At 65.2% G+C, this 49453-nt stretch carries 46 protein-coding genes (1 of these 46 running past the window's edge); 30 read left to right on the top strand and 16 right to left on the bottom strand.

The features are described from left to right. Positions 1 to 247: 247 nt before the first annotated feature. The 3 genes from ACIPV6_RS06915 to ACIPV6_RS06905 all read right to left on the bottom strand — a co-directional run bounded on the left by ACIPV6_RS06915 (position 248) and on the right by ACIPV6_RS06905 (position 3235). Complete coding sequence (locus tag ACIPV6_RS06915) at positions 248 to 1051, bottom strand: TIM barrel protein (RefSeq protein WP_400270153.1); 804 nt, start codon at positions 1049 to 1051, stop codon at positions 248 to 250. Next, the gene (locus ACIPV6_RS06910) at positions 1048 to 2190 is read right to left on the bottom strand and encodes a Gfo/Idh/MocA family oxidoreductase (protein WP_400270152.1); all 1143 of its coding nucleotides are present in this window, start codon (positions 2188 to 2190) and stop codon (positions 1048 to 1050) included. Before ACIPV6_RS06910 ends, ACIPV6_RS06915 begins: the two co-directional genes overlap by 4 nt. 136 nt (positions 2191 to 2326) lie before the next feature. Next, complete coding sequence (locus ACIPV6_RS06905) at positions 2327 to 3235, bottom strand: AraC family transcriptional regulator (protein WP_400270151.1); 909 nt, start codon at positions 3233 to 3235, stop codon at positions 2327 to 2329. Positions 3236 to 3352: 117 nt separating this feature from the next. Here ACIPV6_RS06905 and ACIPV6_RS06900 point away from each other — a divergent pair, with 117 nt between their 5' ends. Both ACIPV6_RS06900 and ACIPV6_RS06895 read left to right on the top strand, forming a co-directional pair. Next, on the top strand, positions 3353 to 4414 hold the full coding sequence (locus tag ACIPV6_RS06900; protein ID WP_400270150.1) for an NAD(P)-dependent alcohol dehydrogenase: 1062 nt from the start codon (positions 3353 to 3355) through the stop codon (positions 4412 to 4414). A 307-nt stretch (positions 4415 to 4721) separates the two neighbouring features. After that, positions 4722 to 5708, top strand: a complete 987-nt coding sequence (locus ACIPV6_RS06895) for a LacI family DNA-binding transcriptional regulator (protein WP_400270149.1) — start codon at positions 4722 to 4724, stop codon at positions 5706 to 5708. A gap of 1026 nt (positions 5709 to 6734) precedes the next feature. Here ACIPV6_RS06895 and ACIPV6_RS06890 read toward each other — a convergent pair. After that, positions 6735 to 8057 (bottom strand): MFS transporter, encoded by a 1323-nt coding sequence (locus ACIPV6_RS06890; protein ID WP_400270148.1) that lies wholly within the window; start codon positions 8055 to 8057, stop codon positions 6735 to 6737. 68 nt (positions 8058 to 8125) lie between these two features. Further along, positions 8126 to 8293, bottom strand: coding sequence for a hypothetical protein (locus ACIPV6_RS06885; protein WP_397324939.1), 168 nt, complete (start codon positions 8291 to 8293; stop codon positions 8126 to 8128). An 89-nt stretch (positions 8294 to 8382) separates the two neighbouring features. Here ACIPV6_RS06885 and ACIPV6_RS06880 point away from each other — a divergent pair, with 89 nt between their 5' ends. From ACIPV6_RS06880 to ACIPV6_RS06870, 3 genes are read left to right on the top strand one after another with little or no spacing between them, the layout of a single operon-like run. Next, positions 8383 to 9189 carry a hypothetical protein gene (locus ACIPV6_RS06880; protein ID WP_400270147.1) on the top strand — a complete coding sequence of 269 codons (807 nt, stop codon included), beginning with the start codon at positions 8383 to 8385 and terminating at the stop codon, positions 9187 to 9189. Further along, a complete protein-coding gene (locus tag ACIPV6_RS06875) occupies positions 9173 to 9922 on the top strand; it encodes a LamB/YcsF family protein (RefSeq protein WP_400270146.1) in 750 nt (249 codons plus the stop codon). The genes ACIPV6_RS06880 and ACIPV6_RS06875 overlap by 17 nt, the downstream gene beginning before the upstream one ends. A gap of 33 nt (positions 9923 to 9955) precedes the next feature. Further along, the gene (locus tag ACIPV6_RS06870) at positions 9956 to 10732 is read left to right on the top strand and encodes an allophanate hydrolase (RefSeq protein ID WP_400270145.1); all 777 of its coding nucleotides are present in this window, start codon (positions 9956 to 9958) and stop codon (positions 10730 to 10732) included. 56 nt (positions 10733 to 10788) lie between these two features. Here ACIPV6_RS06870 and ACIPV6_RS06865 read toward each other — a convergent pair whose 3' ends face one another. After that, positions 10789 to 12144 (bottom strand): DUF445 domain-containing protein, encoded by a 1356-nt coding sequence (locus tag ACIPV6_RS06865; RefSeq protein WP_400270144.1) that lies wholly within the window; start codon positions 12142 to 12144, stop codon positions 10789 to 10791. 49 nt (positions 12145 to 12193) lie between these two features. Between ACIPV6_RS06865 and ACIPV6_RS06860 the strand changes: the two genes are divergently transcribed. From ACIPV6_RS06860 to ACIPV6_RS06845, 4 genes are read left to right on the top strand one after another with little or no spacing between them, the layout of a single operon-like run. Further along, positions 12194 to 13084, top strand: a complete 891-nt coding sequence (locus ACIPV6_RS06860; protein ID WP_400270143.1) for a glycerophosphodiester phosphodiesterase — start codon at positions 12194 to 12196, stop codon at positions 13082 to 13084. Positions 13085 to 13129: 45 nt separating this feature from the next. Next, a complete protein-coding gene (locus tag ACIPV6_RS06855) occupies positions 13130 to 13564 on the top strand; it encodes a hypothetical protein (protein ID WP_400270142.1) in 435 nt (144 codons plus the stop codon). Then, positions 13546 to 14313 (top strand): AzlC family ABC transporter permease, encoded by a 768-nt coding sequence (locus ACIPV6_RS06850; RefSeq protein WP_400270141.1) that lies wholly within the window; start codon positions 13546 to 13548, stop codon positions 14311 to 14313. The genes ACIPV6_RS06855 and ACIPV6_RS06850 overlap by 19 nt, the downstream gene beginning before the upstream one ends. Further along, on the top strand, positions 14310 to 14621 hold the full coding sequence (locus ACIPV6_RS06845; protein WP_397324958.1) for an AzlD domain-containing protein: 312 nt from the start codon (positions 14310 to 14312) through the stop codon (positions 14619 to 14621). Before ACIPV6_RS06850 ends, ACIPV6_RS06845 begins: the two co-directional genes overlap by 4 nt. Here ACIPV6_RS06845 and ACIPV6_RS06840 read toward each other — a convergent pair. Next, positions 14618 to 15247 carry a TetR/AcrR family transcriptional regulator gene (locus tag ACIPV6_RS06840; protein ID WP_400270140.1) on the bottom strand — a complete coding sequence of 210 codons (630 nt, stop codon included), beginning with the start codon at positions 15245 to 15247 and terminating at the stop codon, positions 14618 to 14620. The two genes, ACIPV6_RS06845 and ACIPV6_RS06840, sit on opposite strands and share 4 nt — an antisense overlap. 92 nt (positions 15248 to 15339) lie before the next feature. Between ACIPV6_RS06840 and ACIPV6_RS06835 the strand changes: the two genes are divergently transcribed. The 4 genes from ACIPV6_RS06835 to ACIPV6_RS06820 are packed head-to-tail and all read left to right on the top strand — an operon-like array spanning position 15340 to position 17901. After that, entirely contained in the window at positions 15340 to 15672 is a 333-nt protein-coding gene (locus ACIPV6_RS06835) for an MTH1187 family thiamine-binding protein (RefSeq protein ID WP_400270139.1), read from the top strand. 40 nt (positions 15673 to 15712) lie between these two features. Next, a complete protein-coding gene (locus ACIPV6_RS06830; RefSeq protein WP_400270138.1) occupies positions 15713 to 16384 on the top strand; it encodes an O-methyltransferase in 672 nt (223 codons plus the stop codon). Next, the gene (locus tag ACIPV6_RS06825; RefSeq protein WP_400270137.1) at positions 16384 to 16875 is read left to right on the top strand and encodes a GNAT family N-acetyltransferase; all 492 of its coding nucleotides are present in this window, start codon (positions 16384 to 16386) and stop codon (positions 16873 to 16875) included. Before ACIPV6_RS06830 ends, ACIPV6_RS06825 begins: the two co-directional genes overlap by 1 nt. Before the next feature lie 51 nt (positions 16876 to 16926). Continuing rightward, complete coding sequence (locus ACIPV6_RS06820; RefSeq protein ID WP_400270136.1) at positions 16927 to 17901, top strand: spermidine synthase; 975 nt, start codon at positions 16927 to 16929, stop codon at positions 17899 to 17901. A 56-nt stretch (positions 17902 to 17957) separates the two neighbouring features. Here the strand turns inward: ACIPV6_RS06820 and ACIPV6_RS06815 are convergent, their stop codons facing one another. Together ACIPV6_RS06815 and ACIPV6_RS06810 are read right to left on the bottom strand one after the other, a co-directional pair. After that, positions 17958 to 19679 (bottom strand): ABC transporter ATP-binding protein, encoded by a 1722-nt coding sequence (locus ACIPV6_RS06815; protein WP_400270164.1) that lies wholly within the window; start codon positions 19677 to 19679, stop codon positions 17958 to 17960. 65 nt (positions 19680 to 19744) lie between these two features. After that, complete coding sequence (locus ACIPV6_RS06810; protein WP_400270135.1) at positions 19745 to 21676, bottom strand: ABC transporter transmembrane domain-containing protein; 1932 nt, start codon at positions 21674 to 21676, stop codon at positions 19745 to 19747. 40 nt (positions 21677 to 21716) lie between these two features. Between ACIPV6_RS06810 and ACIPV6_RS06805 the strand changes: the two genes are divergently transcribed. The 6 genes from ACIPV6_RS06805 to ACIPV6_RS06780 all read left to right on the top strand — a co-directional run bounded on the left by ACIPV6_RS06805 (position 21717) and on the right by ACIPV6_RS06780 (position 27502). Then, a complete protein-coding gene (locus tag ACIPV6_RS06805; RefSeq protein WP_400270134.1) occupies positions 21717 to 22517 on the top strand; it encodes an AraC family transcriptional regulator in 801 nt (266 codons plus the stop codon). A 135-nt stretch (positions 22518 to 22652) separates the two neighbouring features. Continuing rightward, positions 22653 to 23612 (top strand): ABC transporter substrate-binding protein, encoded by a 960-nt coding sequence (locus tag ACIPV6_RS06800; protein WP_400270133.1) that lies wholly within the window; start codon positions 22653 to 22655, stop codon positions 23610 to 23612. Continuing rightward, positions 23609 to 24490 (top strand): siderophore-interacting protein, encoded by an 882-nt coding sequence (locus ACIPV6_RS06795; RefSeq protein WP_400270132.1) that lies wholly within the window; start codon positions 23609 to 23611, stop codon positions 24488 to 24490. The genes ACIPV6_RS06800 and ACIPV6_RS06795 overlap by 4 nt, the downstream gene beginning before the upstream one ends. Then, positions 24490 to 25620, top strand: a complete 1131-nt coding sequence (locus ACIPV6_RS06790; RefSeq protein ID WP_400270131.1) for an iron chelate uptake ABC transporter family permease subunit — start codon at positions 24490 to 24492, stop codon at positions 25618 to 25620. Before ACIPV6_RS06795 ends, ACIPV6_RS06790 begins: the two co-directional genes overlap by 1 nt. Then, the gene (locus ACIPV6_RS06785; RefSeq protein ID WP_400270130.1) at positions 25617 to 26669 is read left to right on the top strand and encodes a FecCD family ABC transporter permease; all 1053 of its coding nucleotides are present in this window, start codon (positions 25617 to 25619) and stop codon (positions 26667 to 26669) included. Before ACIPV6_RS06790 ends, ACIPV6_RS06785 begins: the two co-directional genes overlap by 4 nt. Continuing rightward, positions 26666 to 27502 (top strand): ABC transporter ATP-binding protein, encoded by an 837-nt coding sequence (locus ACIPV6_RS06780; protein ID WP_400270129.1) that lies wholly within the window; start codon positions 26666 to 26668, stop codon positions 27500 to 27502. The genes ACIPV6_RS06785 and ACIPV6_RS06780 overlap by 4 nt, the downstream gene beginning before the upstream one ends. A gap of 25 nt (positions 27503 to 27527) precedes the next feature. Here the strand turns inward: ACIPV6_RS06780 and ACIPV6_RS06775 are convergent, their stop codons facing one another. Beyond that, complete coding sequence (locus ACIPV6_RS06775) at positions 27528 to 28418, bottom strand: LysR family transcriptional regulator (RefSeq protein ID WP_400270128.1); 891 nt, start codon at positions 28416 to 28418, stop codon at positions 27528 to 27530. Between the two features lie 144 nt (positions 28419 to 28562). Here ACIPV6_RS06775 and ACIPV6_RS06770 point away from each other — a divergent pair, with 144 nt between their 5' ends. After that, positions 28563 to 29951 carry an MFS transporter gene (locus ACIPV6_RS06770; protein WP_400270127.1) on the top strand — a complete coding sequence of 463 codons (1389 nt, stop codon included), beginning with the start codon at positions 28563 to 28565 and terminating at the stop codon, positions 29949 to 29951. Between the two features lie 4 nt (positions 29952 to 29955). Beyond that, positions 29956 to 30705, top strand: a complete 750-nt coding sequence (locus ACIPV6_RS06765) for a 3-hydroxybutyrate dehydrogenase (RefSeq protein WP_400270126.1) — start codon at positions 29956 to 29958, stop codon at positions 30703 to 30705. Positions 30706 to 30780: 75 nt separating this feature from the next. Here the strand turns inward: ACIPV6_RS06765 and ACIPV6_RS06760 are convergent, their stop codons facing one another. The 3 genes from ACIPV6_RS06760 to ACIPV6_RS06750 all read right to left on the bottom strand — a co-directional run bounded on the left by ACIPV6_RS06760 (position 30781) and on the right by ACIPV6_RS06750 (position 34828). Further along, entirely contained in the window at positions 30781 to 32220 is a 1440-nt protein-coding gene (locus ACIPV6_RS06760; RefSeq protein ID WP_400270125.1) for an amino acid permease, read from the bottom strand. Between the two features lie 218 nt (positions 32221 to 32438). Then, on the bottom strand, positions 32439 to 33245 hold the full coding sequence (locus ACIPV6_RS06755) for an IclR family transcriptional regulator (RefSeq protein WP_400270124.1): 807 nt from the start codon (positions 33243 to 33245) through the stop codon (positions 32439 to 32441). A gap of 71 nt (positions 33246 to 33316) precedes the next feature. After that, positions 33317 to 34828 (bottom strand): MFS transporter, encoded by a 1512-nt coding sequence (locus tag ACIPV6_RS06750; RefSeq protein ID WP_400270123.1) that lies wholly within the window; start codon positions 34826 to 34828, stop codon positions 33317 to 33319. 329 nt (positions 34829 to 35157) lie between these two features. Between ACIPV6_RS06750 and ACIPV6_RS06745 the strand changes: the two genes are divergently transcribed. The 6 genes from ACIPV6_RS06745 to ACIPV6_RS06720 all read left to right on the top strand — a co-directional run bounded on the left by ACIPV6_RS06745 (position 35158) and on the right by ACIPV6_RS06720 (position 41539). After that, positions 35158 to 36552 (top strand): LLM class flavin-dependent oxidoreductase, encoded by a 1395-nt coding sequence (locus ACIPV6_RS06745; protein WP_400270122.1) that lies wholly within the window; start codon positions 35158 to 35160, stop codon positions 36550 to 36552. A 26-nt stretch (positions 36553 to 36578) separates the two neighbouring features. Then, the gene (locus ACIPV6_RS06740) at positions 36579 to 37898 is read left to right on the top strand and encodes a flavin monoamine oxidase family protein (RefSeq protein WP_400270121.1); all 1320 of its coding nucleotides are present in this window, start codon (positions 36579 to 36581) and stop codon (positions 37896 to 37898) included. Positions 37899 to 37900: 2 nt separating this feature from the next. Continuing rightward, positions 37901 to 38470, top strand: coding sequence for a flavin reductase family protein (locus ACIPV6_RS06735; RefSeq protein WP_400270120.1), 570 nt, complete (start codon positions 37901 to 37903; stop codon positions 38468 to 38470). After that, complete coding sequence (locus tag ACIPV6_RS06730) at positions 38467 to 38898, top strand: ester cyclase (RefSeq protein WP_400270119.1); 432 nt, start codon at positions 38467 to 38469, stop codon at positions 38896 to 38898. Before ACIPV6_RS06735 ends, ACIPV6_RS06730 begins: the two co-directional genes overlap by 4 nt. Beyond that, entirely contained in the window at positions 38895 to 40487 is a 1593-nt protein-coding gene (locus ACIPV6_RS06725; RefSeq protein WP_400270118.1) for an aldehyde dehydrogenase (NADP(+)), read from the top strand. Before ACIPV6_RS06730 ends, ACIPV6_RS06725 begins: the two co-directional genes overlap by 4 nt. A gap of 245 nt (positions 40488 to 40732) precedes the next feature. Beyond that, positions 40733 to 41539: an IclR family transcriptional regulator gene (locus ACIPV6_RS06720; protein ID WP_397325008.1), complete on the top strand. Its 807-nt coding sequence runs from the start codon at positions 40733 to 40735 to the stop codon at positions 41537 to 41539. A gap of 83 nt (positions 41540 to 41622) precedes the next feature. On the opposite strand, the gene ACIPV6_RS06715 is transcribed toward ACIPV6_RS06720, so the two are convergent. Next, positions 41623 to 42081, bottom strand: coding sequence for an SRPBCC domain-containing protein (locus ACIPV6_RS06715; protein ID WP_400270117.1), 459 nt, complete (start codon positions 42079 to 42081; stop codon positions 41623 to 41625). 208 nt (positions 42082 to 42289) lie between these two features. Between ACIPV6_RS06715 and ACIPV6_RS06710 the strand changes: the two genes are divergently transcribed. The 3 genes from ACIPV6_RS06710 to ACIPV6_RS06700 all read left to right on the top strand — a co-directional run bounded on the left by ACIPV6_RS06710 (position 42290) and on the right by ACIPV6_RS06700 (position 46057). Next, positions 42290 to 44020, top strand: a complete 1731-nt coding sequence (locus ACIPV6_RS06710) for a urocanate hydratase (RefSeq protein ID WP_400270116.1) — start codon at positions 42290 to 42292, stop codon at positions 44018 to 44020. After that, positions 44021 to 45613 (top strand): histidine ammonia-lyase, encoded by a 1593-nt coding sequence (gene hutH / locus ACIPV6_RS06705; protein WP_400270115.1) that lies wholly within the window; start codon positions 44021 to 44023, stop codon positions 45611 to 45613. Positions 45614 to 45808: 195 nt separating this feature from the next. After that, positions 45809 to 46057 (top strand): hypothetical protein, encoded by a 249-nt coding sequence (locus tag ACIPV6_RS06700; protein WP_397325016.1) that lies wholly within the window; start codon positions 45809 to 45811, stop codon positions 46055 to 46057. Positions 46058 to 46233: 176 nt separating this feature from the next. On the opposite strand, the gene ACIPV6_RS06695 is transcribed toward ACIPV6_RS06700, so the two are convergent. Both ACIPV6_RS06695 and ACIPV6_RS06690 read right to left on the bottom strand, forming a co-directional pair. Further along, entirely contained in the window at positions 46234 to 46452 is a 219-nt protein-coding gene (locus ACIPV6_RS06695; RefSeq protein ID WP_400270114.1) for a hypothetical protein, read from the bottom strand. 104 nt (positions 46453 to 46556) lie between these two features. Then, a protein-coding gene (locus ACIPV6_RS06690) for an NAD-glutamate dehydrogenase (protein WP_400270113.1) crosses the window boundary here: on the bottom strand, positions 46557 to 49453 show its 3' portion. It continues 1963 nt past the right edge of the window; the window shows 2897 of its 4860 coding nt (coding positions 1964–4860); the start codon falls outside the window, past its right edge; the stop codon is at positions 46557 to 46559.

The following is a 49453-nucleotide window of genomic DNA, read 5'->3' as shown; positions in this document are numbered from 1 at the left end:
CGGCCGGTACCAGTCCGGGTAGAGGTCACCAAGGAACAGCACTGTGACGGGTCACGCCCCGCAAAAGGGGCGGACAATCTTCTGATCAAGCTACCGAGGTGGGCCGGACAGGTGCCGGCCGGACCACCCCGATGGACTGACAGGTCTAGGGAAAGACACCATGAGGGTCAGTTGGGTGGCGAGTCACATCCATCTAGGCGGAACGGCCTGGCACCCATCCTGCCAGCCAGTCCCAGACCAGCCACTGTCAAGACTCACAGATGGGTGAGAAGGCCGTGCGGAAGGCGGCCAGGGCTGCGTCCCCGGCCTCGATGCCCTGCCCGCCGATCGCGCCCGCTTCCATCCCGATCACGCCCGTGTATCCGGCGTCGCGGAGTGCCTTGGCAATGGCCGGATAGTTGATCTCCCCGGTTCCGGGTTCGAACCGGCCGGGAACATCTGCCACTTGGATTTCGCCGGTGAACGGCTGGGATGCCCGGACAAGCTCGATCAGGTTCCCCTCGCCGATCTGTGCGTGGTAGAGATCCAGCATCATTTTGACGTTGGGGTGGTTCACTGCCTGGACCAGCGCCAAAGTGTCTTTGGCCCTGGCCAGCGGGATGCCGGGATGGTCGAGGATGGTGTTGAGGTTCTCCAGGGCGAACGTGATCCCATGTTGTGCGCCCAGCTCACCGAGTTTCTCCAAGGTTCGGAGTCCGGTCAGCCACATCTCTCCCGTGGAGCGGTGGGTTGGTCGGACGGCCCGGCCGCCCTCGCCCAATTCCGCGGGGTGCACCACCATCCGTTCCACACCCAATTCCAGCGCCGTTGGAATCAGCTTCTCCGCGGAGGCCAAGACCTCGTGGGCGTTGGTGGGGTCGATGACACTCCCGCCAAAGTAGCCGCTCATTGAGGAGAACCGGGCGCCCGTGCCAGCGAGGGCCGGAATGTCCTGGCCCCGGGTGTCCCACAGTTCCACTTCGAAGCCCTGGTCATGGATCCGCCGAACGCGATCAATGAGCGGCAGTTCCCCGTAAACCATCTCGGCGCAGACGGCCAGGCGGAAGCTCATGCGCGTGCTCCCTGAACTTCCAGGGCAGGCTCAGCGGCCCGGACATCGGCGATCTTCGAAATTTCCACGGGCAGCCCGGTCTCCGAGGACCGGAACGCAGCGAGTGCCACGGCCAAGGCGTTGCGCGCATCCACCCCACCCGGCGCCACGACGGTGGGCGAGGCTGCCGTCGTCGTACGTTCTCCGGCGTAGCCGCGGCGCGCGGCGACGTCGTCCGCGAAGTGCGCGAGCTCGTCCGTGTAGGCATCGTGGAAGAGGTGGATGTTCAGCCGGCTGGTGTCCGAGGCGATGCCGGCGGCGGTATAGCTGGTGGCGTTCGTGGCTTGTGGCGTGCCGGCCGTGACCATGCCTGCGGAGCCGAACACCTCGCCGCGGACGTCGTAGCCGTAGAGCGCGTTGAAGTTCGCTTCCGCCACCGCGATGGCGCCGTTGCTGTACGTGACGGTCACGACGGCGGTGTCCAGCAGGCCGCCCGCCTTCGCCTCGGGTGCCACCAGGGCATCGGCGACGGTGTGGACCCTGACCGGAACGGCGCCCGGGTTCAACCAGTTCAGTGTGTCGAAGTCGTGGATGAGGGTTTCCAGGAAGATGGTGCCGGGCGCGATCCGTTCGGGGTTGCTGAGGCCTGCTTCCGTGCCGGGATCGCGGGTAAGGGAGCGGAGCAGTTGTGGAACGCCCACCGCGCCGTCGTCGATCAGCTTCCGGGCTGCCGCGAAGTCGCTTGAGTAGCGGCGGTTAAAGCCAAAGCGAAGTACGACGCCGGCACTCGCCGCTGCGTCGATGGCTGCGTCTAGTTCCTCGATGGTCCGTCCACCAGGCTTTTCGCAGAAGACATCCTTGCCGGCGCGGGCTGCTGCTGCGATCAGTTCGGAATGGAAGCGCAGGGGTGAGGCGACCAGGACGGCGTCCACGTCCGGATCGGCCAGGACATCCGCTACGTCCGTGCTGATCTTGGTGACGCCCAGCTTCGTGGCGAGTTCCTGGACAGCCGGAAGGACGGGGTCGGCAATGGCCTCCAGCCGGGCATTCGGGATGCGCCGTGCAATGGACTCGGCATGGAACTTGCCGATCCACCCGGCGCCGATCAAGGCGATGCGAACGGGCCGGTCTTGCGCGACCGGGTGCTGGAGGTACGTCATTGATGGCTCCTTGTGCATGGCGACTAGATCGTTCTAGTTTCGACAATACTGGCATGCTTTTGGTGAGGCGTCTAGATCGATCTAGTTTCGCGTGTGCTCATGATGTCGCTCCTGCGGCCAAGGCAAACGCGCGCACCTAGGCCCGCAGCCGCCGTCGGAATTCCCTGGGTGTCTGGCCCGTATCGCGGAGGAAGTGCCGGTTGAAGTTGGAGAGATTGGTGAAGCCAACCTCGTAGCAGATATCCGATACTGCTTTGTCAGTCCGCTCAAGGAGCCGGCGGGCGTGGGCGAGCCGCAGCTTCCTGACGAGGTCGCTGAAGTTCTGCCCGGTGGCCCGCTTGAAGTACTTGGAGAAGGCTGGCTCGCCCATTCCCACCAAGGCAGCGGCTTCGCCCATGGAGAGGGGGCCGGCATGATGCGCGAAAACGTATTCGAGGACGATGTCCACCACCGCGGCGGCCTTCACGTCGAGTTGCGGTTGGAACCATTCCGACGCGAGATAGCGCCGTTCACCCGCAGGAGCCGTACCGAGGATCCCAAACAGGCCCACCAGGTGCTGCAGACGTTGCAGGCCCGTGGATGCTCCCATCGCCTCGATGGCCCGGGCGGCATCAACAGCCGCAGTTCCCAGGAATTCGATCCCGCGGGCCGACTCTTCCAGCAGCGGCTTGATCTGCGCCAATTCAGGCACCACGAGTGACGCCTGATCAACCCACGCGCCCTCGAACTGGATCACGGCGTCGCGGTTCACCAGGACCTCGCCGGCCTTCAGATCGCTCACCCAGTCGTGGGGGAGGCCGGGGCCAACCAGCACCACATTGCCGGGCTCGAACGTGCCCACGTAGTCGCCCACGATGAACTTGCCGGGACCCTTCCTGGTCAGGTGGATCTCGTACTCGGGATGGTAGTTCCAGCGCGCCAACGGGCCCGGGTAATCGTGCTGGTGCCAGCGCACGGAGTGGTGGGGATCGGCGGGCACCACTTCGCGCACAGCCTGCCGTCCTACCAATCGGCTGGCGAGCAGTGCAGGCATCCGAGCGGACACGGCAATCCTTCCGACTTGTGGCAAATAAGTATCAGTATGGCGTACTTCCGGCGCTAGTCGTCCCCGCCCCGGCTGCCTAGCCTTGAGGAAAATCCAACCCGCCAAAGGAACTCCGAAATGACAATCCCAAGTGCACTGACGCCCTTGCTGAAACACCCCCAAATGCCTGCCACCATGCGTGCCGCGGTCCTGCAGCGGCAAGGAGTGATGAGCCAGGCGACACTCCCCGTTCCGCAGCTGCAGCCGGACCAAGTCCTGGTCCAGGTGGCCGCTGTGGGCGTCTGCGGCAGCGACGTCCACTATTACGAGCACGGCCGGATCGGTGATTTCGTGGTGGAGCATCCGCTGATCCTCGGCCACGAATTGTCGGGGCGGATTGCCGCCGTCGGGACCGCTGTGGATCCCGCCCGCATCGGCGAGAGGGTCGCCGTCGAGCCTCAACGGCCGTGCCGGAGCTGCACGCAGTGCAAGGCCGGCCGGTACAACCTGTGCCCCGACATGGAGTTCTACGCCACCCCACCGGTTGACGGTGCTTTCGCCGAGTACGTCGCCATCCAAAGCGACTTCGCGTACGCCATCCCGGACTCGGTGAGCGATGAAGCCGCGGCCCTGATCGAGCCGCTGTCCGTGGGGTTGTGGGCCTGCCAGCGCGCGGAGGTCAAACCGGGAAGCAGGGTCCTCATTGCCGGTGCCGGACCGATCGGCATTATCGCGGCGCAGGCGGCCCGGGCATTCGGGGCCACCGAAATCCACATCACGGACATCGCGTTGGACCGTCTGGCCTTCGCCTTGGAGCATGGTGCCACCCACGCGCTCAACGCGCTGACGGACAGCGTGGAAGGGCTCGACGTCGATGCCTTCATTGACGCTTCCGGCGCACCGGCCGCGGTCCGTTCCGGGATCAAGGCGGTGGGGCCTGCGGGCCGCGTCATCCTGGTGGGCCTTGGCGCCGATGACGTGGAACTCCCCGTATCGCATTTCCAGAACCGGGAGATCTGGCTGTCCGGCGTGTTCCGTTACACCAACACGTGGCCCCTGGCGATCCAGCTCCTCGCTGACGGCAAGGTGGACCTGGACATCCTTGTTACCGGGAAATTCGGTCTCGATGAGGCCGAGGAGGCATTGCGCGCAGGCAAGGAAGCGGGCCAGCTCAAGGCCGTGGTTTACCCGGGCCGCTGACCGGAATCCGCCTCCTAAAACTTTTTTTGAAACCACCCGTCACGTTTCAGGAGGGGTCTGCACATATCCAGTGCCTATGTCGTTGCATCGCAATCTGTGTTGTCGCCCTTTTCGACGCAGTTCCGCGGGCAACGTTGCGTTAGCAGTGATGGATGTGGCGGGTTCTGGGGCCCGCCCGGGGCGCCGTCACTGCGGATAACCGGGCTAAGTGCGGTCGGTCGTCTGAGTCGCGACCGGCCGCACGTCTTAAGGTCCGCGCGGGGCTGTCTTGGATCGTTCTATAGACTGGCTCCGGCGGAGGAGGGACATGGCAGGCAAACGCCCCACATTGATGGACGTCGCTGAAGCGGCCGGGGTTTCCCGCGCGCTCGTGTCCATCGTGATGCGCGACGCTCCCGGTGCGTCCGAGGCCACCCGGCTCAAAGTCCAGGAAGCCGCCCGGCAGCTCGGATACCGCCCGGATAGCCGTGCCAGACTCCTTCGCAGCAGCCGGACCAGGCTCCTGGGCATCAGCTTCTCCACGGCGCACGCTTTCCATGCCGAAATCGTGGACGCGGCCTACGCCGGCGCCACTGAGCGCGGTTATGACATCGCCCTCAGCGCAGTGGCCAACGGCCGCCCCGAACAGCGGGCCGTCGAATCACTCCTGGACCTCGGTTGCGAGGCCCTGATCCTGATCTCGCCCATGCTCGGAGAGCCCGAACTGGCGGGCTATGCCGCGCGGGTGCCCGTGGTCAGCCTCCTCCGGGACGATGTTGGCGAGGCCTTGGATTCCGTCAGCAGCGACGATTTCGAGGGAATCCGCATCGCGATCGAACACCTCACCTCGCTGGGACACGAACGGATTGTGCACGTCGACGGCGGCGGCACCGTTTCCGGTCCACAGCGCCGCGAGGCCTTCAGCGCAGAAATGCTCAGGCGGGGCCTGGAACCCCGGATCGTGTCCGGGGGACCAACGGAAGAGGACGGCCTGCGCGCCGGGCATGAGCTCCACGCGGACCCGCCCACGGCCATCATCGCCTTCAACGACCGCTGCGCACTAGGCGTCCTGGAAAGCCTCAGGGCCGTGGGACTCCGCGTCCCGGAGGACGTCTCGGTCCTCGGCTACGACGACAGCCAATTCGCGCGCCTAAGCTACGTCCGGTTGTCCTCGATCAGCCAGGACGCACCGCTCTTGGCGCGTGCCGCCGTCGAACGCGCCATTGACCGCCTGGAAAGCCCGACGCCGGCCGCGCACCAGGTACGGACCCCGCACCTGGTGGTTCGGAGCACCACCGGCCCAGCTCGACCGTAGGCGCGCCCGCGGAGTCCGGGCGCGCCCGTTTCCGCCGATCGCCCCCTTTCTTACGGGTGCGATAGGAGTTCCGTGTGGGTGCGCAGGGCGGGTGCGTGGAGCGGTAGAGGGTGCGATGGGTGAGCCGTGTGGTGCGCAGGGCGGGTGTGGGTGCATGGGGTGTGTGCTGTGTGGGCGCGCAGGGCGGGTGCGGGAGCATGGGGTGTGTGCTGTGGGGGCGCACCCGTTTCCGCCGATCGCCCCCATTCTTACGGGTACGTGGAGCGGTAGAGGGTGCGATGGGTGAGCCGTGTGGTGCGCAGGGCGGGTGCGGGTGCATGGGCGGGTAATCGTGCCTGGGGGTGTGCTGTGTGGTGCGCGCCCGTTTGCGCCGTTCGCACCCTTTCTTACGGGTGCGTGGAGCGGTAGAGGGTGCGATGGGTGAGCCGTGTGGTGCGCAGGGGGTGTGCTGTGTGGGGGCGCGCCCGTTTCCGCCGATCGCCCCCTTTCTTACGGGTGCGTGGAGCGGCTGCGGGTGCGCTAGGAGTTCCGTGTGGGTGCGCAGGGCGGCTGCGGGTGCGTAGGGCGGGTAATCGTGCGTGGGGTGTGTGCTGTGTGGTGCGCACCCGTTTCCGCCGATCGCACCCTTTCTTACGGGTGCGTGGAGCGGCTGCGGGTGCGCTAGGAGTTCCGTGTGGGTGCGCAGGGCGGGTGTGGGTGCCTGGGGGGTGTGATGTGTGGTGCGCATCCGTTTGCGCCGTTCGCACCCTTTCTTACGGGTGCGTAGGGCGATTATGGGTGCGATAGGAGTTCCGTGTGGGTGCGTAGGGCGGCTGCGGGTGCGTAGGGCGGCTGCGGGTGCGGTGGGTGTGCTGTGTGGTGCGCGCCCGTTTCCGCTGATCGCCCCCATTCTTACGGGTGCGTAGAGCGGTTATGGGTGCGATAGGTGTGCCGTGTGGGTGCGCAGGGCGGGTGCGGGTGCATGGGGCGGGTAATCGTGCGTGTGGTGTGTGCCGGAGTGTGGGGGTGCAGGGGCAGGAAGCGCCCCTACACAGCGTCCGGCTGGCTGCCAGGAGATGAGGCCGAAACCGTGTCCGAGGTCAGCGGATGGGCGATCTCGTCGGTGCCCATGTGCGCCGCGAAGAGCGCGATGAACGCCATGATCGGGCAAACCAAGCCGCCCACGAAGAAGATCAGCCAGATCGGCACCACCTCGGCAACCGGACCGGCCAAGGCCATGGACACGGGCATCAAAGCCAGCGAGACGAAGAAATCGAGGCTGGATATCCGGCCCAGCAGATGCGGAGGCACACGCCGTTGCAGCAGGGTTCCCCAGATAACCACGCCTATTCCCTCGGTCACGCCGAACACCACCATCGCCGCGCCCAACCACCAGAACTCGGTGATAAAGCCGATCGCAGCAACGGGAAGGCTTCCCAGTCCCCACGTCACCACCATCACCGTGAGGTAGCGCCGTGGCAAGGGGAAGGACGCCGTGGTCAGCGAAGCGACAGCGCTGCCGACGCCCATGATGGCCAGCAGGAATCCGAACATCCTTGAGTCGCCACCCAACTGGTCCCGGACCACGAACGGCAACAGCACCTCGATGGGACCGATCAGGAACAGCACGGACAGGCACGCCCAAATGAGTGTCCAGAGCAACCACGGGGTTCGCAGCGTGTAGGTGAACCCCTCCTTGAGATCGAAGAAGAAGGACGACTTGGTGGGGCCCTCAGCCAGCGCCATCCCCTCAGCCGGAGCCACTTCGCGGGCGTCCAAGGTTTGCCTGCCCAGGAAATTAAGGATGCCGAAGGCCAGGAAGTGGCACACGGCAACCCCGGCCACGGCAAACGCCGGCGACAAAGACGCCACAATAATGCCGGCCAGGGCAGGACCAGCGGCCTGCTGAAGGATAGGCCGGACGGTCCCTTCCATCCCGTTCGCGGCCAAAAGGTCCTCGGCGGGCAGTATTCGGGGCAGGATGGCCGAGTAGGCAGGAAAGAAGAACGCCTGACCAACGCCCAGCACGAAGGCTCCCAAAGCCAGGTGCCACAACTGCAGGACGTTGAGCATGGCCAGCAGGGAGACCGTGGCGATGACGGCGAGGTTGGCACCCTCAACCGCGATGATCAGCAGGCGCTGCGGAAAACGGTCGGCCGCGATCCCGCCCACCAGGACGAATGCCACCAGGCCGATGCTCGCTGCCGTTGCCACCAAGGACAGTTCCAGCGGACCCCCACCAAGGTGGATCACCTCGTAGACCATGGCGACGGCCCACATGCCGGAGCCGAAAATCGAGATGGACAACGCGGAAATCAGCACACGGAATTCCCGGTGCGCGAAAGGACGCAGCGCCCTCAGAGCCACCATCACTCCAGCCTAGACCTGGGAAAGCCGGCGGGGGAGGGGCGCCCGCGCGGGTACCGGAGGAGCGTCAGTTATGAAGCGCCCGACGGCGGGGCGTCGCCGTCGTCAATATCCGGACCTTCGGCGGGATCCTGGCTGTGGAGGCCGACGTCGTGCGCCACCCAACCGTCCGTCTCGCCTTCGGCCGGGGCGTCGGTGTGGTGCCTGATGACGTGCTCTGGCTTGTCGGTTGCGCTCATTACGGATACTCCCTGTCCGTGGGTGGACTTGCTTCCGTGAATGCCCCCAGTCTACGCCGGGGCTCTATCTTGTGGCATAGGCTGTGATCATGCCGAAGCGACCCAACCCGGCGGTACGAATCGCCCAGGAAACAGCCCACAACGCAGTGTTCGACGCCCAAGGCAACACCAAACCAGGCGTCCACAACGTGCTGCTGAAAGCCGTCGAAGTACAGCGCCCGCTGGTCCTCGCGAACCTGAGGAGGATGCAGCGCAGGCACCCCAACGCGACGCCAGATCAGCTGGCCGCCAAGCTGGAACGCGACTACCTGACCGCAGTGGCAGGTGGGGGAGCCGGGGTAGGTGCCATCGCCGTCGTGCCTGGCCTGGGAACCGCAGCGTCGCTGGGTCTCTCCGCCCTGGCCACCGTTGGATTCCTGGAGACCACCGCACTGTACGCGTCATCGCTTGCCGAACTGCACGGCATCCGGCTCACCGACCCCGAACGCGCGCGCACCATGGTCATGGCCATCATGCTCGGCGAGGAAGGGACCTCGTTGCTGGGTGCGCTGAGCGGCCAATCGCTGGGCCGCGGCAAAGGTGTGACCCACGCGTGGGGGCGGACGCTGACAAAGAAGATTCCGGGCAGTGGATTCGGTGTCATCCGGGACGCGATCCAACGGGCATTCCTGAAGAACCTTGTGAAGAAGCAGGGCTCGGCGTTCCTGGGCCGGGCGCTGCCCTTCGGGGTTGGCGCCGTGGTGGGCGGGGCCGGCAACCTCATGATGGGCCGGGCAGTCATCGCCACCGCCAAGGAAGCTTTCGGCGCCCTGCCCGCAACCGTTCCCGGTGAGTTGCTGCCGACCAATACGAAAAACCCCATTCTGGAAGGCGGTACCAGTGGACCTCAACGCTGACCTCGGAGAGTCGTTCGGCTCGTGGACCATGGGCGACGACGCATCGATGTTCCGCATCGTCAGCAGCGCCAACGTAGCCTGCGGATTCCACGCCGGAGACCCGCTAACCATGCTGGACAGTTGCCGGGCCGCGTTCGACCTCGATGTCCGGGTGGGCGCACACGTCGGTTACCGGGACCTTGCCGGCTTCGGCAGGCGCTCGCTGGACATGAGCTTCGATGAACTTTTCGGCGACGTCCTCTACCAACTCGGTGCGTTGGATGGAGTGGCCCACGCCGTCGGTGCCTCCGTGGACTACGTGAAGCCGCACGGTGCCCTTTACAACCGGATCGTCCACGATCCGGAGCAGGCGGAAGCCGTGGTTGCCGCTGTCCACGCTTATGATCCCGGGCTCCCGGTGCTCGGCTTGCCGGACTCCGCTTGGCTGAACCTCGCCGAGGAATCCGGGCACCCCGTGTTCCGCGAGGCCTTTGTGGACCGGGCCTACCTTGCTGACGGGACGCTCGTGCCGCGCTCGCAGGAAGGCGCCGTCTTGCACGATCCCGCCGAGGTAGTGGCCCAAGCCGTGCGGATCGCAACCCGCGGCGAAGTGGTGGCACAGGACGGAACCGTGGTCTCCGTGAAGGCCGATTCCCTCTGCATCCACGGCGATACGCCCGGCGCCGTCGAGATGGCGGCAGCCGTCCGCAACGGCCTCGAAAAGGCGGGTGTGGAGATCCAGGCGTTCGCCTAGTCTGGTGTTCGGACTGCAGCCAAAGGAGGCCCGATGAGTGCCATAGTGATGGATCCCGGCGCGTTGACCCTCGTAGTGCCGCCGGACAGGGCCCTGGACCGCGCATCCCCCGCTTTGGCCAACGCCTTGCTGGGAAACCACGATTCGGCCCCTTGCCTTGAAGCGTTGGTGGGCGGCCTCCGGCTGAGGTTCGTGACGGGAACCGCTATTGCCGTGACGGGCGCCGAAGGCCTGGTCAGGCTCAACGGTTCCGAGCTCACCATGAACAAAACCGTGCGGGTGGCTCCAGGGGCCGTGCTGGAATTCGGACGTGCACTGTTCGGGATCCGTTACTACCTTGCCGTGCAGGGCGGGATCGAGCCCCAGCCCGATGCCCTCCATACCGGCCGCACCCTTGCGTTCGGCAGGCCCCACGGACACGGCTTCCCCTCCGTGAACCAGCCCGCCCGGCGTGCCCTGGATGCGGAACGGCCCGTGGTGGCCAGGGTTTCGCCCGGACCGGACGCGCAAACGTACGACGCCGGCACGTGGCTTCGCTTGACTACGGAACCGTGGACTCTCTCGCCGGAGTCGGACCGCGTAGGCGCCCGGCTGGCCGGACGGCCGCTGACCCTCGACGGGTCTCCGGCACCCGGCACCCAACCCCTGGTGGCCGGCTCGGTCCTGCTGCCGCCGTCGGGCCTTCCTGTCATCGCCCTGGCGGACCATCCGGCAACGAGCGAATCGCCGGTGATCGCCGTGGTGCGGGACGAGGACCTGGATTCCCTGGGGCAGGCCCGGCCCGGGCAGATGGTGCATCTGCTGGGGTGAGAATGGCGGCCCCGGATTTTCTCAAGATTGGGCTTTGGTGAGAAAATCCGCAGGACCTACCCGAAAATCAAATGCGCCACCGTGAAGATCAAGAGTCCGGCCAGGGCGCCCACCACGGTGCCGTTGATCCGGATGTATTGGAGGTCCTTGCCCACTTGCAGCTCGATCTTCTGCGACGTTTCCTCGGCGTCCCAGCGGGCAACCGTGTCCGAGATGACGCCCGCAATGTCCGAGCGGTAGGTGTTCACGAGGTATCCGGCAGCATCTCCGATCCAGGCGTTGACCTTCCCCGCCAGTTCGGCGTCGTTGACCAGCCGGGTGCCGAAATCGCGCACGGCGCTCTTGAACCGTTGGCTCAGTTCGCTGTTGGGATCGTCGACGGCGGTCAGCAGTGCATTCTTGACGGTTCCCCACGTGCGGGAGGCCAGTTCGCGGACCTCGGGATCGCCCAGGATCTGGGCCTTGATGGCCTCGGCCCGCTCGATCATGGCGGGGTCGTGCTGCAGGTCCTGGGCGAGGTCGGTCAGGTACGTGTCAATGGATTGGCGGACCTGGTGGTTGGGGTCGTTCTGGACTGCGCGGACGAACTTCAGGAGCTCCACGTACACCTTGTCACCCACCAGCCCGTCCACGAACGTGGGCACCCACACCGGCGAGCGGTCCGAGACGAGCCGGTTGACCGTGTTGTGGTTGGCATCCACCCAGTCCGCGGCCCGGTCCACCAGCAGGTCCACGAGCTTGTGGTGGTGCCCGTCGGCGAAGATCCGCTCAGCCATGCGTCCCACGGGCGGGCCCCAGGGAGGGGTGAGCAGATGCTTGCGGACCAGCCCCTCGATCACTGCCTGGACGTCGTCGTCATTAAGGACGGTGAACGCGCCGCGGATGAGGGCGCCCCCTTCCTTGGCCACGCGCTCCGGGCCACCGGGGCTGGACAACCAGGTGCCGGCCTTCCGCGCGATGTCGATGCTGGCGAGCTTGTCCTGCACCACTTCCTGCGAGAGGAAGTTGCTCTCCACGAAATCGCTGAGGGATTCACCGATCTGGTCCTTACGGCGGGGAATGATGGCGGTGTGGGGGATCTTGAGACCCATGGGGTACCTGAACAGCGCCGTGACCGCGAACCAGTCGGCCAACGCACCCACCATGCCGCCCTCGGCCGCGGCCCGGACGTACTCGAGCCACGGGTACTGCTTCTGCAGCGCAAACGCGAACAGGAAGATCACGGCCATGACCAGCAGCAGGGACAACGCCAGCTGTTTCATGCGGCGCAGCGCGGCCGCCTTCTCCAGGTCACCATCGGAAAGACCGACGACGGCGGAACGCGCTTTGGGGGTACCCGTACCTGTTGTGGGGGCTGGTTGGGGCGGGTTGGTGACGTCTTCGGCTGGGATTTGTTCAGAGTTCACCTGCATTAGCCCAGACTAGCGCTGTGCGTGCAGGCGCGTGGGCTACCGTGGCTGCATGACCAGTGAATCCTTCGACTCCCCGCGCCCAAAGGTCTACGCGCACCGCGGTGCCAGTGCTGCCTTCGCCGAGCACACTCGTGCCGCATACCTGAAGGCCATCGCCGATGGCGCCGACGGGGTGGAGTGCGATGTCCACCTCACCCGTGACCAGCACGTGGTGTTGCTGCACGATGCCAATCTGGACCGCACCTCGAACGGCACCGGCCCTGTGGCGGACAAGACCCTGGAAGAACTGCGTGCGCTGGACTTCTCGTCATGGAAGGGTGCCCGGATTCCCGAGGCCTACGGTGGGATCGCGGACCAGTTCCTCACGTTGCCCGAACTCCTGGATATCCTTCGCGGAGCCGACCGTGGGATCGGCCTGGCCATTGAGCTCAAGCACCCCAGCCCCTACCAGCTGAAGCTTGAGGAGCGGGTGCTGGATCTGCTGGTCGCCGAGGGCTGGACGCCGGCGGATTCGCGCGTGGACAACATCCAGGTTTCCTTCATGAGTTTCGACACGGATTCCGTGCAGCGCCTGCTGGAAGAGGTACCTGCTGAGCACGTTTGCCAGTTGGTGGACAACTTCACGGTCCGGGAACTGCGCGACGGGCTGGGACTGGGACCCATCACGGCCGGCGCCGTCGCCAACGTCATGAAGGCAGCCCAGCAGGAAGCCGAGCGGGTCCTGGACGAGGGCGAGGCCGGCATCGCAGGTCCGGGCATCGACTATGTGCGGGAACATGCCCGGAACGTGCAGCGCTGGTTGGATGCCGGGCGCATTTTCCGGGTGTGGACAGTGGACTCCGAAAAGGACGTTGCCCTCTGCCAGGGCTTGGGCATCCACGAGATCACCACCAACCGGCCCGCACAGGTCCTGGCACAGTTGAGCGTGCCCAGCAGATAGACGAAACTTTGGCGGGTGTCGCGGCCGTTGTGATTGAGTGGTCTCATGTCACTTCGCTGGTCACCCAAGGCAACACATACCCTCTCAGCCATAGCTTTGAGCGCCCTACTGATGGCCAGCGCCATGAAGCACTTCCGGACACCCTCGTTTTACAACCCCGTTGTGCCGGAATACTTGTGCCGGAATGACGAGCCGGGTGGTGCTCCGAACGGTCCCTTGGCAGTTATGTCCCGCGAGGAATGGATCGCCTCCTCCGGGTTGCTGGAGGTGACCGCCGCCGTCGGCCTGTTGATTCCCGCTACCCGCAAGGCTGCCGCCGACGGTACCACCGCGATGTTCGCAGCATTCCTGGCCGGGCATATTGATGCGCTGCGACGCGCCTATGGTCCGTACGGTTCACAGAAGGAGCGACGGATCCATACCCTGCGCCTGCCGTTGCAGATTCCCCTGATCCTGTGGTCATGGAGTTTGCGGAAGTGAAGCTCAAGGATTCACCAGCCTTCAAGATCGCTCTTTCACTGAGCATTGCGACGGGCCTGTACGGAGTTTCCTTCGGAGCCTTGTCCGTGGCTTCCGGTTTCGATTTCTGGCAGACCATGGTGCTGAGCCTGCTGTTGTTCAGTGGTGGCTCGCAGTTCGCGTTCATTGGCGTAGTGGCAGGCGGCGGCTCCGGCGTGGCAGCGATGACGGCCAGCGCCCTCCTCGGCCTCAGGAACGGCATATACGGCATGCAGATCAACGCGATGCTGCGTCCTGGTGGGTGGAAGCGCTACGTCTCGGCGCACATCACCATTGACGAGTCCACGGCCACGGCGTCCGGCCAATCGGACGTGGACGAGCAGCGCAGGGGATTTTGGACCGCAGGCATTGGAATATTCGTCTTGTGGAATATCTTCACGGCGATCGGAGCACTTGCAGGTGATGCCATGGGCGACCCGAAGCAGTGGGGCCTCGATGGAGCCGCGGTTGCCGCTTTCCTCGCACTTCTGTGGCCGCGCTTGAAGGGCCGGGAACCATGGGCTATTGCTGCAGCGTGCGCACTTGCCACCATCCTGGCAGTCCCGTTTGTCCCCTCCGGCGTTCCCATCCTGGTGGCGGCGCTGGTGGCCGGGGTGATCGGCTGGTTCAGCCACGCCCGCATGGATGAGGGCCTGGAACCGGACATTGATCCGTACCCGGAAAGCAAGGGCCTGGACAGCCGGGCGCGGCAGGAAGGCGGCGTGGAATGAATCTTTGGCTGTGGATCGCCATCGCGTGTGCGCTGGCCTACTTGACAAAGCTGGTGGGCTACTTTGTCCCCGCAAAGCTGTTGAAGAGCCCACGGATCATGCACATCGCGGGAACCATGACCATTGGCCTGCTGGCGTCGCTGACCGTGGTCAATGCCGTCGCTTCAGGGCAGGGTTTGGTGCTCGACGCCCGCATGGGCGCCCTGGTTGCTGCCGCCGTCGCGCTTTTGCTCCGGGCGCCGTTCCTGGTGGTGGTGATCTCCGGGGCAGCCGCGGCGGCCCTGCTGCGGCTGATCGGCTGGGGCTAGACGGCTTGGCTGAAGGAAACGCCCGGAATGTCCGATTGTTCCGGCAGTGGGCGCGAAGGGCGCTCGGTGCGGATGGCGTCTTCAACCAGGGCCAGAGGACGCTTCCACGCTTCAGAACCGGGTTCCATGGTGTCCACTGAACCGATGAGCATTGCCACGAGCCGCACCATGTCTTCGATAGTGATGTCACGGCGCAGGGAGCCCTGTCCCTGTCCGCGTTCCAGCAGCGTGGCCATGGTGTCGATGAGGCTTCGGGTGATGCCCACCAGGAGTCCGCGGCGGCCGGCGACGGCGCTCAGCAGGTTGGCTTCATCGCTCGCCACGCGCATCACGGCGTCGATGAGTTTCATGAGCCCTTCGGCGGCGTCCATGCCGTCCAGGGCCTCCTGGGCTACCGGATCCGCGTGCTGGCGAAGCTCGCGGGACAGGGCGGAAAGCACCAGTTGTTCTTTGTCGGAGAAGTTACGGAAAAGCGTTGCGGGACCTACCCCGGCCGTCGCGGCAATGGTCTGCAAGGGCACTTCGGGGCCGTGTTCACGGAAACACTGACGTGCCGCGGTGATGATCTTGTCCACATTGCGTGCAGCGTCGGCCCTGAGGGGCTTGCGTTCGGAGGGCAGTTCCATGCAGCCCAGACTAGCAATGGAGCGCTGATCCCCAGTGGTTACGCGGGAGTAGGCCGTTATATGACAAACCGGTACGTGAAACACTGGTTTTCATGTTGCTTGCATTCTCAGTAGCCCCTTCGGGCCAGCCCGCTTCCGCTCCCAACGACTCACCCAACGCAGACGCCTCGGTGCACGACGCCGTCGCGGCCGCGGTGAAGATTGTCAGGGAGTCCGGACTTCCCAACCAGACAGACTCCATGTTCACCACCATCGAGGGTGAATGGGACGAAGTTTTCGATGTCGTCAAACGCGCCACCGAGGCGGTTGGGCGCTATGGCAGCCGGGTATCCCTGGTGATCAAGGCAGATATCCGTCCGGGCTACTCGGGTGAACTGGCCGGCAAGGTGGAACGGCTCGAGGGCGCGCTCAAGAACCAGGCGTAGTTCCTTCCGCACGGCAGCGCCGGGTGCAAGACTGGGGCGCATGATTGAACACGTGACCGAGCCCGGTTGGGTTGAGGTGGAGCGTTACTTGACTGACGTCGTCGTGCGTCCGGACCCTGCCCACGAACGGGCGTTGACGTCCGCCGTCGAGGCGGGCATGCCGGCCATCGAAGTCGCTCCCAATGCGGGGAAGCTGCTGAAGATGCTGGTCCAGGTGTCCGGCGCGCGCCGGGTCCTTGAGATCGGTACGCTGGCCGGCTTCAGCAGTATGTGGATGGCCCAGGGACTGCCCGACGACGGCCGCCTGGTCACGTGCGAATACCTCCAGAAGCATGCCGACGTGGCCCGCGCCAACCTCGACGCCGCCGGGGTGGGCCACAAGGTGGACATCCGGGTGGGGGCTGCCCTGGACACGCTGCCCACCTTGGCGGCCGAAGAACCGTTCGACTTCGTTTTCATCGATGCCGACAAGGAAAACGATTCGAACTACCTCGATTGGGCCATCCGGCTGGGACATCCCGGCACGGTGATCGTGATCGACAACGTCATTTGGGACGGCTCCATCCTGGAACCTGAACGCGACGAAGTGAATGCGCCTGGCATCATCCGGGCGTTGGACATGCTGGGCCAGGATCCCCGGCTGGACTCCACCGCCATCCAGACGGTGGGCAGCAAGGGCTGGGACGGCTTCGCGATATCGCGGGTGCGCTGATGGATTTCAGCCTCCGCGCTGCAGTGGTTGATGACGCCGAGGCAATGGCGATCATGCACGTCCAGGCCTGGCGGGAGAGCTACGGCCACTTGCTGCCGCCGGAGTTCTTCGCCAAGCAGGAAGCTGCCCTGCCGGACAGGATTATGCGGTACCGGGAATATATTGCCGCAGGCCACCGGAGGATGCTCGCCCACGGGCCTGACGGGGAACTCGTGGGCATCGCTGCGTCGGGGCCGGGCAGGGACGAGGACAGCCCCTGCGAGGTGGAACTGTTCATGCTGTACACCCTGCAGTACGTCCATGGCCGCGGCGTGGGCCAGGCGCTGGTGGATGCCCTGCTCGGCAACGGGCCTGCATACTTGTGGGTCCTTGACGATAATCCGCGGGCCCAGGGCTTCTACCGGCGCAACGGCTTTGTGCCCGACGGAAGGCGGCAACTGTGCGATCCGTCCTGGTACTCCTTGCCTGAGCACAGGATGGTCCGCAGCTAGCCGCCCTGCCCTCCACTAGGCTGGAACCATGACTGACGCAGGGCGGATCCAGTGACCAAATCCAGGAAAGGCAAGTCAGGCAGGTCCGGCAGTTTCGGAGCGCAAAGGTCGACGGCGGCGGTCATCGAGGTGCCCGAGGGCACACGCCCTGATGGTCCAGTCGCCGGCGTGTACTACATAGACACCGGTGACTGCGAACTCCTGCCGGATCCCGACCACGGCAATGGCTGGCTCCTGAAGATCAATGGCGTGCTGAGCTCGCATATCGACCTCGCCGACCCGTTGTTCCTCGACTTCGAGTACATGCGCTGGATCGCTGCACTCGTGGAGTCCCGGTGGCCGCGCGAAACCAAGCCCAAGCTCCGGGCCCTCCACTTGGGCGGGGGAGCGTGCTCCATGGCCAGGTATTTCAACGCCGCCTACCCCGATGCCCGCCAGGTAGTGGTGGAACTCGACGGAAAGCTCGCCGAGTATGTCCGCGGCTGGTTCGACCTTCCCAAGGCCCCACTGCTCCGGATCCGGGTGGGGGAGGCCCGCCAGGTGACGGAGCAGCTCACTCCGGACACCCGCGACCTCATCATCCGTGACGTCTTCGCCGGCGCCTTCACGCCGCGCGCCCTGACAACCCGCGAGTTCAACGCCCATGCGGACGCCGTCCTTGCGCCCGACGGACTGTACGTGGTTAACTCCGGCGACGCCCCGGACCTCAAGAACGCACGGGCCGACGCCGCCACCATCGCTGACACGTTCGAACACACGCTGATCATCGCTGATCCGCCCATGCTCAAGGGCAGGCGCTACGGCAACATGATCATGGCCGGCAGCCACGTTCCTTTCGGCGACGATCCCGGCCTTGCCCGCAGGCTCCTTGGCGGCGCGGTTCCCGCGCACATCTGGAGCGACGCCCAGGTCCGTGCGTTCGCGGCCGGAACCCCGGTGCGGCACGATCCAGCCGCTACGCCCGAAACGGCCGCTACGCCTGAAACGGCCGCTACGCCCGAAACGGCCCAGACGCCTGAATCGTAGACGCCGCGCTGGGCTTCCCAGCGCGGCGTTGCACTCGCCTGCGCGTACCCGGAGCCCTAGGTCCGGCTCAGGGACGTGTTCCACGCTTCCCAAAGCTGGGCATACCGGCCACCGCCCGCCAGCAGCTCCTGGTGCGAACCCGATTCGACGATCCGTCCCTGGTCCATGACCACCACACTGTCGGCAGTTGCCGCCTGGGAGAGCCTGTGCGCGATCACCACAGACGTGCGCCCGGCCAAGGCAGCGTCGGCGGCTTGGTCCAGCATGGTTGCCGAGCCGGTGCCTGCTTCCGCCGTGGCTTCATCGAGGACGGCGATGGGCGGATCCTTGAGCATCAGCCGTGCCAAGGCGAGTTGCTGGGCCTGTTCCGGCGTGAGTTGGTGGCCACCGGCACCTACGAAAGTCTCCAAGCCGTCGTCGAGCATTTCATGCCAGCCAGCGCCCACATCCCGCAGGACGCTCCGCAACTCGTCTGTCGAGGCGCCGGGCTTGGCGAGCCGAAGGTCCTCCGCGAGCGTTCCGGAGAACACGTGGACTTCCTGGCTGACCATGGCGACCCGCTGGTGCAGTTCAGCCCCAGAAGCGGCGACCGCATCGATTCCGCCCACCAGCACCCGTCCGCCGTCGGGCTTTTCGAGTCCCATGATGACCTTGGCCAACGTGGTTTTCCCCGCGCCGGACGTGCCGACAATAGCCACGCGTTCCCCGGCCGCCACGCGCAGCGAGACGCCGGTGAGTGCCGGGCGCTGTCCGGAGTAGCTGAACGTCAGCTTGTCCAGGACCACGGCGTCCGACGCCGGTCCCACCGCCGGACGTTCGACGACGGGCCGGCCGGCTTCTCCGGCGGCGGAACCCCGTGTCAACCCGAACATCCGCCCGAGTCCGGCGGCGGCCTTTTGCAGTTCATCGAACTGGCCAAGGACCATGCCGATCGGATCGAACAGCCGGTAGAAGTACAGTGCGGCCGCCGTGGCTGCTCCGATGGTCACCACACCCTCGGCATGCAGCCAGAAGCCGACCGCCAACACCGCAGACAGGCCAAGTAGTTCGGCAAGGTTGAGGCGGTTGTAGAAGCGCGTGAGGTAGCTGACGCCGCGCAGGGAGTGGCCGATGGTTTCCCGCGAAGCCGCCGCCACCAATTCCGCGTGCCGATCGCCCAAGCCGAGTGCCAGAACGGACTGCGAGCCGTGCACGGTCTCGATGATCTGTTCGGTCCGGTTGGCTTCGGTGATCCGGACCGTCCGGTAGATGGGGGCAGTCCGCTTCAGGAACCAACGGAGCGTGAAGATCTGCAGCGGGGCGGCAACCAGGACGGCCACGGCGAAGCGCCAATCGATCACGCCCAAGCCCAGCAGGGTGACCACTATGGTGAACGCGGCGCTGGTGAATGCCGGAAGCACGCCGGAGATTGCTTCACTCACGGCCTCCACATCACCAGACACGCGGGCCACGACATCTCCGATGCCTGCCTTCTCCAGCTGCGCGAGCGGCTTCCGGACGGCAGCGGCGAACACTTCCTCGCGTAGTCCGGCCAAGGCTTCCTCACAGATCCTGGCCAAAAGGTTCTGGCCCAGGATTCCGAGCAGCGCACCCGCGCCACCGGCCGCCAGGAGTCCGATGGCCAGCCACAACAGGGAAAGCACCTCGCCGCCGCTGGCCGCGATGTTGACCATGATGCCCAGGATCGCCGGTGCGGCCAGCCCACAGCAGGACGCGGCCAACAGTACCAGCACAGTCAACGCCAGCCGGCCGGGCCGCTGGGCCAGCAATTTCCACATGGCCCTGCGGGTCTCGCGGGGCGTGGCGATGGGCAGGATGTCTGCGTTCAGGGATCCATTAGTGCTCACGATCCCACCACCGCACGGTAGTTGGCGGACGTCGCCAGCAGTTCACGGTGCGACCCCGTCTCGGGCGGCCCGTCCGCCGTGCCCAATACCACCCGGTGGCACACGGCAAGCAGCGTAGGACTCGTGGTCACGAGGACCAGCGCCTTGTCCGGAAAGTTCCGCAGGCCATCCGCAATGACGGCTTCGGTAGCGGTATCGACGGCGGTGGTGGGGTCATGCAGCACCAGCACTGGTTGCTGTTGATGAAGCGAGCGCCCCAGCACCAAACGCTGCCGCTGCCCGCCGGAGAGGCTTTGCCCGTGTCCGGTCAGCATGGTTTCGGCTCCTTCCGGCAGTTGCGAGACAAAATCGACGACGGCGGCAGCCGCGAAGGCGCGATCATCCAGTTCAGCGTCGGCAACCGCGACGTTCTGCCGCACCGTGCCGCGGAACAGGACACCGTCGTGGCTGTCGGCAAACACGCGCGACCGCGCGTGAGAGGGATCCAACTCCGCGGCATCCAGGCCGTCTATGGCTACGAGGCCCGGTGGCGCTGGAATCCGGCAACCGAGGGTATCCACCAGCTGCCTGGCTTGGAGGCCATCGGGAAGGACCACGCCCACGATGTCACCTGCGGAAGCGGAGAATGCGGGAAAGCGTGCCCCGGGTGAAGGACGAACCTCAAGAAGCGGGAAGCCAACCCCGGGCTCGGTTGTGCCAGCAACCGGCGCAGCAGCAACCGGTGACCCAACCCCGCGCCCGGTTGCGCCAGCAACAGGTGCCCCCGCAACATCCGGCGCCCGAACCCCGCGCCCGGTTGCGCCAGCAACCGGCGCAGCAGCAACCGGTGACCCCGCAACAACCGGCGCAGCAGCAACAGGTGCCCCCGCAACAACCGGCGCAGCAGCAACACCCAACGCAGCGCCCACCCCCGGCACCGCCTCAGCCTCGCCAAGCAGCACAGCAATCCGCGCCGCCGACGCCCGCTTCCGGGCCAGTTCCACACTGAGGAACCCCAGCGCCGCCATGGGGCCCTGGACGAACTGGGCCACTCCCACCACGGCCACCAGTTGCCCCACCGTGATGCTGCCCTGCACGGCGAACCATGCGGCGAAGAACGCGATGCCCGCCAGGAAGGCCGCGGACATTGCCGTGCTTGCCCCCGTGAACGCACTCTTCGCACGGATGGCCTTCAAAGCCGATACCAACGAGCTCTGGCTGGCCGCCCGGTACCTGGCAATGGCAGCATCTTCGGCCCCCAGTCCCTTCAACGGACGCGACCCCGTGATGAAGTCTGTCGCAAGGGCTCCGGCGCGGGCCGCCGTCGACTGTTCCACGTCGCTGCGGTCTTCCAGCGGTTTGGTGAGCCGGTGCATGACCAACAGCATCAGGGGCGTGGCCAGCAGTACGGCCAATCCCAGGGGCACGGAAATGAGCAAGAGGGTCACTGCCGAGGTGACCACGCCGGCGGTGGAAGCCAGGCCGCCGCCGATGAGCCACGCCAATCCGGCAACCCTGTCCGCATCCGAAGAGGCAATGGCCACGATTTCACCCGGCGCACGACGAGCCGCCATACCCCGCGGATGCAGCGTCCGTTCCACCACGAGTTGCCGGAGGTCGTGCGAGCCGTAGGAGAAGGAACGCATGGTGGCAAGCGTTCCTATGCGCCAGGACAGGGCCAGCACGATGAACACTGCGGCCAGTGCGCCGAGCCACCACAGGAGGGCGCCGCCGTCGTGCGGTGTAATCGCGTTGTCCACCACGGCGCCGATGGTGGTTGGCACCAGAGCCTCGCTGATTTGGTGCAGCGTCAGGCCCGCGCAACCGACCACCACATACTTCCAGCGGCGGTTTCCGAAGAGGGAGTAGCTGAAGAGGCGGGAGGCCTTCCACGGGGTTTGCTTGTTACGCCCGGGTGGGCAGGACGGCATGGCGGTACTGGAAGGCATGCTTACCATGGTAAGGCTCACCTAACTTCAAGAAGGCTCCATGACCCGCCAAGCTCTATCGCATTCCGGACAGCCGACGGTCCGTGGTGTTTACACTGCGTACTTCGAATGCGCCACTCCGGCCACGTGGACGGAACACGTGCACCCCACCCACGAACTGTTGTGGGGTGCCCGCGGGGTGCTGACAGTTGAAGCTGACGCGGCGTTCTTCGCGGTTCCGGCCACTCTGGGCCTCTGGATTCCGGCGGGAGTCCCGCACGCGGTGAAGTCGACCGAAGGGACGGGCTTCTTCTGTTCGCACATAGACGCGGACGTCGCGGCGCCGCTGGACAGCCGGACTGTGGCAGTGACGGTCCCGACGGTGGCGCAGGAACTTTTGCGGCATATGCGGACTTTCGACATGGAGCCGGAGTTGCGTGAGCGTTCGGAGCAGTTGGCCATCGCGCTGCTGGATGTGGTGGACGCCCGGCCCATGCTGCTGCCCATGCCCTCGGACCCCCGGTTGGAAAGGATTGCCCGGGCGCTCCTGGACGATCCCGCCCTGGACCGTTCCCTGGAGGAGTGGGGTGCAGAAGTGGCCATCAGTGTCCGCAACCTGTCCCGCCTGTTCCACAAGGAGACCGGCATGACGTTTGCCCAGTGGCGGATCCATGCGCGCGTGCGCGTGGCTTTGGGTCTGTTGGCTGCCGGGTATCCGGTTTCTTCGGTCAGCCGGCGGGTGGGCTACAACAATCCGAGCGCCTTCGTGCAAGTGTTCCGGAAAGTGATGGGGCACACTCCAGGGTGGTATGTGGCTTCGCTTAAGGCCGGAAACCATCAGTCCTTGGCCGGTTCCGAATAGAAATCACGGGTTCAATGCGGAAAGCCGTTGTTAGGGTAGGTATACCTAACTTCGACAGTTCGACGACAGCACCCTCATCGCGTCTCGACTGCAACGGGAGACCTCCAACCTCCCCTGAGCATCAAGAGGACCACAGTGATTTCACGCCCCAAAACCATGTCCGCTGCCCTCGCGGCGCTTGCATCGGCAGCCCTTCTGCTGAGCAGCTGCGCGAGCCCGGTGGCGAACGCCAACGACACGGCTGCCGCGCAGACCCGTACGGTCACCAGCGAGGTCAAGGAGGTGACCATCCCGGCGGAACCAAAGAAGGCCCTGGGCATGTACACCACGGACCTGGACATGCTCATTACGCTCGGCATCCCGTTGGCCAGCCAGCAGCCAATCCGCGACAGCGGCTACAAGGGGTTCCCGTACTTCTTCGACCAGAAGGCGCTTGAAGGGATCACCCCCTTCACCAACTACCCGGAGTTCAACTTCGAGGCGATCCTCAAGGCCCAGCCGGACGTCATCCTGAACGGCCTCGGCTACGAGAAGGACCTGGACGGCAAGCTCTCCGACATCGCCCCCACCTACACCTTCAACGGCTTTGACGGCAGCGACTGGCGCACCAAGTTCAAGACCGTCGCCGAGGCCTTCGGCAAGACCGAGCAGTACCAGGCCTGGATGGACAAGTACCAGGCAAAGGTGGATGACGTGAAGAAGCGCCTGGCCGAGGCCGGCAAGAGCAACCTGGTCATCGGCCCGGTTGACTACTACGAAGACCAGGTGACGGTCAGCTGCTACGGAACCCCTTGCCTGGTCATCAAGGACCTTGGCTTGAAGATCTCCCCGCTTGCTGACGGCGAAGGCGCCAAGCTCAGTGCCGAGCAGTTGGAACAACTCAAGGGCATCGACGCTGTCATCACCACGGAGGTCCCCGAAAAGGACGGCGCCAACCCGGATGCCTTCGCGCCGCTGGCCAACAACAAGCTCTGGACCTCGCTGCCGTTCGTAGCCAACAAGCAGATCTTCACCTACGACCTTGAGATGATCTACGGCTCCCCGAGCGGCCAGTACGCGCTGCTGGAGAAGATCGAAAAGGCGCTCCTGCCATGATGAGCATTTACCGCGCGGAGGTGCTGGCTACCCGGGTTTTGACCCCCGGAATGGTCCGCATCACCTTCGGCGGACCTGGCCTGGCCGGGTTCGAGTCCACCGGTGTGGGTGACGAGTATCTCCGCGTCTTCCTGCCGGATGCAGGTGAACACGAGGCCCGGTTGCCCATTTCCACGGGCGATTCCTGGGATTGGGAACCCGGCGTCAAGCCCTCAGCCATGCGGACCTACACGGTCAGGTCCGTGGATCCGGCAGCGGGCACCGTGGACATCGACTTCGTCGTTCACGACGGCGGCGTGGCAGCAGCCTGGGCGCAGCGCGCCGAGGTGGGTGACGTCGTCGGGCTCAACTCGCCTACGGGACTGTACGATCCGCCGGCCGGGCTGCAATGGCAGATCCTACTGGCCGACGCGACCGGACTTCCCGCCGTTGCCCGCTTGCTGGAACTGACTCCGCCCGGAGTGCGCACCCGCGTCCTGATCGAGGTGGAAGACCCGTCTCACCAGCAGGACCTGGTGATCGGTGCGGGCACCGAGGTTGCCTGGATCCACGGCGGTAATGGGCACAGCCAATCCCGGTTGGACGAGGCCCTGAAGAGCATGCAACTCCCCGGCGGAACGGGATACATCTGGGTGGCCGGGGAAGCAAAGGTACTGCGCGGGATCCGCAAATACCTGCGCCACGAGAAGAAGCTCACGCCTGGGTCCTACAAGCTGATCGGCTATTGGACGGACAAGAGCGAGGCGTGGACGGAACGTTGGGAGAACCTCGACGCCGAAACGCGCCGCTGGTTCGACGAACTGTGGTCCGACGAGAAGCGCGACCGCGAAGAACTCGAGGACCTGCAGGACGCCAAGTTCGAACTGCTGGGACTGTAATGACCAGCGGAACCATGGCGGGAACGGAGGCCGGGGCTGGGCAGGCAGCAGCGCCGGCCTCCGCATCCGGGGCGTCCTCCGCGTCCGGGGTGCCCTCCGCATCCGCACGCCAGGGCAGCGCCGGCCTTGCCGCCGTCAACCGCTACCGCCTGCTCGGACTGATCGCGTCCATCGCTGCCTTGGCCCTGGCCCTCCTGCTCAGCATGGTCATAGGCTCCAAAGACGTGGATCCCGCCAACCTGTGGCCGGCGATCACCGCCTATGACGGCTCGCCGGAACACGTGATCATCCACGACCTGCGCTTTCCGCGGACCGTCGTCGGCGTGCTCGTGGGTGTAGCGCTGGGACTCTCCGGAGCCCTCATCCAGGCGATGACGCGCAACCCCTTGGCGGACCCCGGCATCCTGGGCGTCAATGCCGGTGCTGGATTCTTTGTGGTCCTCGGCGTCGCCCTGTTCGGGGTAACCAGCATCCAGGAATACATCTGGTTTTCCTTTATCGGGGCCGTGATCGCCACCGTGATCGTGTACCTGATCGGTTCCATGGGCAGGGGAGGGGCTACCCCGCTGCGGCTCACCTTGGCAGGGGTTGCCCTGGGCGCGGTGCTCGGCGGGGTCTCGTCCGGGATCACGCTCCTCCGCCCCGCCGTGTTCGACAGCATGCGCAACTGGACCGCCGGTACGCTCAGCAACCGTTCGTGGGACATCGTGGCCACCGTAGCGCCGTTCATCGTGGTGGGCACCATCATCGCCCTGGCCTTGGCCCGGCCACTCAACGCCGTGGCCATGGGTGACGACACGGCCAAGTCACTCGGCGCCAACATCTTCAGCACCCGCACATGGACCATCATCGCCGTCACCCTGCTGTGTGGCGCCGCTACTGCAGCGGCAGGTCCCATCGGCTTTGTGGGACTCATGGTCCCGCACGTGGCCCGCTGGATCGTCGGCCCGGACCAGCGCTGGATCCTGGCCTACACGCTGGTGCTGTCACCGGTGTTGCTGCTGGTGTCAGATGTCCTCGGCAGGCTGGTGCTCAGGCCCGGCGAAATGCAGGTAGGCATCATCACCGCGTTCGTCGGGGCACCGGTATTGATCTGGCTTATCCGCCGCCGGAAAGTGAGCACCCTGTGAGCGCCATTGATTTTGGCAGGCGAACTCTTGCTGTCCGTCCCTTGGGCGGCCGCGTTTCGGCCCGCCTCGACGTCCGTTCGATGATTGTCACCGCAGTCCTGACGGGCGCCGCCCTGGCGCTCGCCGTCGTCGCCCTTGGCCTGGGCGAGTTCAGTATCCCGGTGCCGGACGTGGTCTCGGCGCTGTTCGGTCGCTCCACCGGCGCCATCCACATGGTGGTGGTGGAGTGGAGGTTGCCCCGCGTCCTCCTGGCCCTGTTGTTGGGGGCGGCCATGGGGGTCAGCGGGGCCATCTTCCAATCGTTGACCCGCAACGCGCTGGGCAGCCCCGACGTCATAGGTTTCAACACCGGCGCCTACTCGGGTGCCTTGGTGGTGATCCTGCTGATGGGTGGCGGATACTACGCGGTGTCCGCGGGGGCGCTGGTGGGCGGGTTGGTGACCGCGGTTCTGGTGTACCTGTTTGCCTACAAAAAGGGCATCCAGGGCTTCCGGCTCATCATTGCGGGCATCGCGGTGAGTGCCATGCTGGCGTCCGTGAACACCTACATGATCCTCAAGGCGTCCCTCGAGCAGGCCATGTCCGCCGCCGTGTGGGGTGCCGGGTCCCTGAACAAGGTGTCCTGGGAGCAGGTGCTGCCCGTGGTGCTGATCTTCGCCGGGCTGCTAGCGGTGCTGGCCTTTTATGGTCGCCGGTTGGGGCTCTTGGAGATGGGCGACGACGCCGCCCGCGCCTTGGGCGTTCGGCTGGAAGGCTCGCGGGTGGTCCTCGCGGCTGTTGGCGTCGCGTTGACAGCGATGGTCACCGCTGCCGCGGGACCCATTGCGTTCGTTTCGCTCGCTGCTCCGCAACTCGCCCGCCGACTGACCCGCTCGGCGTCTGTGGGCTTAGTCCCCTCCGCTGCCATGGGTGCTGTCCTGCTCGTGGCCAGCGACATCGTGGCGCAGAACCTCTTCGCGCCGATTCAATTGCCGGTGGGAGTGGTGACCGTGAGCATCGGTGGCTGCTACCTCGTCTGGCTGCTGGCGCGCGAGGTGCGGCGGCAATGACTGTGAAGGAGACTGTTTTGACTGACGTACTGGCTGCCCCGGCGGTGCCGCTCGTGTCCACGGATGCCCGGCTGCGGGCCGCCGGCGTGAGCCTGGGCTATGCGGGCCGGACGGTGTCTTCCGCCCTGGATGTCCGGATTCCCGATGGCGAATTCACGGTGATCGTGGGTCCGAATGCCTGCGGAAAGTCCACGTTGCTGCGGGCCTTGTCGCGGCTGCTGCAGCCGACGTCCGGCACGGTCTTCCTGGATGGGAAGGACATCTCCTCCTACGGCGCCAAAGACGTGGCCCGGAGGCTGGGCCTGTTGCCGCAGACCTCCATCGCCCCTGACGGCATCACCGTTGCGGACCTCGTGGCCCGTGGCCGCTACCCGCACCAGAAGTTGTTGCGCCAATGGTCGGAAAAGGACGAGGCCGCCGTCGTCAGCGCCTTGGAGGCGACCAACGTGACCGAGCTGTCCGGGCGGCTGGTGGACGAACTCTCCGGAGGCCAGCGGCAGCGCGTCTGGGTGGCCATGGTCCTGGCCCAGCAAACCCCCTTGTTGCTGCTGGACGAGCCCACGACGTTCCTGGACATCGCCCACCAGATCGAATTGCTGGAGCTGTTCAAGCGTCTGAACGGCGAGGGCAACACCCTGGTGGCCGTACTGCACGACCTCAACCATGCCTGCCGGTACGCCTCGCACCTGATCGCCATGAAGGATGGTGCGGTCGTGGCCGAGGGGCGGCCAGCGGACGTGATCACCGCAGGGTTGGTGGAGTATGTGTTCGGCCTGCCCTGCATGGTCATTGACGATCCCGTGAGCCACACGCCCCTGGTCATTCCGCTCTAGCTCCCGGGAACTCCCCGCGGTGGCCTCAGCCCAGCAGCTCCGCCCGGCGGTTCTCCGTCTCCTCCCGCAAAGCGTGAACGACGGCGGCTACCGCGGGACGGCGCATCGAGTCGGGGCGGAGGACCAGCCAGTAGGGGAGGAGCTCGGCGAAGTCTTCGGGCAGCAGCCGAACGAGGTCCGGGTGGCGATCCGCCATGAAGCACGGCAGGAACCCAACCCCCGCCCCGGCGCGCGTTGCTTCCACATGGACAAAGACGTTGGTTGACGTTAGCCCGTCCCGCATGCTCGGAACCAGCCTGCGGGGCGCGTCCAGGTCATCCACCTGCAGCATGGAATCCACGAAGTACACCAGCTGGTGCTGCGTCATTTCTTCCACGCTGGTGGGAGTTCCGTTGTCCTCGAGGTAGCTGCGTGAGGCGTACATGCCCAGACGGTACTCGCCCAATTTGATCGCTTCGGCCCGGTGTACCTGTGGTGTCCCCACCACTACCTCGATGTCCAGGCCCGAGCGTTGCTGGAGTGCCCGGCGGGTCACGGTAACGATCTCCAGGCTGAGGCCCGGGTGCTCCCTCCTGATGCGCGCGGCGGCCGGTGCCGCGATATAGGCGCTGAAGCCATCGGTAGCCGTCATGCGTACGACGCCGGCAATGGGGTCGGGTGCGCGGTCGCTGGGTCCCAGCGAACCCACGGCCGCTTCCACCTGCTCGGCCACCCGGACAGCCTCCGCGCCCAGCTCGGTCAGTTCCCAGCCGCCTGCCGCACGCGCGAGGGCGCGGCCGCCGAGCGCCTTTTCCAGCGCTGCAATCCTGCGCGAAACCGTGGTGTGGTTCAGTCCCAGGGCTTGTGCCGCCGTCGTGAATCTACCCGACCGTGAGACGGCGAGGAGGATGAGGAGGTCGTCCGGGTTAGGGTTCATATCTGCAATTCTGCACACATGGGGTGCCTCTTTGGTTATTGAGGCACGCCAAATCTGCAGCAATACTCAGTGAAGCTATTCGTGTTGTGGATCACAACGCGCATGAAAAAGGGCATTGTCAAAGAAGACACTGAGGAGATGGATATGAGCGTAGAGCAACGCTCCACACCCGCTGCCGGAAACACCGGCAAGGGATCAGGCCTGAAGAAGATCGTCGCGGCCTCAATGGTGGGCACCGTGGTGGAGTGGTACGAGTTCTTCCTGTACGCCACAGCCGCCACACTGGTTTTCGGCAAGTACTTCTTCCCGAGCACCGGCAATGAATTGGACGGCATCATCCAGGCCTTCATCACCTACGCCGTGGGCTTCGTCGCCCGTCCGCTGGGTGGCATTGTGTTCGGCCAGATCGGCGACAAGCTCGGCCGCAAACCCACGCTGCAGCTGACCATCGTGATCGTCGGTGTCTCCACGTTCCTTATGGGCTGCCTCCCCGGCTTCGTGGACATCGGCTACTGGGCGCCTGCCATGTTGGTTGCACTCCGCTTCATCCAGGGCTTCGCGCTCGGCGGTGAATGGGGTGGCGCCGTGCTGCTGGTCGCCGAGCACAGCCCCAACAAGTCGCGTGCATTCTGGTCATCCTGGCCGCAGGCTGCCGTCCCTGTGGGCAACCTCCTGGCCACCCTGGTCCTGTTCGTCATGTCCACCACCCTCAGCAGCGAAGCCTTCCTCGGCTGGGGTTGGCGGGTCGCGTTCTGGCTGTCCGCGGTGATCGTCTTCGTCGGCTACTACATCCGCACCCACGTCAGCGAAGCCCCCATCTTCCTGGAAGCCAAGGCCCAGGTGGAGGAGTCCAAGGCCATCAGCTATGGCGTAGGCGAGGTCATCCGCAAGTACCCCAAGGGCATCCTGCAGGCCATGGGACTCCGCTTTGCCGAGAACATCATGTACTACCTGGTGGTCAGCTTCGCGATCGTCTACCTCAAGAGCGTCCACAAGTACGACACATCCTCGCTCCTGCTGGCACTCCTGATCGCCCACGTGATCCACTTCCTGGTCATTCCGCAGGTGGGCCGCCTGGTGGACTCCTGGGGACGCAAGCCCGTGTACCTGGTGGGAGCTGTCACCGGCGCGGTATGGCCGTTCTTCGCCTTCCCCATGTTCGACACCAAGAACGCCGTGATCATTGTGCTCGCCGTGACCATCGGCCTCTGCCTCCACGCCTTCATGTACGCAGGTCAGCCGGCCATCATGGCCGAGCTCTTCCCCACCCGCATGCGGTACTCCGGTGTTTCGCTCGGCTCGCAGGTCACCTCGATTTTCGCCGGCTCCCTGGCACCCCTGCTGGCCACCCAGTGGCTGAAGGACACCGGCTCGTGGGTGCCGACCGCCATCTACCTCGTTGTCGCCTGCGGCATTACCGCCGCCGCCGTCGTTTCCCTGAAGGAAACCAAGGGCATCGCGCTGGAAGACGTCGATGCCGCCGATGCCGAGCGACACGGACTGGCTCCCGCTTCCACTACTTCGAAGGGCTGATGTGATGGACAACTCCTTGAATGGGCGCAAAGCCCTGGTGACCGGAGGCGCCAGCGGAATCGGGGCGGCCTGTGCGCGGGCGCTCGCGGCTCGTGGCGCGAAAGTAGTAGTGGCCGACGTCGACGCCTCCGGAGCTGCGGCCCTCGCCGACGAGTTGGGTGGCACCGCGTGGACCGTGGACCTGCTGGATGTGGATTCCCTCGCCGCCTTGAGCCTTGATTGCGACATCCTGGTCAATAACGCCGGTATCCAGAAGGTTGCGCCCATTGAGGAGTTCGACCCCGCGGAGTTCCGGCGGATCCTGGCGTTGATGCTTGAGGCACCCTTCCTGCTGGTTCGCGCTGCACTCCCGCACATGTACGCCAACGGCTTTGGCCGGATCATCAACGTCTCGTCCGTCCACGGGCTGCGGGCCTCGGCTTACAAGAGTGCCTATGTGTCCGCCAAGCACGGCCTTGAAGGGCTGAGCAAAGTCACGGCTTTGGAGGGCGGGGAGCATGGCGTCACCTCCAACTGCATCAACCCCGGCTACGTCCGCACCCCTTTGGTTGAACGCCAGATCGCCGACCAGGCCCGGCTCCACGGAATCCCCGAGGCCGAGGTACTCGCCAAGGTGATGCTGACTGAGTCTGCGGTGAAGCGGTTGGTGGAGCCTTCCGAGGTGGCGTCCCTGGTGGCCTGGCTGGCCTCGGACGACGCCGGCATGGTCACCGGCGCGAGCTACACGATGGACGGCGGCTGGTCGGCGAGGTAAACGGCTCCGCGAGATGGCAGTTAATGCCAATGTTCGGCGGGAACATTGGCATTAACTGTCATCTCGGCGCAGGTCCTACGCCGTCTCGTCAACCAACTCAGCCCGGCGAAGCCCTCCGCCACGGACCCAGAGCTTGTAGGCCACGAACAGCAGCACCAGCCAGGTCCCACCCACATACAAAGCAACGCGGGTGTCCTCGAACACGCCCAGGATCACGATCACCATCGCCATGAAGGCCATGGTCAGGATCGACGCAAGAGGCCATAGCGGAGATCCGAACTCGGACGCAGGCAGGCCCTTGGCCTTGATCTCCCGTTTCATGGCTACGTGCGAGGCAAGGATCATCACCCACACCCACACGGTTGCGAACGTTGCGATGGAGGCGATGACCACGAACACGTCCTCGGGAATGACGGCGTTCAGCACGACGCCAACCAGGAGGATGCCGCCCATCATCACCACGGTCATCCACGGAACGCCATGGCGGGAGACCTTGCCGAAGCTCTTGGGCGCGTGGCCTTGCTGGGCCAGGCCAAAGAGGATGCGGCCGGCTCCAAAGATGTCGCTGTTGATGGCGGACAACGCGGCAGTGATCACCACGGCGTTGAGGATGTGCGGCGCTGCCGGAATGCCCAAGCCAGCGAAGATCTGCACGAACGGGCTGCCGTTGCTGCCGATTTCGTTCCACGGGAAGATGCTCATCAGCACGCCAAGCGTGAGTACGTAGAACAGCAGCACGCGCACCGGCACGGTGTTGACGGCCTGCGGAATGACCTTCTTGGGATCGGCGGCCTCGCCTGCCGTGATGCCAATCGTTTCGATCCCGCCGAACGCAAACATCACGACGGCGAACGCGGCCAGCAGGCCCTCGAAACCGTTCGGGAACAGGCCGCCGTGGTTGACCAGGTTCCCCAGTCCCGGTGCCACGCCACCGCCGTCGTTCCCTGTCTGGAAGCCGAACACGACGATCGCCGCGCCGCCGACGATCATGGCAATAATCGCCACAACCTTGATCAAGGAGAACCAGAACTCAAGTTCCCCGAACACTTTCACGCTGAGCAGGTTCGTGGCCCCGAGGAAGAGGATGATCGCAAGGACCCAGATCCAGCGATCCACCTGCGGGAACCAAAAGCCCATGTAGATGCTGAAGGCCGTGACATCGGCGATGGCCACGATGGCCATCTCGAACACGTACGTCCAGCCTGTGACGAAGCCGGCAAACGGTCCCAGGTAACGGCTGGCGTACTGTCCGAACGAGCCTGAAACCGGGTGCCTGACAGCCATTTCGCCGAGCGCGCGCATCACCATGAAGACGGCGGCGCCGCCGATGATGTACGCGAGGAGGACAGCGGGTCCTGCTTTTTGGATGGCCGAGGCCGAACCGTAGAAGAGCCCCGTGCCGATGGCGGATCCAAGTGCCATGAAGCGGATGTGACGGACGTTGAGGCCACGGCTGAGCGCCGATCCGGCGGCCTGGAGGACGGTGTCCTTTTCGGCCAGCGTGGTGTGTTGCATGGTAAAACCTTCTCGTCTTTGGGAGGGGATCGCTAACCAGCAGACCATTTTTGGAGGCCTTGTGATCGGTCTCACGGGGCATTGCTGTCTTTGATCGCAGACAATCGGGTTTAGCTGTGCAGCCAGGGCGCTTTCTGGTCGACGGCGTCGCGCAGCCGCCGCCGGTGGGGCGGCAACGGCCGGTGCGGCCCGGCGTCGAACCTTTCGGCAGGCTGCCGCTAGGACAAAGCCTTGGTGATTTCCTCGGCAGCCTTGCGCAGTTGGTCGATGGTGCCGGGCAGTTGCTCAGACTTCAGCCTTTGGACCGGGCCGTTCACCGAGACGATGCCCATGAGGGTTCCGTCCACCTCGCGAACCGGGTAGGCCGCCACGAAGAGGCCCTCCTCCAGTTCGTTGTCCATGATGGAGTAGCCCTGCTCGCGGATCCGTCGAAGGTCCTTGAGCAACGCCTCCCGGTTGGTGATGGTGTGGGAGGTGTAGGACGCAAGCTTCCTGGGCAGCGCCGCGGACACTGCTTCGTCGCTTAGTTCGGAGAGCATTAATTTGCCCGTCGCGCTGGCGTGCAGCGGATAGGTCTCGCCAACGTAGAAGGAGACGTTCAGGTACCTGGAGGCGGACGCCTCGGCGATGACATCGTAGGCCAGTTCGCCGCGCACCATGGCAAAGCTGACCGTCTCCTTGAGCTTGCCGGCATAGTCATCCAGGATTGGCTGGATGCGGGCCACGGCGCCGGCGTAGGGGTCGGCGAGCCGGCCCAGGCGGGACATTTCCCACCCGAGCCGGTAGCGGTTGTCCACGCGGTCAACAAATCCGGTCTGTTCCAGGCTCAAGAGCAGGCGGAAGGCGGTGGGGCGCGTCATGCCAACGGCCTGCGCCAGTTCGGTCACGGTGATGCCCTGGCGGTGCCGGCCGAGTTCGGAAAGCAGGATGGTGGCCTTGATGACGGACTTGTTGGTCAGGTCCGCGGCCTCGTCCGGCGCTGATGCTCCGGCGTCGACGTCTGCCTGCTCTGCTTCCGATGCCATGTCCGCTCCCGGTCTTTGTGGCCAAGGCTGGGCGCCCTCGTGCTCAATGTCCCATCCATCCTATGCCGGGGCTACGGGCGTTCGAGGGTTGCGCCCGACGGAAGCGGGGTCAGCAGCATGGTGCCCGTATCCAGCCGCTCGTTGGTGTCCTGGCCGTCGGCCAACGCCGCCGCTTCATCGTGGCTGCTGACCACGGGAACCGAGCCCAGGAGGGGATGGGCTGCCGATTCCCGCATCTTGAAGACGGCGACGCGGGCCACCGCTGAGAAGAACATGATGTAGAAAGCCGGTGCATACGAGTTCCCGGTGACTTCAACCAGGATCTGGCTCACCAGGGGCGTGGTGCCACCGAAGATGGAGATGGACAGGTTGTGCGTGACGCCGACGCAGCCGTAGCGGGAAGCGGTGGGGAACAGCTCGGACATCACGGCGCCCGTGAGGGCCAGGAAGAACGCGCTGGGTACCATCACGAGGAACATTGCCAGGTAGAGGGACCACAGGGTGCCTACGTGCATGAGGGCGAACGCTGGTACCAGCAGGACCAGGTTGCCGATGGTGGCCATGGTGTAGATGGGCTTCCGGCCAATGCGGTCCGACCAGCGGGCGACGAGCGGAATGAGGACGGCCTGGAGCACCAGGACCACGACGGCGGCTACCGCGGTATGGACGGCGGGGGAGCCCACCTCCGTCTCGATGTACGTGGGCATGTAGCTGGTGAGCATGTAGGACGAGGTTCCGTCGGCTGCGATGAGGGCGATGCCGATAAGGATCTGCGGCCAGTAGAACCGCAAGATGTTCGGCAGGTTGTGCCGTACGAAAAGCGGGTTGACGTCCTGGTTGGCAGTCTTTTCATGGGCAACTTCGAAGGCCGGCGATTCAGGAATGCGGCTTCGGAGCGAGATCGCAAGGATGCCCAGCGGCAGGGCGAGCAGGAACGGAAGCCGCCAGCCGCCGTCGTGCATTGCCTGGGCACCCCAGGCAGAGGTGGTCAGTGCGGTAGTCGCGGCCACGACGCCCGCGCCGACGGCGAAGCCCAGCATGGAGCCGGAGTTCAGGAGGGCCGTCATGAAGCCGCGGTTGCGGTCCGGGGAGAATTCCGCGATGTAGGTGGCGGCGCCGGAGTATTCGCCGCCGGTGGAGAAGCCCTGCAGCATCTTGAGCAGGTAGAGGGGGATGATCACCCAGAGGCCCACCTGTCCCGCCGAGGGCAGGAGCCCGATGGTGGTGGTGGCCGCGGCCATGAGCGCCATGGTGAAGAAGAGGACCTTGCGGCGGCCGATCTTGTCGCCCAGGGGTCCCAGGATCATGCCGCCGAGAGGGCGCACCACAAAGGAGACCGCGAAGCCCAACAGGGTGACCAGCAGGCCCATGCGTTCGTCCATGCCTTCGGTGAAGACGGACGTCATAGTCACGGCCAGGTAGCCGTAAATGCCGATGTCGTACCACTCGATGAAGTTGCCCACGCCCGCGCCCACCTGCGCCTTACGCAGCTCGCGGTTGTCCACGATGATGCAGTCTTCTGCCTGTAACCGCCGGGTGCTGGCTCTCGGCGCGGCACGTTGTGTACTGGGCTGATCGAACATCGTTGTCCTTCTTTCCTTTGGATGTGCGCCACACGTCCTGGACCCACGCTTCTGGGGATCGCTGGGAACTGTGGCCGGAATCTTGCGTCCGTTCGCCGTTGGGGTGGCGGGACCAGAAATCCAGAACGTTCATTCATTGAACGACATGTTCAAAAATATGGCATGCGCCACATTTGCTGTCAACACTTTTTCCTATGTTGCAGGCCTGGCGGAAACCTCTTGACAGTGAGCCAAGCCACGCCCTAAATTGAACGAAGCGTTCAGTAAGTGAACGTCGCAAGTGAAGTTGCCTGCATAGCCCGGCACGAGTCCAAGGAAGCACCGCTGCCATGAAAAATGCGCCTTTGAGCCTGTTCGCTTTTGATGTTTTCGCCCCTTCCCATCTGACCTCCGGGTCGTGGAGGAACGACGGCGACCAAGGTCACCGCTACACCGACCTGAAGTATTGGACGGGCATCGCCCAGATGCTTGAACGCGCCGGCTTCGACGGGATCTTCTTCGCGGACAACGTGGGCTACCACGATGTGTACCGCGGCAACGGTGACGCAGCCCTCCGGGATGCTGCGCAGATTCCCATCAACGATCCCACAGTGCTTATCAGCGGCATGGCGGCAGTGACCAAGCACCTGAACTTCGGTGTCACGGTCTCGGCAACGTACGAGCCGCCCTACCTGCTGGCCCGCAAGTTCAGCAGCCTGGACCACCTCACCGGCGGCCGCGTGGGCTGGAACATCGTGACGTCCTACTCCGAGGCGGCAGCCCGCAACCTCGGCCGGGAGCAGCAGCTCACTCCGGCTGAGCGCTATGACATGGCAGACGAGTACATGGAAGTGGTCTACAAGCTGTGGGAGTCCTCCTACGAAGAAGGCGCCGTGGTCAACGACGCCGAAACCGCCACCTACATCGACCCCGCCAAGGTCCACCCCATCAACCACGAGGGCAAGCATTTCCGGGTCCCCGGTTTCCACCTCTGCGAGCCCTCCCCGCAGCGCACTCCCGTCCTGTTCCAAGCCGGAGCCTCATCGCGTGGCATGGAGTTCGGCGGCAAGCACGCCGAAGTGGTGTTCCTCCAGGGCACGTCCGTTGAGGGAACCAAGCGGTCCGTGGACAAGCTCCGCCAAGCGGTGGCAGACGCGGGCCGCGACCCGCGCGACGTGAAGATCGTCATCCTGCTGACCGTGGTGGTTGCCCCCACCGACGATGAAGCCCAGGCAAAGTACCAGCAGGCCGTGGACACCGCGCCGATCGACGGCATCCTGGCACGCTTCAGCGGCTGGACCGGCATCGATATGTCCGACTACGAACTCGACACCCCACTCCGCTCCGTCGGCACCAAAGCCGGCCAGTCCATGGTGGACATGTTCTCCAAGGCCGATCCCGACCGTGACTGGACTCCCCGCCAGGTCGCCGAATTCCTGGCCGTCGGCGGCACCGGCTCCACGGTCATCGGTTCTCCCGAAACCGTGGCCAACGAACTCCGCCGCTGGCGCGACGAGGCCGGCATCGACGGCATCAACCTCAGCTACACCACGAAGCCCGGCAGCTGGGAAGACTTCATCGAACTCGCTCTCCCCGAACTCCGCGCCCAAGGACTCATTGCGCCGCTCCGCGACCAGGAGCGGGACGCAGTGACCCTGCGCGAGACGCTCTTCGGACGGAAGTACACCCTTGACGGCCACCCCGCCACGGCGCACCGCGCCCAGCACCTCGCTTTGACGAACTAAGCACCCAGATATCAACGGAGATACCCATGACTGAACACTTGGAAACGGAACAGGCCGACGTCGTCGTCATCGGCGCCGGCCTCGCCGGCCTGATCACCGCCCGTGAACTGACCAACCGCGGCCACCACGTGGTGGTCCTCGAAGCCCGCGACCGGCTCGGTGGCCGTTTGTGGACCGAACGCCGCCTGGGCCAGAACCTGGAACTCGGCGGCAACTGGCTGCACTGGACCCAGCCCCACGTCTGGGCCGAAGTCACCCGCTACGGCCTGGAAGTCTCCCGCGGCCCCCGCTCGGAAGAGACCTTCTGGCTGGCCGGAAACGAAGTCCGCCGCGGCAACCTGGACGACTTCATGAAACTCATCGACCCCGGCATGACCCGCCTGCTTGAGGACACCGTCAAGTGGCTGCCCCGCCCGGACGCCCCCCTCACCGTGGAGAACCTCGCCGAAGCGGACCAGTACAACCTGCAGGAAATGCTGGACAAGCTGGACCTTTCCGAGGACGAGCGCAACGCCAACGAGGCCGCCTGGGTGGGCCACTTCAACGCACCCCTGGACCAGTGCGCCTACGTCAACGCCCTCCGCTGGACAGCCGGTTCCTCCGGGCACTGGCACCTCATGCACGAGGCCTCGGCCATCTACCGCCTCAAGGACGGCAACGACGGCCTGGTCAACGCGATCGCCGAGGACACCACCGCGGACATCCGCCTCAACGCCCCGGTCACCAAGGTGGAACACCATCACGACGGCGGCACGGTCACCTACGGCGAGGGCCAGCGCATCGAAGCGAAGAAGATCGTGGTCACCCTGCCGGTCAACGTGCTGCACAAGCTCGATGTCACCCCCGCCCTCCCTGAAGGCAAGACCGCCCCGAGCCGCGAACGCACCGCGTCCCAGGGTGTGAAGGCCTGGATCCGGGTAAAGGGACCCATCAAGCCCTTCTTCGCCTACTCGGCACAAGATAAGCCGCTCTCCGTGATCCGCACCGAATTCCTCGGCGAGGACGACGCCGTGCTGGTGGGCTTCGGCGCCGATGCCAACCGCATCGACGTCACGGACATCGAGCAGGTCCAGGAAGCCATCAAGGTGTGGCGCGACGACCTTGAAGTCATTGAGGTCACCGGCCACAAATGGGGCGAGGACCCCTACGCCGAGGAAACCTGGCTGGTGCAGCGCCCCGGCCAACTCACCAAGTACCACGCAGCACAGCAGGTTTCCGAAGGCGCCCTGCACTTCGCCAGCGGCGACATCGCCAACATCTGGGCAGGCTTCTTCGACGGAGCCATCGAATCGGGCCTCCGCGTCGGCCGCCAGGTACACAAAGAACTGCAAGAGGAGAAGGCCTAGCCATGAGCGACATCACTCCGGCGTTCTACCGCCAGATCCTGGGCAAGCTGCCCACCGGCGTCACCGCCATCACCGGCATTAACGACGACGACGAGAAGCTCGGCCTCGTAGTGGGCACGTTCCAGTCACTGTCCCTTGAGCCGCCGCTGGTGATGTTCTGCGTGGACAAGTCCTCGTCGAGCTGGCCGAAGCTCAGGAAATTGCAGAAGTTCACCGCGAACATCCTTGCCGACCACCAGATCCCCATCTGCAAGTCGTTGTCCCGCAAGGGTCCTGAGAAGTTCTCGGGTCTCCCTTCCACTCCCGGACCCCTCGGAACCCCGCACCTGGACGGCGCAACGGCATACATTGACTGCGTCGTCACAGCGGAGGTCCTGGTAGGGGACCACTACATGGTGGTGGGCGCCGTAACCAGCATGGAAGACGGAACGGGCGATGCCTTGCTCTTCCGTGGCGGCAAGTTCGGCCAGTACTTGCCCATCGACATCCCGGCGCCGGCTGCTGCGGCACCCGTAGCGCAGGCACCCGTCGCCCCGGCACAGGCACCCGAACTCGCAAGGAGCGCATCATGAGCCGTCGCGACACCATTCTGAAGGCCTGGAACGGCGCTTGGGGCAACGGCGACCTTGCCGCGTTCGAGCAGCTGCTCAGCCCTGGCTACGTCCGCCGTTCGAAGTCAGGCAGCGAGGACTTCGCCAGCCTCCGCAAGACCATCGAAGCCATGCACGCGGCGTTCCCGGACTCGTCCACGGACATCCTGCAGATCATCGAGGACGGCGCCCAGGTTGCCATCCATTGGCAGACCACTGGCACCCACACGGGCGAGTTCATGGACGTGCCCGCCACGGGCAGGAATGTCACGGTGACCGGTGCCTCCTTCCTGGCGTTCGACGGCGATAAACTCGCCGAGGAGTGGGTGGTGTGGGATCCCCGCGAGTTGCTCTCAGCGCTCGGCATCTGGCACCTCGGACACGGAAACTACCCAGAAAGCACTTCATGACTCTTTACGGACATTCCCTCATCGCCGGCGAGGCCACTCCCGGGACCAGCGGTTCGGCCTTCGGCATCAACCCCGCCACCAATGAACAGCTGGAACCGGCCTACAGCCTGATCAGCGAAAAACAGCTGCAGGAAGCCACGGCCGCTGCCGAGGACGCCTTCGGATCCTTCAGCGCCCTGGACCCCGAGCAGCACGCCCGGTTCCTGGACGCCATCGCGGAAAACATCGAAGCAATCGGCGACGAACTCGTCGAACGCGCTTCCGTGGAGACCGGCCTCGGCCTGGACCGCCTTCGCGGTGAACGAGCCCGTACCACCGGGCAGCTGCGGCTCTTCGCGAACGTTGTCCGCCAGGGTGACTTCCGGGGTGTCCGCATCGACCCGGCCCTGCCCGAGCGCACGCCCTTGCCCCGCGCGGACATCCGCCAGCGCCAGATTCCCCTGGGACCGGTGGCTGTGTTCGGTGCCAGCAACTTCCCGCTGGCGTTCTCCGTGGCCGGCGGCGACACCGCCTCGGCCTTCGCCGCCGGCTGCCCGGTCATCGTGAAGGCCCACAACGCCCACCCGGGCACGGCCGAGCTGGTAGGCCAGGCCATCACCAAGGCCGTGAAGGACCTTGGCCTGCATCCCGGCGTGTTCTCGCTGGTGTACGGATCGGGTTCAAGCATCGGCCAGGCCCTGGTTGCGGACCCTGCCATCAAGGCCGTGGGCTTCACCGGTTCCCGCGCCGGCGGCACGGCCCTCATGCGCACCGCCGCTGCACGGCCGGAGCCCATCCCGGTCTACGCCGAGATGTCCTCCATCAACCCGGTGTACGTTTTCCCGGGCGCGCTCGACGGCTCCGAAGAGGACATCAAAGCCTTGGCCAAGCAGTACATCGGCTCGGTCACCGGCAGTTCCGGCCAGCTCTGCACCTCGCCCGGCCTGGTATTCGTACCGGCAGGGGAGGCCGGCGAACGCTTCGCCGCAGCCGTTACCGGTGAAATCACCCATCTCCACGGCCAGACCATGCTGACCGGCGGCATCGCCACGGCATGGCAGCACGGCCACGACGCCCTCGAAGCAGCCCCCGACGTCGAAATCCTTGGCCGCGGTGCCAAGGGACCCGGCGAGAATGCACCCGCACCTGCGGTGTTCGGCGCGGACCTGGACGTGTTCATCAACAACCCGATCCTGCATGAGGAAGTGTTCGGTGCCGCGTCCCTCGTAGTCCGCTACAAGGGCATCGAGGACCTCATCGCAGCAACGGCCAAGCTTGAAGGCCAGCTCACCGCTTCACTCCATCTCACGGAAGCCGACTACGCCACCGCGGCGCCACTGATTCCTACCCTGGAACGCAAGGTGGGCCGGATCATCATCAACGCCTGGCCTACGGGTGTCGAAGTGGGTCACGCCATGGTCCACGGCGGTCCGTTCCCGGCTACCTCCGACGCCAAGACCACGTCCGTTGGCACCCTCGCGATCGACCGCTTCCTGCGTCCGGTTGCGTACCAGAACTTCCCCGAGGAGCTGCGCCCCGAGGCACTCAAGGATGCCAACCCCTGGAACGTGAACCGTCTCGTGGATGGACAGCCCGAGCTCTCCCGCTAGCCACGGTCCAGCCCACCCCAAGCAAGCCGCCCGGCGATCGCAACCGCCGGGCGGCTTTTCCATGCACGCAGGTTCCGTGCACACAACGGTTCGGTGCCGTGAGAGTCTGGTATTACGGACACCCGCGATTGTGGAGGGCTAGGAAGCCAGGCGCAGTTCTGTGCATCCTTGAGTACGGGATACCGGACAGGCAGTGGAACAGCTGCCTGGAAAGTCACCCTCGAGCACCCAAGCAGTGAGGCACCATGACAACCACGCCACTGGCACCCGGCAAGTCCACTTCCAAGGTCCCGGCCGCCGAAAACACCCTGCGCATCCTCAAACTGTTGGCGTCGCGCCGTGGTCCCATGGCGGCGTCGAACATTGCCACAGCGCTCGGCCTGCCGCGCTCCAGTGTGTACCACTTGCTGGGGGTCATGGAGGCCAACGGCTTTGTGCTGCACCTGCATGAAGAGCAGCGCTATGGCCTGGGGATCAGTGCCTTCGAGCTCAGCTCGGCGTACTCGCGGCAGGAGCCCCTTTCCCGTCTGGGGCGGCCCATGCTTGCCTCGTTGGTGGACGTCATCGGTGAGAGCGCGCACCTCGCCGTCCTGCACGGGCGCGACGTTCTCTACATCGTGGAGGAGCGGGCCAAGAACCGCCCGAGCCTGGTGACCGACGTCGGTGTCCGCCTGCCCAGCCACCTCACCGCCAGTGGACGCGCGATTCTCGCTGCGCTGCCCAAGTCGCAGGTCCGGGCGCTCTATCCGAACGCTGCGGCCTTCACCTCGCGGCACGAGGTGGAGTTCCCCATCATGAAGTACTCCGCGTTGTCCTCCCACCTGGACCAGGTGCGGCAGCGCGGTTATGCCACCGAGAACGGCGAAATCACCCCGGGTTTCGGTTCCATCGCCGCCGCTGTCACGGACCATGTGGGATGGCCGACGGCGGCAGTCGCCGTGACGTTCCTGGAGGACAAAGTGCCGGCGGAGCAATGGCCGGTCCTTGCCGCCCGCATCCGCAAGGCGGCGGACGAACTGTCCGTGCGGATCCACGGACGCCCGGCCGTCTGAGTTGCCTGCCGGCCGGGCCGGCTCGCCCGGCCGCGCCAGCGTGTTGGTTGAGCCGGGACGGCCCGCCGCCGTCGGTCCTTCGGCTACGCCGGGCCAGGCCCGCCGCTGCCTTGCCCGGCTTCGTCGCGCTCGACGAGCCTTTTGAACACTTCCAGCTCGCCTTTGAAGCTGCCTTTGTAGGAGCCCGTTGCGAAGAGGCGCCCAAAGATTCCCGCAATGAATCCCCGCGTGACGAACTGCTGGTTGAGGCGCGTTCCTGCACCCTCGGGCAGGAACGTGACGTCCGATTCGCCCTTGAGGATCGCATTGCCGAAGCGCGTGCGGATATGCCGTGGCCGCTCGACGGCCAAGACCTCAGTAGGGCTGGCCATCCGCCCGAACCACACCGTGTAGCGGCTCCCTGCCTCATCGATCCGACCCACGCGATCCGTCACGCGGGTGACGCCGCCGATCCATTCCTTGAACCGGTCCTGGTCCGTCCAGGTGGCGAAAACACGTTCGGGTGGAGCAGCAATGAAGGCGGACACGTGGAATGTTCCCATGGGTTCAGCATGCGCTTCTTCGCAGACGAATTCGAGATTCTTTGAGCCTCGATGTGCCCGTTGTTTGACCGGTCGCGAGGCCAGTCGCACGGGTCTGTAATCCCGGACAGCACCCGCCCAAAAGCCGTTCCCGGCGCCCGGTGAACAGGCTCTACTGGATACAGAAGATCTTTCACCCAGACATATTTCGAGAGATGAAGGAGCCACCATGGCACCCGCCGATTTCACTACAGGAGCCCGCCCGGTCAAAGCCGCCCGTGGCACGGAGCTCACCGCAAAGTCCTGGCAGACCGAGGCGCCGTTGCGCATGTTGATGAACAACCTGGACCCGGAGGTTGCTGAGCGTCCGGATGACCTGGTTGTTTACGGCGGTACGGGCCGTGCGGTGCGTTCGTGGGATGCGTTTGATGCGATCACCCGGACCCTGGAGACGATGGAGAAGGACGAGACGCTCCTGGTGCAGTCGGGTAAGCCGGTGGGGGTGTTCCGCACGAATGAGTGGGCGCCGCGTGTGCTTCTGGCGAACTCGAACCTGGTGGGGGATTGGGCGACGTGGCCGGAGTTCCGCCGCCTGGAGGCTGAGGGTTTGACGATGTACGGGCAGATGACCGCGGGGTCGTGGATTTACATCGGCACGCAGGGCATCCTGCAGGGCACGTATGAGACGTTCGCGGCTCTCGGGAACAAGCTCGTCGCGGAAGGCCGGCACCCGGCACCTGCTGCGGAGGGTTCCACCGAGGGCCCGTTGGCGGGGACGCTGACCCTGACCGGTGGGTGTGGCGGCATGGGCGGTGCGCAGCCGCTGGCGGTGACCTTGAACGACGGCGCCTGCCTGATCATCGATGTCGACGAGACCCGCCTGCGCCGCCGCGCCGGGAAACGCTACCTGGACGAGGTCGAAACGGACCTGGACACCGCGATCGCGAAGGTCCTCAAGGCCAAGGAAGAACGTCGTGGCTGGTCCGTCGGGTACGTGGGCAACGCCGCCGAGGTCTTCCCCGAGCTGCTGCGCCGGCACAGGGCGGGGGAGTTGACCATTGATGTGGTCACGGACCAGACGTCCGCGCATGATCCGTTGTCCTACCTGCCCGAGGGCATCACCGTGGCCGAGTGGCACACCGAAGCCGCAGCCGACCCGGAAGGGTTCACGAAGAAGGCCCAGGCGTCCATGGCCCGCCAGGTGCAGGCGATGGTGGAGTTCCAGGACGCCGGGGCCGAGGTCTTTGATTATGGCAACTCCATCCGGGACGAGGCCCGCAAGGGCGGCTACACCCGTGCGTTTGAGTTCCCCGGGTTTGTTCCGGCGTATATTCGTCCGTTGTTCTGCGAGGGCTTGGGCCCGTTCCGGTGGGTGGCGCTGTCCGGGGACCCGGAAGACATCCGCGTCACGGATGAGGCGATCAAGGAACTGTTCCCGGAGAACAAGCACTTGCACAAGTGGATCGACGCCGCCCAGGAACGGGTGGAGTTCGAGGGCCTGCCGGCGCGGATTTGCTGGCTTGGGTATGGCGAACGGCACCAGGCGGGGCTGTTGTTCAACAAGCTCGTGGCCGAGGGCAAGGTCAAGGCACCGATCGTGATCGGCCGTGACCACCTGGATTCGGGTTCGGTCGCGTCCCCGTACCGGGAGACCGAAGCGATGAAGGACGGCTCGGACGCGATCGCTGACTGGCCGCTGCTGAACGCGCTCACCGCGGCCTCGTCCGGGGCTACGTGGGTGTCGATCCACCATGGTGGCGGGGTCGGGATTGGCCGGTCCATCCACACCGGGCAGGTCTCCGTGGCCGACGGCACCGAACTCGCCGCAGCGAAACTGACCGCGCTGCTGACCAACGACCCCGGCATGGGCGTCATCCGCCACGCAGACGCCGGCTACGAACGCGCCATCGACGTCGCCCACGAACGCGGCGTCCGCATCCCCATGAACGAAGGTAAGTAAGTGACTATCACCTCAAACGAACAGCTGACCGTTACCCTCGGTTCCGGCGGCGTGACCCCGGAAGACGTCGTCGCCGTCGCACGCCACGACGCCAAGGTGACCATCTCCCAGGACGCCCTGGACACGGTAGCCAAGGTCCGCGCCCACATTGACGACCTGGCCACGAGCGAGGTGCCCGCATACGGCATCTCCACGGGCTTCGGTGCGCTGGCCAACCGCCATATCCCGAACGAACTCCGCACCCAGCTGCAGAAGTCGCTCATCCGCAGCCACGCCGCCGGCATGGGCCCGGCCGTCGAACGCGAAGTCATCCGCGGCATCATGTTCCTCCGTGCCAAGACGCTGGCCTCGGGCCGCACGGGTGTTCGCCCAGTGGTCCTGCAGACCATGGTGGACGTCCTCAACGCGGGCATCACCCCGGTGGTCCGCGAGTTCGGTTCGCTGGGTTGCTCCGGCGACCTCGCTCCGCTGTCCCACTGCGCCCTGGTCCTCATGGGCGAAGGCGAAGCAACAGGACCCGACGGCGAACTGTACGGCGCCGCCGGCAAGGCACCCGTCGCTGAGCTGCTTGCGCGGCACGGCATCGAGCCTGTCACGCTGGCCGAAAAGGAAGGCCTGGCGCTGGTCAACGGCACCGAGGGCATGCTCGGTATGCTGCTGATGGCCATCGCGGACCTGCGCATGCTGCTTGCGACGGCGGATGTCACTGCCGCCCTCAGTGTCGAGGCCCTCCTCGGCACGGACCAGGTGTTCCTGCCCGAGCTCCACGCGGCACTGCGCCCGCACCCGGGGCAGGCTGCCAGCGCCGACAACATGCTCCGCGTGCTGTCCAACTCCCCGATCGTCGCCTCGCACCGCGTCAACGACACCAAGGTCCAGGACGCCTACTCCCTCCGCTGCGCCCCGCAGGTTGCCGGAGCTGTCCGCGACACCGTTGACCACGCCGCGCTTGTGGCATCCCGCGAGCTCGCCGCAGCGATCGACAACCCGGTGGTCCTCCCGGACGGCCGCGTGACGTCCAACGGCAACTTCCACGGCGCACCTGTGGCCTACGTGCTGGACTTCCTGGCCATCGCCGTCGCGGACCTGAGCTCCATCGCCGAGCGCCGCACGGACCGCATGCTGGACCCTGCCCGTTCGCACGGACTCCCGGCCTTCCTCGCCGCGGATCCCGGCGTGGACTCGGGCCTCATGATCGCCCAGTACACGCAGGCCGGCCTGGTCTCGGACAACAAGCGCCTGGCCGTTCCTGCATCGGTGGACTCCATCCCGAGCTCCGCCATGCAGGAAGACCACGTGTCCATGGGCTGGCACGCCGCCCGGAAGTTGCGCAAGGCCGTCGAGAACCTGCGGCGGGTGCTCGCCGTCGAACTCGTGACCAGCGCCCGAGCCATCGACATGCGCACGCAACTGTCCGACGGCGAACTCACCCCGGGCCCTGCCGGCACGGCAGTGCTTGAGGTGCTTCGCGAAGTGGTCCAGGGTCCGGGCACCGACCGGTTCCTGTCGCCCGAGCTCGAAGCGGCTGACCGTTTGGTTGGCTCGGGTGCCGTCCGTGCGGCAGCCGAATCCGCCGTCGGGATTTTGGCCTGACGTCGAATAAAAGCCTCATTTGAGGCGCATGTTTGTCACGTTCCGGAAATTGTTCGCAACGCAGTCTCCGGGACGTGGCAAATGTAGTAATACTTATGGTGTACGTCACGTCCACGCCAACGATGTCGTGGGCTTGACGGTCACTTTTTACACAAGTCAATACACAACGAACATCCACAAAGGGGTAGAAGTTCAATGAAGGCACGCGGAGCAGTCCTGTCCAGGCGAAACGCTCACACGGCTACGGTGTCCGACTGGAGGCAACTCCGGGTGGGCGAAATGGTGGAAGTGGTCAAGTACGCCCACGTCATCGCGACCGGCCAGATCGAGGAAGTTTCCAGCAGCGGGAATGTGGTGTGGCTTGAACATTCAGGGCCCGGGGTCACCGAAGAGGGCAAGGAACTCTTCATGAAGTCCGACGGCGTCACTCTCCGCCGGGCGTAACAACCCAACTGAGTCGCACTTCAGGTCGTTCCCGGCGCTGGGAACGACGTCAATTGCGACCTACTTGGGGGGTAAACAGAAACCGGGGCCTGTCCCTTTCCGCGGGTAGTAGAGCGGAAAGGGACAGGCCCCGGTTTTTGGCTTCGCTGCCAGGAACCTGCCTTCGTGGGTTGTGGTCAGGCGGCGAGGGCTTCGTGGGTCTGGCCGAAGGGAACGGATTCGTCCAGGGCCACGGTGTAGGTGCCGGGCTCGTGGCGCGTCACCAGTATGCCGCAGTTGGCTTCTGCTGCTGCGCTTTCGATCAGGGTATCCACGGCGCGATCGAGTCCGTCGTGGATCTCGCCTGCCGTGGAAAAGGACAGGCGGATTTCGCGTTCTGCCGTCGTTGCAGTCATTGGGGGGACCTCCTATTACGTGCCGCATGCGAGGGCGACCCATCAATCATAGGACCTCTAAGCCAAATATTTGTAAGATGACTGGCAGCTAAGTGACGTGCGTCTCACCTGCGGACCATGGCCCGGAGCAGCTTCACAGCTACGGACAGCGCCGCAATGTCCATGGGGCCTGGCTTGATGGCTTCCTGGATGGTCTCCTGGATGCGAGCCAGTTGTTCGATGTTTCCCCGTTCCCAATCCATGATCCGCTCTACCGGATCGCTGACCGTCGAGGAGCGGGGAGTGTGCCGGACAACGGCCTTGGTCATGTCCGCCAGCACCAGGTACATGTCATCCCTCAAGGCTGCACGGGCCAATGATTCCCAATGGGTGTCCCTGGAGAGCATGGTGATGTGTTCCAGGAGGGGGATGGCGGAAATACGCTCGAACACGGCGAAGTACACCTCGGCCACGGCCTCCACCGGCTCCTGGAGTTCCTCGGCGATCGCGGAGATATCGAGCAGGCCGTAGCTCACCAGGAGCTCGGAGGCCCGGATGCCCAGGCTGTGCGGCAAGCCCACGGAGTCGGTGTGGGCCAGGCGCTTCAAGGAGTGGGCCAGGTTGATCCCGTGCAGGAATCCCGTGAAGTTGGCCCGCATCAGCGCCATGGGACGTTCCAGCCGGGCGAACGCATCCGCCACCGGCTTGTCCCGGAAATCATGGGTGACGTACCAGCGGACCGAGCGGTCCAGCAGGCGCCGCATGTCCAGGGCCACAGCCGCTCCGTGCTCGCTCGGCGTGCTGGACGGAAGCTGGGCAATGGTCTCCATGACGGAATCGAAGTCCCAGATCTCCCGCATCACCACGAACGCCCTGGCCACGGCTGTGGCGGACACAGTGGTCTCCTCCATGGCCCGGAACGCGAAGGAAATGCCACCCATGTTGATCATGTCGTTGGCTACCACCGTGGCAACGATTTCGCGGCGCAACGGGTGGGTGGCGAGGTGTTCGCCGAACCGTTCGGAGACTTGCTTGGGGAAATAGGAGTGCATGGTTTGCGAAAACCAGGGATCGTCCGCCAAGCCACCCTCGGTGAGTTCCTTGGCGAGCTCGATCTTGGCATAGGCCGCCAGGACCGCCAGCTCCGGGGTGGTAAGGCCTTTGCCGGCCAGGATCCGTGCCCTCAGTTCCTCGTTGCTTGGCAAACACTCCAGCTGGCGGTCAAGGTCCGTAGCCGCTTCCAGCCAGTCCATGGTCCGTTCAAAACTGGGACTCCACTCCACGGCCAGCTGCTTGTCGTTGAGGAGGAGCGTGTTCTGGTGATCATTGGTTTTCAGGACCAGCCGGCCCACTTCGCCCTGGAGCGAGTGCAGGAACCCGGTCCGCTCCGCCACGGACATTCGTCCCGCCGAGATCATCCGGTCCAGGAACACCTTGATGTTGACCTCGTGGTCCGAACAGTCCACGCCGGCCGAATTGTCGATTGCGTCCGTGTTCACCAGGATTCCAGCAAGGGCTGCCTCGATCCGGCCCCGCTGGGTCACCCCGAGGTTTCCGCCCTCGGCGATGATGTGCGCGCGGAGATCCCGGGCGTCCACGCGGATGGCGTCGTTGGACTTGTCCCCGACGTCCGCGTGGGTTTCCGTGGATGCCTTGACGTAGGTGCCGATGCCGCCGTTGTACAGGAGGTCCACCGGTGCCTTGAGGACCGCGCGTAGAAGCTCGGGCGGGCTGGCCGCCGTCGTGCTTTCCTCCATACCCAAGGCGAGGCGGACCTGTTCGGTGACCGGAATCGATTTTTCCGAGCGGGAGTACACGCCGCCGCCGGGGCTCAGCTTTGCGGGGTCGTAGTCGGCCCAGGAAGAGCGTGACAGCTTGAAGAGGCGTTCGCGTTCCTTATAAGAGGTTGACGGGTCCGGGGTGGGGTCAAGGAAGATATGCCGATGGTCGAACGCGGCTACCAGTTTGATGTGGTTGGACAGGAGCATGCCGTTGCCGAACACGTCGCCGCTCATGTCCCCGATCCCCACCACCGTGAAGTCCTCGGCGCGGGAGTCTATGGTGAGTTCGCTGAAGTGATGCCGCACGGACTCCCATGCCCCGCGTGCGGTGATGCCCATCTGCTTGTGGTCGTAGCCCACCGAGCCGCCGGAAGCGAAGGCGTCTCCGAGCCAGTATCCGTACTCCGCAGCCACCGAATTGGCGAGGTCGGAAAACGCGGCGGTTCCCTTGTCTGCAGCCACCACGAGGTAGTAGTCATCGCCATCGTGCCGGACGACGCGAGGCGGCGTAACCACCGTGCCGTTGGTGCCGCCGTCGGGATCCGCCACCAGGTTGTCCGTGATGTCCAGGAGGCCGCGGATGAAAGTCCGGTAGCTTTCCTGTCCCTCGGCGAGCCACGCCGCACGGTCATCGACGGGGTCCGGGAGGAGTTTGGGGAAGAAGCCGCCCTTCGCGCCTGTGGGCACGATGACCGCATTCTTGACAGTCTGGGCCTTCACGAGTCCCAGGATCTCCGTGCGGAAGTCCTCGCGGCGGTCAGACCAACGCAGGCCGCCGCGGGCAATCGGCCCGAAGCGGAGGTGTACGCCCTCAACCCGGGGCGAATAAACCCAGATCTCGAACTTGGGCCGGGGCGCAGGTGCGGCGGGAATGCTGGACGGATTCAGTTTGACGCTGATGTAAGGCTTGTCCAGGTAGAAGTTGGTGCGCAGCGTGGCCTCCACCAGGCTCGCCAGTTGCCGCAGGAGCCGGTCCGCATCAAGGACCGGCACGGCGTCGATTGCTGCGGCCAACGCTGTCCGGGCTTGATGGATGGCCTGTGTCCGGTGGCTTAGCTCGCTGGTGCCTTCTTCGAAGACATCACCCTCGCCTGCATGCGCGCCGGGGCCAGGTTCAAACAGATCCGGGGCAAAGAGGTCCGGGTTGAACTTGGCTTCGAACAACTCCAGCAACGCATGCGTTGCCGTGACATTGGCCCGCAGGGTATCCGCAATGAAGCCATACGAGTTGGTGCTGCCCA

The organism is Paenarthrobacter sp. NPDC089988 (assembly GCF_044748465.1).
Classification (GTDB): domain Bacteria; phylum Actinomycetota; class Actinomycetes; order Actinomycetales; family Micrococcaceae; genus Arthrobacter.
The sequence above is the reverse complement of the archived record's forward strand: the minus strand, read 5'-3'. Positions and strand labels throughout refer to the sequence as shown.

Bases quoted from the DNA above. Each gene is read 5' to 3' on its own strand.
- ACIPV6_RS06915 (WP_400270153.1), bottom strand. From the start codon at position 1,051: ATGAGCTTCCGCCTGGCCGTCTGCGCCGAGATGGTTTACGGGGAACTG.
- ACIPV6_RS06910 (WP_400270152.1), bottom strand. From the start codon at position 2,190: ATGACGTACCTCCAGCACCCGGTCGCGCAAGACCGGCCCGTTCGCATC.
- ACIPV6_RS06900 (WP_400270150.1), top strand. From the start codon at position 3,353: ATGACAATCCCAAGTGCACTGACGCCCTTGCTGAAACACCCCCAAATG.
- ACIPV6_RS06895 (WP_400270149.1), top strand. From the start codon at position 4,722: ATGGCAGGCAAACGCCCCACATTGATGGACGTCGCTGAAGCGGCCGGG.
- ACIPV6_RS06890 (WP_400270148.1), bottom strand. From the start codon at position 8,057: ATGGTGGCTCTGAGGGCGCTGCGTCCTTTCGCGCACCGGGAATTCCGT.
- ACIPV6_RS06885 (WP_397324939.1), bottom strand. From the start codon at position 8,293: ATGAGCGCAACCGACAAGCCAGAGCACGTCATCAGGCACCACACCGAC.
- ACIPV6_RS06880 (WP_400270147.1), top strand. From the start codon at position 8,383: ATGCCGAAGCGACCCAACCCGGCGGTACGAATCGCCCAGGAAACAGCC.
- ACIPV6_RS06870 (WP_400270145.1), top strand. From the start codon at position 9,956: ATGAGTGCCATAGTGATGGATCCCGGCGCGTTGACCCTCGTAGTGCCG.
- ACIPV6_RS06865 (WP_400270144.1), bottom strand. From the start codon at position 12,144: ATGCAGGTGAACTCTGAACAAATCCCAGCCGAAGACGTCACCAACCCG.
- ACIPV6_RS06860 (WP_400270143.1), top strand. From the start codon at position 12,194: ATGACCAGTGAATCCTTCGACTCCCCGCGCCCAAAGGTCTACGCGCAC.
- ACIPV6_RS06855 (WP_400270142.1), top strand. From the start codon at position 13,130: ATGTCACTTCGCTGGTCACCCAAGGCAACACATACCCTCTCAGCCATA.
- ACIPV6_RS06850 (WP_400270141.1), top strand. From the start codon at position 13,546: ATGGAGTTTGCGGAAGTGAAGCTCAAGGATTCACCAGCCTTCAAGATC.
- ACIPV6_RS06845 (WP_397324958.1), top strand. From the start codon at position 14,310: ATGAATCTTTGGCTGTGGATCGCCATCGCGTGTGCGCTGGCCTACTTG.
- ACIPV6_RS06840 (WP_400270140.1), bottom strand. From the start codon at position 15,247: ATGGAACTGCCCTCCGAACGCAAGCCCCTCAGGGCCGACGCTGCACGC.
- ACIPV6_RS06835 (WP_400270139.1), top strand. From the start codon at position 15,340: ATGTTGCTTGCATTCTCAGTAGCCCCTTCGGGCCAGCCCGCTTCCGCT.
- ACIPV6_RS06830 (WP_400270138.1), top strand. From the start codon at position 15,713: ATGATTGAACACGTGACCGAGCCCGGTTGGGTTGAGGTGGAGCGTTAC.
- ACIPV6_RS06825 (WP_400270137.1), top strand. From the start codon at position 16,384: ATGGATTTCAGCCTCCGCGCTGCAGTGGTTGATGACGCCGAGGCAATG.
- ACIPV6_RS06815 (WP_400270164.1), bottom strand. From the start codon at position 19,679: ATGTGGAAATTGCTGGCCCAGCGGCCCGGCCGGCTGGCGTTGACTGTG.
- ACIPV6_RS06810 (WP_400270135.1), bottom strand. From the start codon at position 21,676: ATGCCTTCCAGTACCGCCATGCCGTCCTGCCCACCCGGGCGTAACAAG.
- ACIPV6_RS06805 (WP_400270134.1), top strand. From the start codon at position 21,717: ATGACCCGCCAAGCTCTATCGCATTCCGGACAGCCGACGGTCCGTGGT.
- ACIPV6_RS06795 (WP_400270132.1), top strand. From the start codon at position 23,609: ATGATGAGCATTTACCGCGCGGAGGTGCTGGCTACCCGGGTTTTGACC.
- ACIPV6_RS06790 (WP_400270131.1), top strand. From the start codon at position 24,490: ATGACCAGCGGAACCATGGCGGGAACGGAGGCCGGGGCTGGGCAGGCA.
- ACIPV6_RS06780 (WP_400270129.1), top strand. From the start codon at position 26,666: ATGACTGTGAAGGAGACTGTTTTGACTGACGTACTGGCTGCCCCGGCG.
- ACIPV6_RS06775 (WP_400270128.1), bottom strand. From the start codon at position 28,418: ATGAACCCTAACCCGGACGACCTCCTCATCCTCCTCGCCGTCTCACGG.
- ACIPV6_RS06770 (WP_400270127.1), top strand. From the start codon at position 28,563: ATGAGCGTAGAGCAACGCTCCACACCCGCTGCCGGAAACACCGGCAAG.
- ACIPV6_RS06765 (WP_400270126.1), top strand. From the start codon at position 29,956: ATGGACAACTCCTTGAATGGGCGCAAAGCCCTGGTGACCGGAGGCGCC.
- ACIPV6_RS06760 (WP_400270125.1), bottom strand. From the start codon at position 32,220: ATGCAACACACCACGCTGGCCGAAAAGGACACCGTCCTCCAGGCCGCC.
- ACIPV6_RS06755 (WP_400270124.1), bottom strand. From the start codon at position 33,245: ATGGCATCGGAAGCAGAGCAGGCAGACGTCGACGCCGGAGCATCAGCG.
- ACIPV6_RS06750 (WP_400270123.1), bottom strand. From the start codon at position 34,828: ATGTTCGATCAGCCCAGTACACAACGTGCCGCGCCGAGAGCCAGCACC.
- ACIPV6_RS06745 (WP_400270122.1), top strand. From the start codon at position 35,158: ATGAAAAATGCGCCTTTGAGCCTGTTCGCTTTTGATGTTTTCGCCCCT.
- ACIPV6_RS06740 (WP_400270121.1), top strand. From the start codon at position 36,579: ATGACTGAACACTTGGAAACGGAACAGGCCGACGTCGTCGTCATCGGC.
- ACIPV6_RS06735 (WP_400270120.1), top strand. From the start codon at position 37,901: ATGAGCGACATCACTCCGGCGTTCTACCGCCAGATCCTGGGCAAGCTG.
- ACIPV6_RS06730 (WP_400270119.1), top strand. From the start codon at position 38,467: ATGAGCCGTCGCGACACCATTCTGAAGGCCTGGAACGGCGCTTGGGGC.
- ACIPV6_RS06725 (WP_400270118.1), top strand. From the start codon at position 38,895: ATGACTCTTTACGGACATTCCCTCATCGCCGGCGAGGCCACTCCCGGG.
- ACIPV6_RS06720 (WP_397325008.1), top strand. From the start codon at position 40,733: ATGACAACCACGCCACTGGCACCCGGCAAGTCCACTTCCAAGGTCCCG.
- ACIPV6_RS06715 (WP_400270117.1), bottom strand. From the start codon at position 42,081: ATGGGAACATTCCACGTGTCCGCCTTCATTGCTGCTCCACCCGAACGT.
- ACIPV6_RS06710 (WP_400270116.1), top strand. From the start codon at position 42,290: ATGGCACCCGCCGATTTCACTACAGGAGCCCGCCCGGTCAAAGCCGCC.
- ACIPV6_RS06700 (WP_397325016.1), top strand. From the start codon at position 45,809: ATGAAGGCACGCGGAGCAGTCCTGTCCAGGCGAAACGCTCACACGGCT.
- ACIPV6_RS06695 (WP_400270114.1), bottom strand. From the start codon at position 46,452: ATGACTGCAACGACGGCAGAACGCGAAATCCGCCTGTCCTTTTCCACG.